Below are 43,209 nucleotides of genomic sequence, written 5' to 3'. Positions count from 1 at the left end.
GCTCTGGCTCTGGCTCTGGCTCTGGCTCTGGCTCTGGCTCTGGCTCTGGCTCTGGCTCTGGCTCTGGCTCTGGCTCTGGAGCAGGCTGCGTCGGGCTGTCCTGTGGCGTCAACTCAGGCTGCGGCTCGTTACGCGGGCCAATTGGCTCCATATCCGGACTATCGGGCCCTATGGTGATGCTTTTGCGCACGGCCTCGGGCTCCGGTTGCGACTGCTCACGGGTAACGGAATCATCATATTGCTGCGAGACCAGCCACCAGGATCCGGCCAGGAGAACCAACGCAAGCGCAGGCCAACGGAGGTTTACTGGCGAGGCAAAAGTGCGCCTGCGCTCGAGCCCATCCGATGCCATGCCCAACCATACGGCGGGCGTTACCCGTTTCAGGCGGGAAAAACTCCCCTGACTGAGGCTGTGTATCTGGGCAAGCTTCCCCGACGCCAACAGCTCCTTGGTATCACCGCCAGCACGGTGGATCCGGGGCTCCAGATAGGAAGCAACTTCTTCTCTGGTCAGTGGGCGAAGATGGATCTGATGAATGCCGGCACCATCACCCGACACGCCGAGCATGTCGAGCAGTTTATCGCTACCGCTGAACACCGGAACCGCTGCCGCCGACCGATCAGCGGCCTCAAAGGCAGCAAACAGAAGCCTGAGCAACTCGGTGGGGGCCCGGTCTGCGTCGTCAATCAGCAATACCATACGCTGACCTTTTCGGGCCCTTATCTCCGACCAGCGAAAAAAGCCATACACTGCATCACGAGCTCCCTCTCCGGGATTCAGCCCTTTGTGGGCAATTGCCAGCAGAGCACGGGCAAGCGCCTGCGTGCTTGTCAGCGCCGCAGCGGGTAGCCGATGGAAGTCGAGACGGGAAGATTCACTTCTTACCAATTCCGCCAGCAGCCGACTTTTTCCAACGCCAACATCACCGGTCAGAAGCAACGCGAGATCACCGAACCCACAAAGATGACGAAGGGTCTCCAGCGCATGGTGTCGGGAGGCGTCAGGGAAAAAAGGCGTCTCCATGTCGAGAGGGTCTGCCCTCAAGCCATATCTTTCCTGGAGTCGCGGAAACAGGCCGCCGCCGTCAAGACTGTTCAGCCCTTCGTCTTTCACTGTCATTCCCTGTAGTGTCCCTGCTCGATACCAGTTCAGACCTCTACGCCGGTCGTGTCACTGCAAAAATTCCGGAGCGTAGCGTCCAGCTTCTGCATGTCCACTGCTTCCGTCACGATTGCATCACCAAGGGAACGCAAAAGCACCAGGCGCAGAGAGCCATCCACATTCTTCTTGTCGACGGCCATCAGTCGCAGAAAATCGTCGGGGTTCATACCCGCCGGGGCCAGTTCCGGAAGATGGGCTCGCTTAATAATGCCAACAGCTCTGGCCCGATCCTCTTCTGTAATCATACCCTGACGCAACGAAAGATCGGCCGCCATCATCATGCCTGTGCCGACAGCCTCACCGTGCAGCCAGTTGCCGTAGCCCGCAAACGTCTCAATCGCATGGCCAAAGGTATGCCCCAGATTCAGAATCGCTCTCAACCCACCTTCTCTTTCATCCTGCGCGACAACTTCCGCCTTGCATGCACATGAACGATAGATCGCTTCCACCAGTGCGGGCGTGTCCAGATCTATAAGCAATGTCATTTCACGCTCAAGCCAGGCGAGAAAATCCTTATCCCGGATCAGCCCATACTTGATCACTTCGGCCAGGCCTGCAGAAATCTCCCTGGGCGGGAGAGTCCGGAGGCTATCAGTGTCAACCAGCACCACTTCCGGTTGGTGAAAGGCGCCGATCATATTCTTGCCAAGGGGATGGTTGATGCCAGTCTTGCCCCCTACTGATGAGTCTACCTGGGAAAGCAGAGTTGTAGGGATCTGGATGAAGGGCACACCCCGTTGATAGGAAGCTGCGGCAAAACCGGTCATATCACCAACCACGCCACCGCCTAGCGCAACCAGCGTTGTTTTTCGGGAGTGACGGTTCTCCAGCAGGCGGTCAAAGATCAGATTCAGCGTCTGCCAATCCTTGTACTTCTCGCCATCAGGAAGCACCACCGCATCCACCTGCTTGCCCGGGAAGCAGGCTCGCGCCGATTCCAGGTATAGTGGCGCGACGGTTTCATTGGTCACGATCATGACCTTAGAGCCTCTGACATACGGGCTCAAATCATAGCTCCCCAGCAGTCCCTGTCCTATAACGATGGGGTAGCTACGATCACCGAGCTCAACTTTGAGCTCCCGCAGTGAATCACGCATGATTTCTGCCTTCTTTACGAATTTGTCTTTTTTGCCGTGGTGTCCTGGGGTTGATTCGGTTGACCAGTTGCCGCACAACCAGCCTGGGGCTCTTGCGGTCGGTAAACATGACTATGTCAGCCAGACGGGAATAAATAGGGTCCCGGATTGCGAACAGGTTTCTGAGCACGGCTTCAGGATCATCATTCTGTAACAGGGGACGATTCCGGTCTCGCCGGGTTCTTTCTACCTGTTGTTCAATAGAGGTTTTCAGGTATACCACGATTGCATCGCGTTTCAGATGCGCGTGGTTTTCCTCTTTCATAACCGCACCGCCTCCGGTTGCCAATACCGTCTGCGGATACTCCGATAACTCTGCCAGCATCGCGGTCTCACGCTGTCGAAAGCCGTCTTCGCCTTCAACATCGAAGATCCATGGAATATTGGCTCCGCACCTTTCTTCAATAATCCTGTCGGAATCAAGAAAGCGAAAGCCCAGCTCCCTGGCCAGCATTCGACCAATCGTGCTTTTGCCTGCCCCCATGGGACCAACCAGGACAATTCGTTTTGGCAACGACATAACTTCCGCTCATCTGTATTCCGGCGGGTGAGAATAGCACAGGGTAACGTTTTCCATAAGTTTCCGAAAATGAACGGGCAAAAAAAACCGCCGTGGTCAGACGGCGGTTTTTTTCTGATGGGCGACAGGATTACTGTATCAGGTCGCTCTTGATGATCTTCGGTGTAATGAAGATCAGCAGCTCGCTGCGCTCGTCGATATGCTCGGTTCGCTTGAACAGACGCCCCAGGTAGGGAATATCGCCCAGGAACGGCGTTTTTGTGGTGGTGGTGGCCACTTCTGACTGGAAGATGCCGCCCAGAACCACCGTCTCACCATTGCCAACAAGAACCTGTGTGGTTACTTCATTTGTATTGATTGACGGAATACCGGCTGTTACCTCACCTCGGGAGTCCTGGTTGACCACCAGATCCATGATGATCTTGTCGTCCGGAGTAATCTGTGGGGTCACCTCAAGAGACAGCGCAGCTTCCTTGAAGGATACCGAAGTCGCACCACTGGAAGAGGCTTCCTGATAAGGAATTTCTTCACCGGACTTGATCTTGGCAGTCTGTCGGTCAGCGGTTACCACGCGTGGCTGGGAAACTACTTCAGCCTGGCCATCACTCTCAAGTGCCGACAACTCCAGATCAACCAGGAAATCGTCGCTTCCCCAACCGATGGCAAAGGAGGACGCCCCCTGACCGCTGACGCCAAGGTCTACAGCCAGAGCACCCGGGAAGGTAATTGTATTGCTGCCACCATTGGCGGCATCGCGAGCCTCGCCAACCGCGCCCTGGGAGCCGCCCACGGAGATTACACTACCATCTCCATTGACATCATAGGCGGCACCGCCCCAGCGCACACCCAGGTTCTCAGCTACGTTTGTCTGCGCCCTGACAATGCGGGCCTCAATAGACACCTGACGTACTGGCACGTCCCAGGTAGACACCAGGCGACGGATCTCATCCAGTTTTTCCGCAGTCTCACGAACGCTGATCGTATTGGTGCGAGCATCCGAGGACACAAACCCACGGGAGGAAATCAGCTCCTCATCTGCTTTGATGAGTGAAACAACATCAGCTGCCTTGGCGTAGTTGACCTGAATGATATCCAGGCGAACCGGCGCAAGTTCAGCGATCTGTTTACTGGTTTCCAGCTCCAGCTTCTCCCGAGCGGCAATCTCGTCTGCGGGAGCCACCAGAAGCACATTACCGATCTGACGCTTGTCCAATCCTTTGGTTTTCAGGATCAGGTCCAGCGCCTGGTCCCAGGGGACATTCTGCAGGCGCAGGGTGATGCTGCCGCTAACGGTATCACTCGCCACCAGGTTGAGGCCGGTAAAGTCGGCAATCAACTGCAGTACCGAACGAACCTCAATGTCCTGGAAGTTGAGCGAGAGCTTGTCACCAGTGTACGGGAATTTCTCTTCACGACGGGACTCTGCCTCTTCCTCCGTCAGTTTTTCCACACTGACGGTGAATTGGGAGCCGGACTGATAGGCGATGTAGTCGTAATTGCCTTGTGGATGGATTTCCACAACAGCACTTCCACCTTCTGTGAAAGTATCAATTCGGGTAACCGGCGTTGCAAAATCAGTTACATCAAGTCTGCGGCGCAGATTATCGGGAACGTTGACACCATCCATCGTTAAACGAATCCGACCGCCCAGCTCGGAGAGATCAACGGGTGTGCTGGCACTCCCCAGATCCACAATCACACGGCCTTCACCATCCTTGCCCCTCCGGAAATCCACACCTGCAAGCCCGTTGCCCGAGGACGAAGCTCGCGACTGCGAACCACTGACCGCAGTCGATGTCGTGGTGGACGAAGTCGTGGTGCCGCTTTCACCGCCGATCGTCACAACGAGACTGTTCTGGTCACGCACTGTTTCGTAGGGAACCAGTTCCGCAAGATTAAAGATCAGGCGGGTACGATCCTTGGTTTCGACAACCGTCATACTCTGGGCATTTCCGCCGCCCAATGAGATATTGCGGCTATCAAGCCCGCTGGAGGTATCCCTGAGGTCTACGGCTATCCTCGCCGGCCTCTCGATAGTATAACCGCTTGGTTCCGGCGGTTGGCCGTCAAACTTGAGCGTCACTTCAACCCGGTCTCCGGATAGCGACGAAAACGACACGTCTTCCAGCGTGACCGCATTGGCCAGGCCGGACAACAACCCAAAAGCAATCACGCCGACGTATACATTGAGTTTTCTGAACATCGCTAGCCTCGACCCCAAACTTTTTTGTTCGTGCATGTTTCTTTCAATACTCATATTGCCGCTCCTTAGCCCTCATTCTCATCCAGCGACAGCGAGCGTGGACGCTCGACCCATCCGCCCCGGCCATTGGGAACGATTTCAATCAGTTCAACCCGGGTTTCGTTAACACCGATGATCCGCCCATAGTTCTGTCCCATGTAGTTGCCTGTGCGCACCCTGTGGATGCCACCTTCGTTATCCCTGATCAGGGCAAAGAGGTTCCCGGAGGTATCGCTCAGGGTGCCGACCATCGACAGCTCCTTGAGATCGAAGTTTTCAAGAACCTCTCTCGGCCGGTCCAGGTCAGGCTCAACATCGCTTACCGGCTCCTGGTCAACCATGGTGAGCTGAACATCAATGGGTGGCTCGAAAGGTGACCGCCGATCGGCGGCCGAATAACTGAACGCCTCGTACGCCTTGAACTCCGGCAGAGGTTCAACGTGCCCCCGGGGCTTTGCCCGAGTCTCTGCCATAAACTTGTCAAGATCAGAAAAGCCATTTCCCTGGGAACACGCTGTCAGGAAAGATACCAGACAAATACCCATCCAGGCTTTTACCGCATGCTGTCTCGCCATGCTCATTCTCCAGCCCGGTAGCGGTAGGTGCGTGCAAGAACCTGCATATTCAGCTGCTCTCCATCACCGCCAGTTGGTGTTATCGTTAAATCGTGCAATGTCACAATACGGGGCAGGCTGGCCACACTGCTGACAAAACTCGCCAGCTCATGGTAAGTGCCCGTCACCCGGATATTGATCGGAAGCTCAGCATAGAAATCCCGCTGCTGCTCACCCTGCAGTTTGACTTCCTGCAGCGCAAGACCGCTGCCCAATGCTGTATTGGTTATATCTTCCAGCAGCCCCGGCACTTCGGTTTCACTGGGAAGCTGTCTTACCAAGGCACCAAAGGTCTCTTCCATTTCTTCCATCTGGGCCTTGAAGACTTCGAGGTTGGCGACCTGATAGGCCTTGTCCTCATAGCGTTTCCGCAGTTCCTGCTCGGTGTTTTCAACCCGTTCAAGCTGGGCATACTGATCCTTGATGAAGAACCAGTAGCCACCACCGAGGATCAGTCCGAAAATGATAAGCACGACAATGGCTTTGACAGGTGCCGGCCAGATACCGGCGTTATTGACATCCAGGTCGTTAATATCAAATTCGTTAAGGCTTTTGAGTGAGTCCGCGAGGCTCATTACTTATCCTCCCCTTCGGGCTCTGGTGTTTGTTGCTGTACCGACAGGTTGAACTGACTGTAGCCAGCACGGGCACTATCGGCAGCAGCGACGTTAGAAAGATTAGGGTCATCGAACCAGTCAGACTCTTCAAAACGCCTCATCAGAGACGATATGCGGCTATTGGACTCCGACATACCGACAATATTCACTCGCTCACCCGTCTTTTGGAGGTTGGTGTAGTAGAGGCCATCCGGCAGTGTGCGAACCAACTCATCAAAGACTCGCACGATAACCGGGCGCTTGCCCTGAAGATCCTGAATAACCTGCATGCGGGAAAGAAGCTCATCACGCTTGCGCTTGAGGTTCTCAATCTCTTTGATCTGCTTGTCCAGTTGCTTTGTTGCGGTCTCGATGTACGCGTTCCTGGATTCCTGATAGGCAATGCGATTGTCCATGTCGGTTTTCCAGAGGAATACAAGGCCACCTGCAATTATGGCCGCGCCCAGAATCATGACTACAAACTGCTTCTGCTTCTCTGCCCGGAGTTCTTCGCGCCAGGGTCTGAGGTTAATCTTTGCCATCAGTCAAAGCTCCTCATTGCCAGCCCACAGGCAATCATGAGTGAGGGCGCATCGTTACTCAGCGAAGATGCATTCACTCTCGAACCTACCGCCATATCCGCAAAGGGATTTGCAACCAGCGTCGGCGTGCCTGTCTTTTCTTCGACCATTTCTGTCAGCCCCTGGATAGATGCCGTACCGCCAGCCAGAACCACGTAGTCAACCGCATTGTATTGGCTTGCGCCAAAGAAAAACTGCAGTGCCCTGGCCACCTGTTGGACGACTGCTTCACGAAAAGGTGTAAGCACTTCGGTCTCGTAATCGTCAGGCAGGCCACCCTGCTTCTTGGCCAGGCCAGCCTCCTCAAGTGAGAGGCCGTAACGACGCTGAATTTCTTCCGTGAGCTGCTTGCCCCCGAAGATCTGTTCGCGGGTATAAACCGTCCTGCCTTCCGCCAACACGCTGAGCGTGGTCATGGTTGCGCCAATGTCGACAATTGCCACGACCAGCTCTTCGCCCTGGGAGTCAAGCTGGGGCTCAATAAGCGCGTAGGCACGCTCAAGGGCGTAGGCTTCCACATCTACGATTTTCGTTGTCAGCGAGGCAATCTCGAGAGCATCTTCGCGAATATCGACATTTTCTTTGCGACATGCAGCAAGAAGCACATCAACCTGATCCGGATTGGATTCCGACGGCCCCTGTACTTCGAAGTCGATTGCCACCTCATCCAGTGGATACGGAATGTACTGGTCAGCCTCCAGCGTGATCTGGTCTTCCATCTCGAATTCGTTAAGGCCGCCATCCATCTGAATCAGCTTGGTAATAACGGCCGAACCGGAGACAGCTACCGCCACCTGTTTGACACTGGTACGGGACTTGGATGCAACGCGTTTAAGCACCTCACCCACCGCCTCGACATCCGTAATGTTTTTCTCTACAACAGCGTTTGCCGGCAAAGGCTCAACCGCGTAGCTCTCGACCTTGTAGCGGTCGCCCTGCTTTGATAATTCCAGAAGCTTGACCGAGCTGGAACTGATATCCACACCTAGTACTGCACTGGATTTTTTTCCGAACAATCCGAACACGCGCTCACCCTATACCTGGTTACATGCACCGGGTTATGAAAACTCCTTACGGAGCCCTTTCATATGTGTTTTTTATTTAAGAGAATTTCTTCAGTTTTCCGTCTACAATGCTCATTCTTCTTTAATTGAGAAGCATTGCACCCGTGAAGGGAGTCCCCTTCCTAAAGCAATTTCTCAAATGATAGACCTATATCCAACAGTTGTCAGAAAAAAATGTCTCATTTGTTGCGTACATCTCGCCTGTTTGCATGGCTTTTTCTCACTGGATTCAGTCTCGCCACAATCGTGGCGTCAGGATTCTACCTATATCTCCGTCCCGGATTGCCTCCTGTCGAGCAACTCCTGGACATCAAGCTGCAAACCCCTTTAAGGGTCTTCAGCGCAGACGACAAATTAATAGCAGAATTCGGTGAAAAGAGAAGGGCACCAGTCACAATCGAACAGATCCCTACAATTCAGTTACATGCCTTCCTTGCAGCCGAAGACGCCCGTTTCTACGAACACTTCGGGGTCGACTTTAAAGGCCTGATGCGGGCTGCCATCGAACTGGTCTCGACCGGAGAGATCCAATCCGGGGGCAGCACAATCACAATGCAGGTTGCAAAAAATTACTTTTTGTCACGCGACAGGACGTTTATCCGCAAGTTCAACGAGATACTTCTGGCTCTTCAGATTGAGCGTGAACTGGATAAAAACCGGATTCTGGAGCTTTACCTCAACAAGATTTACCTGGGCAATCGAGCCTACGGCATTGTTGCCGCTGCACAGGTCTATTACGACAAGCAGGTAAACGAACTGTCACTCGCCGAAATGGCCATGCTGGCCGGCCTGCCCAAGGCACCCTCGGCCTACAACCCCCTTGCCGACCCTCGTCGCGCAGAAGTTCGCAGGAACTGGATACTCAGCCGCATGCGTGATCTTGAGTACATCACACAAGACGCCTATGAGCTGGCGTCCAGCGCTCCACTGACGGCAAGCTTCAACGCTCCTTCCACCGAAGTGGATGCTGATTACGTTGCGGAAATGGCCAGAGCCGAGATGGTCAGACGTTTCGGAGATGCAGCCTATACTGATGGTTACATCGTGAAACTCACCGTGGACAGTCAAAAGCAGCGCGAAGCTACTCTGGCACTGAGGAGAGGTCTGGAGGAGTATGATCGGCGCCATGGTTTTCGCGGTCCGATTGGTCAGGTAGAAGAGAGCGAGCTGGCGCCAGACAACCTCAAAAACCTGATGGCGAATTACCCACAGGTCGCTGAACTCGTCCCTGCCGTTGTCACGGAAGTGCGGGACGAAGACAACGAAGTCGACCTGTACGCCCGCAAGCTGGGCAAGTCGGTCATGGCATTCAATACCATGACCTGGGCAAAACGGCACAAGACCGAGAATCTTACCGGTCCCGAGCCAGAAAGACCTTCTGACGTTGTTGCACCGGGCGATATTGTCTACGTAAAACCCATGGTTATCATGACACCCGAGCGGCCAGCTGAAACCGGTGAGAGCGATTCAGGAGAGAGTGAAGACTCACCAAGGATGGAGATTCCCGAGATCCGGCGTGTTGCCCTCTCGCAGGTACCCAAGGTCCAGGGCGCGCTGATATCACTCAACGCCAAGACCGGCGCCATCGAGGCCCTCGCCGGAGGCTACAGCTTCAGCCAGAACAAGTACAACCGGGCAACCCAGGCGCAGCGGCAGCCGGGTTCAACATTCAAGCCATTCCTCTACCTCAGCGCCCTTGAGCAGGGAATGACGCCGGCAACGATCTATAACGACGCCCCCATTGTCTTCGACGACTCCGAGCTGGAGACCACTTGGCGCCCGCAGAATTCCTCGGGACAGTTCTACGGTCCCACTCGGCTCCGGGAGGCCCTCTATCGATCAAGAAACCTTGTTTCCGTGCGTCTTCTGAGAGATCTCGGAATACAGAACACCATTGATTACCTGGATCAGCTCCGGATTCCCACAGAAAACATGCAGAAGGACCTTTCCCTATCACTGGGGAGCGGGCTGCTGACTCCCATGGACCTGGCTCGTGGCTTCGCCGTTATCGCAAATGGCGGCTATGACGTGGAACCGTACCTCGTAAACAGCATTTCTGACGTCAATGATGAGAAGTTGTTCGAGGCACCGAAGGTTATCCTTTGTGACGAGAACTGCGAGCAGGTTCAGCAAGATATTGACGAGGAAGACCGCAACGCCCGTGTTGCAAGAAGGCTCGCGGATGAGCGCTCTGTGTACATCCTGCACTCCATGATGCGGGACGTTATCAGTCTGGGCACGGGAAGACGGGCCCTGGCGCTGGGCAGGGAAGATATCAGTGGCAAAACAGGCACCACCAATGAACAGCGCGACACCTGGTTTGGCGGATTCAACCACGACATTGCCACCACGGTATGGGTCGGTTTCGACCAACCACAGCCTCTTGGCCGCCGCGAATTTGGTGCTAGCACAGCCTTGCCAGTGTGGCTCGATTATATGGAGGTTGCCCTGGAGGGCCAGCCCCCTTCTCTGATGCCAAGACCCAACGGGATCGTCAATATCCGCATCGACCCTGAAACCGGTAAGCGCGCACGCCCCGGGCAGGAAGGTGCAATGTTTGAACTGTTCAGAGAGGAGGATGCACCCCCTCCCCTGGACACTCAGGAAGAATCTGCCGGTGGCAGCGAGAACGGAGATGACGGAGGTCTGTCCAGACAGATTTTCTGATCTCTCTGGCAGACACTGTCTAACAACCATAAAAAAACCGGCGGTTTTCACTCCGCCGGTTTTTTTATTGCCTGAAAGCCTGGAACAGCTATATCAGATGATATCGTCCATCGACTTCAGCGGATAATGGGCAGGATAGCCATTGCGCGCAACACCCGAGTCAACCGCTGCACGAGCAACTGCAGCTGGAACGACTTCCAGCAGGCGCACATCCATTGGCTTGGGAATAATGTACTCCCGGCCAAACTCGAAGCTTGCAACGTCGTAGGCTTCGCAGATTTCCTGCGGCACCGGCTCTTTCGCCAATTCGCGGATTGCGTGGACTGCCGCCACTTTCATTTCTTCGTTGATCGCAGTGGCCCGCACGTCCAATGCACCACGGAAGATGAACGGGAAGCCCAGCACGTTGTTCACCTGGTTCGGGTAGTCGGACCGACCTGTTGCCATGATCAGATCATCACGCGTTGCCAGTGCCACTTCCGGGCTGATCTCAGGGTCCGGATTGGAGCAGGCGAATACGATCGGATTTGGCGCCATCAACTTGAGCTGCTCAGCACTTAGCAGGTCCGGGCCTGAAAGACCAAGGAATACGTCCGCACCGTCCATCGCATCGTCAAGCGTGCGCTTGTCTGTGTCATTGGCGAACATGGCCTTGTACTGGTTCAGATCATCACGACCAGAGTGGATAACACCCTTGCGATCCAGCATGAAGATGTTCTCGGAGCGCACACCGCAACTGATCAAAAGCTTCATGCAAGCGATCGCCGCAGCACCGGCGCCGAGACAGACAATCTTGGCTTCCTCAATCTTCTTACCCTGAAGCTCAAGAGCATTAATCATGCCCGCAGCCGTCACAATGGCGGTGCCGTGCTGATCATCGTGGAAGATGGGTACTTTGCACTTCTCAATCAAGGCCCGTTCAATCTCAAAACACTCAGGTGCCTTGATGTCTTCCAGGTTGATGCCACCGAAGGTATCGGCAATCCGCTCAACGGTTTCAATAAACGCCTGGGGGCTTTCGGAATTGACCTCGATATCGAATACGTCAATGCCGGCAAAGCGCTTGAACAGTACGCCTTTGCCTTCCATTACCGGCTTGCTCGCCAGGGGACCGAGGTTGCCCAGACCAAGAATTGCGGAACCATCAGAAATGACGGCCACAAGATTACCCTTGGCTGTATATTTGTACGCATTCTCTGGGTCCTTCGCGATCTCGCGGACCGGCTCGGCAACCCCGGGACTGTACGCCAGCGAAAGATCGCGGGAGGTCTTGGTGGGCTTGGTGATTTCAACACTCAGCTTACCAGGCCGCGGCTTGGCGTGATATTCAAGGGCTGCTTCTTTCAGATCTTGAGACATTGCCACTGTTCCGTTTGTCACGTTTAAGAGGTATTAAACCACTGGACCAAGCCCAGCGGAGCGCGACATTATGGCGCGAAGGTCCGCATCAGACAAGGCCCGTCTGGCCAATTAACAATCAGTCAATACGGCTTTTTGCGTATACACCCACAATTCCTGCCGCGAATAAGGCAATCGACGGGTATAAAAAAAGCGCCTTACAAGGCGCTTTTTCAACGTCGATACCCGGATCAGGCTTTCTTGCCGCCGATACGACCACCGAAACGCTTCTGGAAGCGATCGATACGGCCGCCAGTATCCATAACTTTCTGCTTGCCCGTGTAGAACGGGTGGCACTGTGAACATACATCCAGCTGAAGATCCTGAGTGTAAGTCGAACGTGTTTTGAATGTGTTACCGCAGGAGCAGGTAGCGGTAATCTCTTCGTACTTGGGGTGGATACCTTCTTTCATGGCGAACCTCGTCAGGTCATGCCGCTACCAGATCACGGGAGCAGAAAAAGCTCCAGGTGTCAGGCACCGCATGTTTGAATCAATTGAGAAGACGGGGCACAATCATGCCCTGCCGGAAACAGACCGCGAATCTTACTTGCAATTACGGTATCAGGCAAGCCCCGAGCCGTCATATCATCCCGCACAGACACGGGACACGCCGGATTGCAGGCAGAATACAGAATAGACAGATACCGTGACACCCTCACCCCCATGGAGCCACATGTGCCCCGAACCGCGCGCATAGCATTGAATCGCCCTATCCGGCGGCTGTTTGACTATCTGGTACCAGACCACATCACACTGCAGCAGGGGCAGCGAGTGACGGTGCCATTCGGACGGCAATCCGCCACCGGCCTGGTTGTCGAGACAGACGCCCCACCTCCAGAAGGCATTACACTCAAGCCCGTGAGGTCCGCCTGTGAGGAATGGCCGGCACTGCCAACAGAAACGTTCAAGCTATTGAGCTGGGCATCCGACTACTATCAGCACCCACTGGGCGAATGTCTGTTTACGGCGTTGCCACCCGCCCTTCGCCGTGGAAGGCCTGCAGCAGAAAAGCAGGAGGCCTACTGGCAGGCCTTTGGCGACCCGGCCTCGCTGCCAGGCAACGCCAAACGCCAGAAAGAGCTTATGGCCTGGCTGCAACAGCAGTGTGGAAGCGCAAGCAGCAAACAGATCGTTAGGGCCGGCTTCACCCAGTCGCAGATCAGGAGCCTTCACCTCAAGGGACTGATTTGCGAGGCGCCTCAACCCAGTCCCGCCGGCGTACCGGAAGAAGTCCGAAGCCGGATTCCGAAGCTCTCTCAGGCGCAACTGGATGCAGCAGTTCAGCTTCCTGCGCCGGAGAACGGCTTTGCCGCTTCCCTGTTGTTTGGAATCACCGGTAGCGGTAAAACCGAGCTTTACCTTTATTACCTGAAACATTATCTGGGCGACAGGGACCAGGCACTGGTGCTTGTGCCGGAAATCAACCTGACCCCGCAGACCGTTGCCCGATTCCAGCATTACTTCGGTTCACGCATTGCCGTGTGGCATTCGGCATTGAACGATGGGGAGCGACTGTCCACCTGGCTGAAAATCCGCAATGGCGAGCCAGTCATACTTATCGGAACCCGCTCAGCAGTGTTGTTACCTTTCACAGGCCTGAGAACCATCGTCGTGGATGAAGAGCACGACAGCTCCTACAAACAGGGTGAGGGTTTCCGCTATTCAGGGCGGGACACTGCGGTCTATCGCGCACACCTCAACAACTGCCCTGTGATCCTGGGCTCAGCCACTCCATCCATGGAGTCTTACCATAACGCCCTTACCGGCAAGTATTCCCTGGTGAAGCTGGAAGAGCGGGCGGGCAACGCCAACCCGCCTCATATAAAACTCCTGGATATCCGCAGCCGACCATTGGAAGGCGGATTGTCCCGCCCTGCTCTGCAGGCTATCGAAAAACGTCTTCAGGAAGGCCAGCAGGCACTGGTATTTGTGAATCGCAGAGGGTTTGCGCCGGCGATGATGTGTTTCGACTGCGGACATATGGTCGAATGCCCCCGGTGCGATACGCGGCTCACCTATCACCGCCGTGACCGCGCCATGCGCTGCCATCATTGTGATTTCCAGGCCGCCGCCACGGACCACTGCCCCAAATGCAACAGTGACGCCTTCAAGCCGGTTGGCCAGGGTACGGAGCGGACTGAAGATATCCTGACAACACAGTTCCCTGACACACCCGTGGTACGGGTGGACCGTGACAGCACTCAGCGCAAGGGCAGCATCCAGAGCATCCTCAAGAAGGTGAACAGTGGGCGCCCCTGCATTCTTGTGGGCACTCAGATGCTGGCCAAGGGCCACGACTTCCCGAATGTCACACTGGTGGTCGTGGTCAATGCTGACGGCGGATTATTCAGCGTGGACTTTCGCGCTCCTGAACAACTGATACAGACCCTGCTGCAGGTCAGTGGACGGGCAGGACGCGGGGAAAAAGCCGGCGAAGTGCTGATCCAGACCTGCCACAGCGACCATCCTCTGCTGGGAACACTTGCCCAGGGGAATTACTTGCCAATCGCAAGCCAGCTACTCGCCGAGCGGGAAAGCAGCCTTCTCCCCCCGTACCGGACGATGGCAATTTTCCGCGTCGAAGCAAGCACTATGGAAATGAGCCTCAATCTGCTTGACGACATCAAATTGAAGGCAGTGCACAGCAATATCGAGACCTGGGGACCACTGCCCGCAATCATTGCGCGGCGGGCGGATCGACACAGAGCCCAACTGGTATTGGTCTCAAAGAGCAGAACGCGGCTTAACCGACAATTGGCAAGTCTTTGCGAGGGACTCGACCTAATGAAACTCCCCCGAGACATAAGATGGGCAATCGATGTTGACCCATTGGAAACCGGATAAACCTCACTAACTGTGAAACCGAGCGCCTTTTTTTGCAATATTTTACAACCAGCACCGCCACGGAACAGCATTCGGCGGCCGAATGCTGCTAGTATTTCCATGTCATAGTGGGCTTGGTGTATGCGCTGAAAACAGTCGGCACCCAGGCGAGAAATAAAAAACGACACAGAAAACTGGAGTTTCCAATGTCAGGGACGCTAATCGGTAAACACCTGCCCATCGCTTTATCGGCTCTTCTTATGACCGCCTGCGGTGGTGACGACACTTCCCAGCCACTCGCTGATGGGAGCGACCCTACTGCCCTTGCCGAAGGTGGTGCCTGGTCCACCCCATTGGTCGATGGCACCAACGGCTCCTCAGACAGCCTGCAGGGCGTAAACGATGGTGGCAACACCGGACTGAGACCCGGCGTGTATTTAACCGCCATTGCATCGGACAATGGTAACTCCGATGAGGCGATCACGTGGATCAGTGGTTCAGGGCAATTTGCGACAGCCATTAATGCGGTCAACTCCGTATTCGGAACAATCGAAGCAGAATCTGATGACGTCCAGTTCGGAGGAAGTGCCGCAAACCTGTTCTATACTGATCAATGGAATAGAGCCGAGGGCTCTGTAAGCGGTATCGTGGAGGATTCGCAGAGCCTCAGCTACACAATCAGCGGGGAATATAATGCCAATGCAATCCTGGTGAGACTGGTTGACCTGAGCAACGAACCCATTTCGCTGAGCATTCTCTCAAAATCCTATCTTTCGCTCGACCAGACTACCAGCTTCACCATCGGCAGCCAGGGTGGACTCTCAGGCTCTGATTCTACAGGCTGCGTCTTCGATGGGCAGGTCTCTATCCAGGCCTCAAACATCAACGTATTCGATGTCACCTTCGATGCCACCAACTGTGGAGCCACCCCCACCTCGTCACCATCCGAACGTAATGGAAGGTATACCGGGGTTGGCTCCTACAACAGCACTGATCTCATGATAAGCTTCATGAGCGCAAACAATACGGTGATTCTGCCTTTCCAGGGAGACTGAGACAGCCCTAACGCCGTGGATTGCTCTTTCTCCAATGGGCAATCCACGGAAGAAACAGGATTGTCATTGCGCAGCATAATTTGAGTCGCCCGCGCCTTTCCGCGATAATAGCGCCCTTCGATTCTGCGGCAGGCCCCTTGCCGCCGTTCTCCAATTCTCTTGTAAACCGAGTCATCCGACAGCATGAAAGAGACCGTATCCGAACTGCTCCAGTCTGCGCTGGCGACCCTTCAATCCGAGGGCACCCTGCCCGCAGACCAGACGTTTACACCACAGATTGGCAACACCAAAGACAAATCCCATGGTGACTACGCCTGCAATATTGCCCTGGTCGCTTCCAAGGCAGCGGGTTGCCCGCCGCGAAAGCTGGCAGAGGCCCTGGTGGAACGCCTCCCTGAAAGCAGTGCTGTCGAGAAGGTGGAGATTGCAGGGCCAGGCTTTATCAACTTTTTCATGAGCACAGCCAGCGCCTTTGAGGTCGTCAACACGATTCTTGATGAAGCCGGGGAGTACGGTCGGAACAAGAACGGCAAAGGCGAGAAGGTCCAGGTGGAGTTTGTCTCAGCCAACCCCACCGGCCCCCTGCACGTGGGCCACGGCCGTGGTGCAGCAATTGGCGACTGCCTGAGCCGACTGCTGGAAGCCAATGGCTACGACGTTACCCGAGAATTTTATTACAACGACGCCGGTGCCCAGATCAACAACCTGGCGCTTTCCGTTCAATCGCGGGTAAAAGGACTGACACCGGAAGACGAAAACTGGCCCGCCGACGGTTACCGTGGCGCCTACATTACCGATGTCGCCAATGCCTATATGGCCGGAGAAACCGTCACTGCCGATGATCGGGAAGTCACAGGCAAGGCCGACCCGGAGAATCAGCAAGCCATTCAGGAGTTTGCCGTTGCTTACCTGCGCCGTGAGCAGGACCTGGATCTGAAAGCATTTGGCGTGACATTCGACGTGTATTTCCTGGAGTCATCCCTCTACGAGGATGGCAAGGTGGAACAGACTGTCGAGCGCCTCCAGCAAAATGGCTATACCTACGAATACGAAGGCGCCATATGGCTGAAAACCACCGAATTTGGCGACGACAAAGACCGTGTGATGCGCAAGAAAGATGGTGGCTACACCTACTTCCTGCCTGACGTGGCCTATCACCTGGACAAGTGGCAGCGTGGTTTTACCACTGTCATCAACGAACAGGGTGCGGACCATCACTCCACCGTCACCCGGGTTCGCGCCGGCCTGCAGGCTCTGAAAGCCGGCATTCCCGAGGGCTGGCCCGACTACGTGCTTCATCAGATGGTCATGGTGACCCGCTCAGGCCAGGAAGTAAAAATCTCCAAACGCGCCGGCAGCTACGTAACCGTCCGTGACCTGATTGACGAAGTGGGACGGGACGCGACCCGCTTTTTCCTGGCCGCACGACGCGTGGACTCCCAGTTGACCTTTGATATCGACCTGGCCCGCTCCCAGACCAATGAAAATCCGGTCTATTACATCCAGTATGCCCATGCGCGCATTTGCAGTGTACTGAGAAAACTGAAAGAAGAAGGGGTTGAACGCGGTTTGAACGAATGCGTCGGGGATCTGGCCCTATTGACGCTTGACGAAGAAAAGGACCTGGCCAACCAGTTGGCAAAGTTTCCAGAGTTGATCGAGAGCTCGGCCAGACTTCGGGAACCACACCATCTCGCGCATTACCTCCGGGACCTTGCCGGCCAGTTCCATACCTATTACAACGCCCACAAGGTACTGATTGAGAATACCGCTGTCCGGGATGCCCGGATATCGCTGTATCTCGCCATCAGGCAGGTAATTGCCAATGGCCTGGACCTCCTTGGGGTAAGTGCACCGGAAGAGATGTAGCGCTCAGGCCTGCAGGCACCAGACCTGAACATCCAGACAAGCAACAGGAAACCATCCGGCCATGTCCCGAGATTATGCCCGCAAATCCAGGCCAACCAGCCAATCGGCAACACCGACAAAGGCCAACAAGCCGGTGCGGAAGAAAAACAAGTCCGCCAGGCGCCCTGCGGCGGCAAAATCACAACATGGCGGGCTTTCACTGCGCTGGATTCTGTCTCTGGCTGCGGTTGGTGGGTTCATCGGCTTTATCGCCTACCTCAACTCACTGCCAACAACGGAACCACGATCAGGAAGTAAAACTGAAACCGTTCAACCGCCGGTGGCCAAAGAGAAAACGCCGGAAACAGCCAGTGAAGAAAAACCGGGATTTCGCTTCTACGATATGCTGCCCGACTCCGAAGTGGTTCCGCCAGAGGTGGAGGAATACACCCCAGGGCCCAGCCAACAGACTTTCGATTACCTGGTGCAGACCGGTTCATTCCGAAAACAGGAAGATGCAGAAAGACAGCGGGCCGAAATTGCCTTCCAGGGTCTGCGTGCTCAAGTAAAGCGCATCGACCTCGACAGTGGCAGCACCTGGTATCGTGTCAATGTGGGCCCGTTTAGCTCACGTAGCCAGATGAACGCAGCCATCGACAAACTGGTTAACCTGAACATCCAGCCACTGGTGCGGAAAATCCCCAAGGAGGGCTGAACAGCCCTCCTGTTTCTCTGTTGTCTCCAGCCCTTGAAAACCGGTCACCCGCCTCCATAACTGCTGAACACCGTTTTCTATCAGGCAAGTGGAGCCAGAATGACTACCATACTCTCTGTCAGGCGTGACAACGAAGTTGCCATGGGTGGCGACGGCCAGGTCTCCCTGGGCAATACCGTAATGAAGGGCAATGCCCGCAAGGTTCGCCGACTCTATAACGACAAGGTGCTGGCCGGGTTCGCAGGCGGTACCGCAGATGCCTTTACCCTCTTTGAACGCTTTGAGGCCCAACTGGAAAAGCATCAGGGCAACCTGACCCGGGCCGCGGTTGAACTGGCAAAAGACTGGCGGACAGACCGTGCGCTGCGTCGGCTCGAGGCCCTGCTTGCGGTCGCCGACAAGACGGCATCACTGATCATCACCGGTAACGGTGACGTCATCGAACCCGAACATGGCCTGATCGCCATCGGCTCCGGCGGGCCATTCGCCCAGGCGTCTGCCACGGCTCTGCTGGAAAACACCGACCTGACAGCCCGCGAAATTGTGGAAAAGGGGTTGGATATTGCGGCCGATATCTGCATCTACACCAACCACAATCGCACCCTTGAAGTGCTGTCAGCCAACGACTGATCCGGAGCTAGCATGTCTGCAATGACCCCCCGTGAAATTGTTCACGAGCTCAACAAACACATCGTAGGCCAGGAAGAAGCCAAGCGTTCCGTTGCAATTGCCCTTCGCAATCGCTGGCGCAGAATGCAACTGGAAAGTGGACTGCGCGAGGAAATCACACCGAAGAACATCCTGATGATCGGCCCGACCGGTGTCGGCAAAACCGAGATCGCCCGTCGATTGGCAAAACTGGCTGACGCTCCCTTCCTGAAAGTGGAGGCCACCAAGTTCACCGAGGTGGGCTATGTCGGCCGGGACGTGGAATCCATCATCCGCGACCTGGCGGATATGGCGATCAAAATGCTGCGCGAGAAAGAAATGAAGCGCCACGAGCATCGGGCCATGGACGCTGCTGAGGAGCGCATACTGGACGCCTTACTACCGCCACCCCGGGATTTCAAGGAAGACAGCCAGAAAGCGGAAGACTCCTCTACCCGCCAGCTATTCCGCAAGAAACTGCGCGAGGGCGAACTGGACGACAAGGAAATTGAAGTTGACCTTCGTAACAGTGGTGCTGGCGTTGAAATCATGGCTCCTCCCGGTATGGAGGAGATGACCAGCCAGTTGCAGAATATGTTTTCGAGCATGTCCTCGGACAAGCGTAAAACCCGCAAGATGAAGGTGGCAGATGCTTTGAAGCGGGTTCGCGATGAAGAAGCGGCCAAACTGGTCAACGAGGAAGAAATCAAGCAGAAGGCCATTCTGAGTGTTGAACAGAACGGCATTGTCTTTCTTGATGAGATCGACAAGGTAGCGAAGCGCTCCGAGAACACCTCTTCCGACGTATCCCGGGAAGGTGTTCAGCGGGATCTACTGCCGCTGATTGAGGGCAGCACCGTCAGCACCAAGTATGGCGCGGTGCGAACAGATCACATTCTGTTCATTGCGTCCGGCGCTTTCCACTTGTCCAAGCCCTCTGACCTGATCCCGGAACTGCAGGGCCGTCTGCCGATCCGCGTTGAACTACAGGCGCTGACGCCAAACGACTTCAAACGCATTCTCACGGAGCCAGATGCCTCCCTGGTGCAACAATACGAAGCCCTGATGGGTACCGAGGGCGTCAAGCTGAGCTTCACGGAAGACGCCATTACGCGCATTGCGGAAGTCGCCTACAAGGTCAACGAGACCACAGAAAATATTGGTGCACGCCGCCTGCACACAGTCCTTGAGAGACTGCTCGAGAGCCTGTCCTATGAGGCTGGTGACAAGGTCACCGACAGCTTCGAGGTTACGGCAGAGTTTGTTGATGAGAAGCTGGGTGAGCTGGCTGAAGACGAAGATCTGAGCCGCTATATCCTCTAACCTGTACTTCGGGCTGCGAGGCCCGAATTCATCTGGCCAGGGTGTGCCTTCGGTGCACCCTGGGATCTCGCCAAATCACTGCGTCCCTTTCTCTACAGCGCCTTGCTGAAAAGCTCCGACACATTATCAAGGCCGGTTGCCAGCTTTCCTTTCTGAGCCTTCTTCTTACGCCCCCTGGCGACATATAGGGGAAGCATCTCGCCATAAAGGCTGGTGCTGATTGTGCGCTGCTCATCCTCCAGACGGTCGCGACGCAGGCGGATACCATACTTCGCCAGTTTCGGCTCCAGCTCATCTGCACGGTTAAGCAGATCGCGCCGCGTCATCTGGTACGCGTGTTCACACACCATGCGACGAGACTGAAAACTGAACACATTGGAGAAGAAAAGCTTGGCGTCATCGCGCGTGGGCTCAAACAGCAGAATATCCTTGTCCGGGTAATCCCGGGCGTACTGTGCAATACCCGACTGCATACGTGAGTAGACCATGGTGCGGAACATCTGCGAGAGCAGGTTGGGCATACCGGAGCGGGTGAGTTCCCCGGGGCCCATGGTTCCTGCCCGCACTGCAGCACTGGCGTCAATTGGCACCTGGGGGTTCACCGCAAAGACCAGGTCTGCACCGTCCTCAAACGCTACGGACGCATGCAAGCCTTTCCTCAGAGTGCCATCCACATAGTAACGTCCGTCGATGGTGACTGGAACGTATATGCCCGGCGACGAGGTACTGGCCTGGATAGCCTTCGAAATGGGCACATGATCAAAACCGGGGGCGCCAAAACAGACCGCTTCAGTGCTCTCCACATCCGCCGCGACAATATACAGACTGCGACGAAGCTGACGAAAGTCATTGGTACGACCCAGCATGGTAAAAGCCCGCTGCAGATATTCATGCAGGCCTTCATTATCGAACAGACCGGCCGGCGCAGCCTGGGCAAGGATGGTCATCGCTTCCAGCAGACTCTGATCATATGGGTTGTTGATAAACCGGCGAACCGCAGTCGTGACCAGACCAGGCACGGCCATCAGGCGGCTCCCGAATTCCCGTAATGCCGGTCGATAGAATACTTCAGGGTGGAATGGGTGGACCTCGGCTTCGTTACGCACAAAGATCCGACACAACTGGGCCGTGGTCATCTGGTTGGCCAGATTGGCAGCCACAAAAGACCCGGCATTCACGCCGACATACACATCAATATTATTGAAGTCGAGCCCGTCGAGCGCCTCATCAAGTGCCCGCAATGCCCCGATTTCATATATTCCACCCAGAGGGCCGCCGCCGCCAAGTGCGAGGCCGATGCGAGGGCTGGGCTTGATTGCTGTTGTCGTTGCCATTATTCGCTATCCCCTTACGGGTACTGTTGGCTAATGCCTTTTACCCTAGCAGTCCATTTTAGAGTGAACACCCTATATGGACCCCACTGGTAGCAAGCCATCAGGAAAGGGCCTTTTCGGCATGGGCTATGGAGCTCGACTTGCCCGGACGCAGGTAACGGCCGAAGCCCGCGTTGCGTAGCGCCAGATCCACACAGCTTTTGATAACGTGAGGCGAATCCAGAAGCAACACATCCTCAAGCAGCTGCGCCGCCCATTCACGACTCACACTGCGGATGACGGACTTGACCTTGGGCAGGCTGGCAGCATTCATGGAAAGCGAGTCGTACCCCATCGCCATGAGCAACAGGGCTCCGCCTGGGTCTCCTGCCAACTCACCACAGATGCCAACAGGCTTGCCAACGGAATGGGCATCCTGGGCAACCCGAACAAGCGCCTGCAGGACTGCAGGGTGGTAGGAGTGGTAAAGCTGGGCCACCCGCGGATTATTACGATCCACCGCAAGCAGGTACTGGGTCAGGTCATTGGAGCCGACAGACAGGAAATCGACACGATCCGCCAGCTCGCGAATCTGGTAAACTGCAGCCGGAATCTCGACCATTACCCCGACCTTGGGCATATGAATGTTGAAGCCCTCTTCCCTCACCTCATGGTAAACCCGGTAAATGAGGTGAAGGGACTCCTCGACTTCGGAGATGTTGCTGATCATCGGCAACATGATCTGCAGGTTGTTCAAACCCTCACTCGCCTTGAGCATCGCCCGCACCTGGACCAGAAAAATCTCAGGATGATCCAGAGTTACACGGATACCGCGCCAGCCCAGAAAAGGGTTTTCTTCCTGAATCGGGAAGTAGGTCAGCGCCTTGTCGCCGCCAATATCCAGCGTGCGCATGGTGACGGGATTGGGGGCAAAGGCTTCCAGTTGCTCGCGGTAGTATTCACGCTGCTCCTGCTCGGAAGGGAAGCGATCCTTGATCATGAAAGGCACTTCGGTGCGGTACAGGCCTATGCCCTCCGCCCCATGGCTCAGGGAGCGCACCACATCCGTCATCAGGCCGGTGTTGACCAGCAATGAGACCCGGTGGCCGTCAGTGGTTTCGCAAGGCAGGTCCCTCAGAGCCTCCAGCCCCTTGACCAGCTCATCCTCCTCGTCACAGATTTCCTGGTAAAAATTCCGAAGATCTGCGGATGGAGAAGCAAAGATCTGCCCCTCAAACCCATCCACTATCAGGTCTTTGCCATCAAGCTGGTTCACCGGGATATCCACCAGCCCCATAACGGTCGGCACCCCCATGGCACGGGCAAGAATAGCCACGTGGGAGTTGCTGGACCCCTTCACCGATACCAGACCCACCAGCTTCCCTTTCGGCACTTCACCCAGCATGGCCGGAGTCAGTTCTTCGCTGACCAGTACTGTGTTTTCGGGATAATCGGTGTCTTTCTGCTCCCCTTCCTGCAAGTGAGACAGCAGGCGGCGGCCCAGATCGCGGATATCCACCGCCCGCTCCTGCAGGTAGTGATCCTCCATCATTTCAAAGTGACGCACGTACTGTTGAACCACCTGTTTCAGGGCGCCCTGGGCCCAGTAGCCCTCCTTGATCCGGTTGGACACTTCTCCCGGCATGGCATCGTCGCCCAGCATACGCAGGTAGACATCAAACAGGGCCTGCTCTTCCGGCCGAAGCTGGGAGGCCAGCCGGGCCGCCACCCGCTCGATGTCTTCGCGAACCGCGGTTACCGCGCCTTCAAACAGGGACAGTTCCAGCTCAACGTCATCAGTGGGCTTTTCCGGCACGACATCCAGATCGGCTGCCGGATAGACCACCACGCCCTTGCCAATGGCGACGCCTGGCGCGCCTGGCACACCACTGAAACTGACATCCGTAGTCTCTTCACCGGTCAGGGAAAGACCGCTAATAGCCCCTGTGGCCTCGCTGTGGGCGATGACTCCGGCCAGTTGTGCCGATACCGTTACCAGGAAGGCTTCTTCGCCTTCATCAAAGCAGCGCGAGCTCTCCCGTTGCTGCACAACGAGAACACCCAGAACCCGTCGATGGTGAATAATGGGCACACCGAGGAACGAGCGGAAACGCTCTTCCCCGGTCTCCGGAAAATACCGGTAACGGGGATGAGACGGGGCATCTTCGAGGTTGATGGGCTCTTCCCGGGAGCCAACGAGGCCAATCAGGCCCTCGGAATAGCCCAGGCTAACCTGCCCGACAGCCTGCTGGTAAAGGCCTTCAGTGGCCATGAGTATGTAGCGGTTGGTAGCCGGATCAAGCAGGTAAACCGAGCATACCTCGGTATCCATGGCTTTCTGCACCCGCGAAACGATAACATCCAGCGCCTCCTGCAGGTCGCGGGCACTGTTTACCTCTTGTACAAGACTTCGCAGTATGCTCAGCATGGCGGCTTCAATCCGTCATTTCTGTTGATCCTTCGTGCGCCGGGACTGCTCGCTCCGGTGCCACTGTTCCATGTTATAAAACAGCCGCGGCGCAAGCTCTCGCAGCGCACGTCGATAGACTTCACGTTTGAACGAGACGACCTGGCCCAGAGGGTACCAGTAACTCACCCACTGCCAGCCGTCGAATTCCGGCGAGTCCGTGCCGTCCACGCGCACCTGCGCATCCGGCGATAGCATCCTCAGCAGGAACCATTTCTGTTTTTGTCCCACGCAAACCGGGTGCGAATTGTGCCGCACCATCCTGCGAGGGAGGCGGTACCTCAGCCAGCCACGGGTACAGCTGATGATTTCCACATCGCCTGTACCGAGACCAATTTCCTCTGCCAGCTCCCTGTAGAGAGCGTCCTCCGGTGATTCGTTGTGCTTTATGCCACCTTGAGGGAACTGCCAGGAGTCCTGCCCTATTCGCCTTGCCCAGAGGACTTCCCCCCTGTGATTGGCCAGAATGATTCCGACATTGGGTCTGAAACCGTCTGAATCGATCACGGCACAGTCCTCTTAAAAGTCGGTCGACCGGATTAAAAATTCACCGGCCAGATTTATCCAAGTTGCTCTCATTCTTACAGAATCCCAAGGCTTCGGCAAACGGAGCCGGAGGCGGCATGTCATGGTAGACTATCGCGCCTGTGACATTCGCTTTTCCCGCCGGAGGTACCGACGTTGACGCTTGCGATTTTTGACCTTGATAACACCCTGCTCGCCGGAGACAGCGACCACGCCTGGGGCGAATTTTTGGTGGAAGAGTCCATTGTGGATGCAGAAGAATATCGGCAGGCCAACGACCGCTTCTACCAGGAGTACCTGAACGGCGAACTGGATATCATGCGGTACCTGAGCTTTGCCCTTCAGCCGCTGGCGCGCCACGACCTGCAGCAGCTACTGGCCTGGCGGGAACAGTTCGTGGAGAAAAAAATCCGGCCAATGATGCAGGCCAGCGCAACAGAGTTACTGGACAGCCACCGTGCGCAGGGCCATACATTGCTTATTATCACTGCCACCAATCGGTTCGTAACGGAGCCCGTAGCGGAGCTGTTGGGTATCGAACACCTGATTGCCACAGAGCCGGAGCTGGTCAATGGGCGCTATACGGGAGAGGTTGCGGGCGTTCCCAGCTTTCAGGACGGCAAAGTAACCCGCCTGAATGACTGGCTCGAATCAAATGGCGAGAGCCTGGATGGGGCGTGGTTCTATAGCGACTCCCACAATGATGCCCCTCTACTTCGCAAGGTCGAGAATCCGGTGGCGGTCGATCCGGATCCAACTCTTGAAAGCATTGCAAAAGAAAACGGCTGGAAAATTATGAGCCTCAGAGGCTAACTGATTGCCAACGTTCCCGGGAAGGCCCCAGGGAGGGGGTGCCCGGGATACGCTGTGAATACGTCCATGTACGCTCGACAAAAACATCCATGTTTTTGACGATCCCGGGCACCCCCTCCCTGCGTCCTTCCCTACTTTTGTGCAAACCCGCCACTTCTGAGCCGTACCCCGTAGGTCGGATTAGGCCAAGCCGTAATCCGACAACCCAAGCTCAAAGAAACCCGGTCAAAGACCGCACAAAACAACTTTTGATATAATCCGTCTCCGGAATCCCCGGCACCACCGGATGATCCGGCGCCTGATGCCCCTGCTCCAGCAACTGCACAAACCGGTCAATCTTGCGACCACTGCTACGAATAATATCCGTCAGCTTCTCCTGGGAAAGGTGCATGGAACACGACGCCGACACGAGCAACCCATCCCGATCCAAGAGCCGCAGCCCCAGCTGGTTAAGCCGCGCATAAGCCTCCTCCCCGGCCTTCTGGTCACGACGCCGGGGAATCAATGCCGGCGGGTCCAGCACTACAATGTCGAACTTTTCCTTTTCCTCACACAACGCCTTCAGGGCTTCAAACGCATCGCCCTCGATGGTTTGAATGTTATCGAGCCCATTGATCCTGGCATTATGGTGAACCGAATCGATGGCACCGGCGGAGCTGTCCACGCAGGTCACCTGAGCAGCCCCCGCACAGGCCGCCTGAATGCCCCAGCCGCCCACGTAGCTGAACACATCCAGAACCCGCTTTCCTGGGGCATAGGCCTGCAAACGCTGCCGGTTCATACGGTGGTCATAGAACCAACCCGTCTTCTGACCGCCTTCCATGGGCACCTCAAAACGAACCCCATTCTCCTCAACCTGAAGCAGATCAACCTCCGGGCCATGGGCCTGCTCCACGTAAGTATCCAGTCCCTCCACCTTACGCATCTTGCCGTCGTTCTTGAGGATAATCGACCGCGGATGCGCCAGCCGCTGAACCGCCCGGACAATCGACTCCTTCATCTGCTCCATACCCGCTGTGGAAATCTGAACCACCACCACATCATCAAACCGGTCGATCACCAACCCGGACAACCCATCGCTGTCACCAAATACCCAGCGATAGAACGGCTTATCGAACAACCGTTCCCGCAACGCCAACGCCGTCTCAACCCGATCGGTAAGACGCTGAGGCGTCATGCCGTGGCTGGCATTCCGGCTGATCAGGCGACCGCAGATCAGGGCATGGGGATTCACAAACACCGTCCCCATGGGCTTGTCGTTGGCAGCACGCAACTCCGCCTGCACACCGGCCTCAAAGTCAGTCAGCGGAGAGCGATGGGTATCCACCTCGTTACTGTAAACCCACAGATGACCAGCCCTGAGCCTGCGCTCAGCGCCTTTGCGGAGGTATAAAACCGGAAAAGTCATAGATAATCGCCTGAAGAATAATGAAGGAAAGGCTTTAATGGATGAAGCCACCACGGGGTCTGTGGGGATAAGCCGGGCGGGCCTTCCAGAAATGTGCGGAGCCATGGATGGCGGAGCCCAAGCCGCACAGGACGTCTCGAGGCGTTTTCTGGAAGGCCCGCCCGGCTTATTCCATGCTCCAAAAAATCAGGTCACTCCTCGGCAGCAACATGCTCCGCATAAGCCGTGGCGTCCATCAGACCATCCAGCTCCCCCGGATCCGCCAACCGCACCCGGAACAACCAGCCATCGCCATAAGGGTCCTCGTTCACCTTCTCGGGCTCGTCCTCAAGGCTCTCGTTAACCTCAATCACCTCACCGGTCACCGGACTGAACACATCAGAAGCCGACTTCACGGACTCAGCCACCCCAGCTTCCTCTGCCCCGGTAACCGTCGCCCCCACATCGGGGACACCGATATAGACAATGTCCCCAAGCTGATCCTGGGCAAAATCCGTAATACCGACGGTTGCAGTGCCATCGTCGGCCACACGTACCCACTGGTGAGTCTCAATGTATTTCAGATCTGCGGGTGTTTCACTCATGTTCAGATTCCCCGATGAATAATTTCGCGCATTTTAACCGAAGAAGACGGCCCCGGCGAACATCTCGGGTAATGCAGCGCCAAAAACCGGTTTCAAGCCAGTCCCCAGGTCGTCTTCCGGGCCATGGTCATAAACGACTGCAGATATTCCACTTCCGCATCCCGTTCGCGGAGCCCCAGAAAAATCTGCTTGTCGATCCCCTTGCGCCCCAGCCTGACTGGTGTGATCGGCATCTGGTGCGCATACTCCTCCACCAGCCACCGGGGCAGCGCCGAGACTCCACGCCCAGCAGCCACCATCTGCAACATGATATCCGTAGTTTCGATGGTTTTGTGCCTGGCCGGACTGCTGTGGGCAGGGACGAGGAAACGCGTGTAGACATCCAGGCGTTCCGCATCAACCGGATAGGTGATCAGGGTCTCGCTTTCCAGATCTGCCGGTTCCACCCATTGTTTTGAGGCCAGCTGATGATTGCTGGGCACCACCAGAACCTGTTCATAATCAAACACCGGCTCGAACACCAGTCCCTTCCTGTGTAGTGGGTCCGGCGTTACCAGCACGTCGATATCGTAGCCGAACAGTGCACCAATACCGCCAAACTGGAAGCGCTGCTTTACATCCACATCCACGCCCGGCCACTGCTCCAGGTAGGGGCCGACCACCTTGAGCAGCCATTGGTAACACGGGTGGCACTCCATGCCGATTCGCAGGCTGCCACGCTGGCCCCTTGCGATCTGACCCACCAACTCTTCGGCATGCTCGAACTGCGGCAACAACCGGTTCGCCAGTGATAGCAGATAAAGCCCGGACTGGGTCGGGCGCAGTTTCCGCCCCTCCCGAACCCAGACTGCCGTGCCTAGCTGCTGCTCCAGCTTCTTCATTGCATGGCTGAGTGCCGACTGCGTCAGGCAAAGAGCATCCGCCGCGGCTGTCAGAGAGCCACACCGGTCCACTTCACGGACGATCTCAAGATGGTTGCGCTCAATCATCGCGGGGCCTTAGTTGAATTACTTTCATGGATTAATGAGATAATACCATTATTCTTCATGGAACATCATCGCTAGCCTTGGTGCCTGACTCATTATAACGAACAGGAGATTTACCATGGTGACTACCCACAATCTGGGTTTTCCCAGGATCGGCGAGCGTCGGGAACTGAAGTTTGCTCTCGAAGGCTTCTGGGAGGGCGAACTGGACGAAAAGTCGCTACGGGAAACCGGGGCGAAGCTCCGCACCAGCAACTGGCAGGATCAGGAGCAACTTACACTGGCGCCAGTGGGAGATTTCTCACTCTATGACCAGGTGCTGGACATGAGCGCCACCCTTGGCAACCTGCCAGACCGGGCCGGCAAAGCCGATGAAAATGAACTTGACCGCTACTTCCGCATTGCCCGTGGCCGATCCCCGGGTGACAGCGATTGTTGCGGCGTCCACGCGGGTGAAATGACCAAGTGGTTCGACACCAATTATCACTATATTGTCCCGGAGTTTGACGCAAGCACACAGTTTTCTCTGGATCCCACAAGACTGCTGGAACAACTGGCGGAAGCAAAATCCGCCGGCGTTAACAGCAAACCGGTGATCATTGGCCCTGTCACCTATCTCTGGCTCGGCAAATCCAAGGACAACACAGACAGGCTCAGCCTGCTGGATGACCTGCTGCCGGTATACGGAGAACTGCTGCAGCTTCTCGTGGACAATGGCGCTGAGTGGGTACAGATCGACGAGCCGATACTGGTCACCGAACTGGGAGGCGAGTGGCGGCACGCCCTGAACCTGGCCTACCACAACCTCAAGGCCAACCCCGCAAAACTGTTACTGACCACCTATTTCGGACAACTGCGCGAAAACCTGCAACTGGCGTGTGAGCTGCCGGTAGCGGGCCTCCACCTCGATGCCACCAATGCCCGTGACGAAGTAGCCCGCATCTCCGACTGGCTTCCCGGACACAAAGTACTCTCCCTCGGCGTGATTGACGGTCGCAATATCTGGAAAACCGACCTGAATGCGACCCTGGACTGGCTTGAACCGGTGCACCAGAAACTCCAGGAACGGCTCTGGCTTGCTCCGTCCTGTTCGCTCCTGCATGTGCCGGTAGACCTGAACAGCGAAACCACCATGGACCCTGAAATACGCTCCTGGCTGGCCTTTGCACGACAGAAGCTGGAGGAACTGCAATTGTTGGCGACAGCCCTCACTGAAGGCCGGGAGTCCATCGCCGACGCGCTGAAGACCAATGCGGATGCAATACTCAGCCGCAGGAATTCAACACGTGTAACAGCCCCCCAGGTCCGCAAGGCCGTCGCGGCAATTACCCCGGAACTGGGCCAGCGCAAAAGCGACTATCAGAAGCGCTCGGCGATCCAGGCCAGCCACCTGAAGCTGCCACGCTACCCAACAACGACCATAGGTTCCTTTCCCCAAACCAAAGACATCCGCCAGACGCGACTCAGGTTTCGCAAAGGCGAAATCCAGCCCGAGGAGTACGAAGCAAGAATCCGCGAGGAAATCCGTCACTGCATCCATGAGCAGGAAAAACTGGGCCTGGATGTACTGGTTCATGGTGAGGCAGAACGGAATGACATGGTGGAGTACTTCGGCGAACAACTGGAAGGCTATGTGTTCAGCCGCTTCGGCTGGGTCCAGTCCTACGGTTCACGTTGCGTAAAACCGCCCATCCTGTTCGGCGATATCTCCCGGCCAAGAGCCATGACCGTAGAGTGGATCCGCTACGCCCAGTCCCTGACAGACAAACCACTGAAAGGCATGCTTACCGGCCCGGTCACCATCCTGAACTGGTCCTTCGTCCGCGACGACCAGCCCAGGAAAGACACCTGCCTGCAACTGGCACTGGCCATCCGGGAGGAAGTGCTGGACCTGGAACGGGCGGGGGTGAACATCATCCAGATTGACGAAGCCGCACTTCGCGAAGGTCTGCCCCTACGCCAGAGCGACTGGCAGAGCTACCTGGACTGGGCCATTGAAGCCTTCCGTATCACCGCCAACGGCGTGAAAGACGAAACCCAGATTCACACCCATATGTGCTATTCGGAATTCAACGACATCATCGAAGCCATCGCGCGCATGGACGCGGATGTCATCACCATCGAAACGTCGAGATCCAATATGGAATTGCTGGACGCCTTCAAGGGGTTCCAGTACCCCAATGATATTGGCCCCGGTGTATACGATATCCACTCACCCAATGTCCCTGACACGGACCACATTGTCTCGCTGATGAACAAGGCGGCGGAACGGATTCCTGCAGAAAGGCTCTGGATCAACCCGGATTGCGGGCTGAAAACCCGGTCGTGGGATGAGGTGATTCCGGCACTGCGGGGAATGGTGGCTGCGGCGCAGGAGCTGCGGGAAGCGTGAGCCCTCAAGGGAGAGGCGTACAGCGCCTCTCCCTAGCGACGTTCAGGATGCCACTTTGGGCAGGAACGAGGTATCGACCCAGTATCGTTTTGGATTGTCCGGACGAATATAAACGCTGATCGACTCTCCCGGGATATGATCGGTCGGGTCGAACCACAGATTATCGCTACGAAAAACATGGAGTTTGGCCGTTGCAGGATCCTGCCACTGAGTGACGATCCTGAACGGACTCTGGCCGTTCATCACCAGACTGGTATTCTGCTCCACCCCCTGGATACGGGCCGTCACAAGCTGGCCACTCTCGCGCAATTTCGCACCTCTGCCTTTTCTGATCAAAGGCACTATCACCATCAAAGTGCCAACCAAGAAAAAGGCACCTCCCAGAACCCCCATGATTAACGCACCACCCCACAACGAGAAGAAGCCATTAATGCGGGCACTCTCCGGCTCTCCGGGCAAATAGAAAACCGATACTTCCTCGCCACGGCTATAGGGCGCAGGGTTACTACCGGATGATGACTGGAACTCAATCAACTGGCCACCGGCATCTTCAAATTGCACCACCGGATAATAACTACTGGAATCTCCGGAGCGGGAATAGACCAAGTCAGTCACAACGCCCGGCACCTCCAACGCCTCGTCCAGAAACGTGACAGTGCTCTGATACCAGAGAAAAGCTCCAACCAGTAAAGCGCCGCCCACCGCAGAAAACAGGTACTTCAGAAAGTCATAAACACGCATATCAGTTCCCTTGATTCATCCCGAATAAAAATCCATTCCTGTTGCCCAGCCTGTTAACTCAGAACCAGTCCCTGACAATCTGCCCGTTCTTGATCCGCCAGAACGAAAGGCCATAGTTAAGGTCCTGCCCCCGGGAATCCTTCACAAACCCGGTGTCGCGGCCAAATGTATGAAGGAAAGCATCCGTGCCCAACAGAACGCTATCCAGGAACCACCAGATACCTACCCCACCCAGCGTCGCTGCCTTGAGCAGGCCCGTTTTCCATTTGCCGAGGTAAAAGCGATCTACGCCGAGAAGCCCAAAGAATCCGCTGAGAAACAGGGCGAGAAGTCGGTTTTTGCGTTTTTCAGGTTGGTTCATTTGCATTCCTCCTTGAATGTTTTCATTGAAAGCTATTTTTAAAAGCTTATTAGCGCCCGTGAAAAAAGTCTTCAAATACGGCGCGGCAACCCCAAGAAAGGTTTTTATGCAAGCGAGCAACCAAAAAACGGGGAGGATCGAGGGTATCGAGGTAATCCATACCAATTCCTTTGGTAGTGCTTGCCCAGTCCTTGGGTTCCGACGACAGGCTGTCGTCACGACTCACATTATACATCGATCATCTGATCAGGGGTAACCCAGTGCTAACAGTGCAGCTTCCCAGTTGTAACGAAAAGCAAATCGGATAGCTCAATCTGATGAAATCTGCCACATCACGGATCGCTGGCTGTGGCTACTTAAAAACAGGTTCAGTAAACTAGCGATCCTTATCAAATTTCGGAAAGGATGCCGATTGTCGATGCGAGCCTTATTACTCTGCAAAGCACCCCTCTTTTTGCTTGTGGCAACTGTCACCTCTGGCTGCAACATCTACTACGAATCCAAAGCCGAAGACATGGTTGAACGTCACATGCAGGCGATGGTGCATGTCGAAGGTGGTGAGTTCATGATGGGGAATCCGGGCGGGTGGAGTGTACGCAGCGATACCATCCCGGTTCATCGTGTGGTTCTGGATGATTTTTATATTCAGAAGTATGAAGTTACTCAGGGGGATTTTGAGTTGTTTATGGCTGTGACAAATTACGAATCCTCTCACGACCGTTATGAAGCAAAACGCGATGAAAACCCGGATCGATACGCAAGTGAATTACCTGCAGTAGCATCCTGGAAAGATGCCACTGCCTTTTGCCAGTGGCTTGGAAAGCAAACTGGCAAAATAATTACGCTACCAACTGAGGCACAGTGGGAATATGCCGCACGAGCTCGCGGCAAGATGCTTCGATACGCGACCCACAATGGCGAAGCTATTCCCGATGAAACTCTTGCTGCAGGCCCCTCACCCTATACCCAGGAATACGAGCCTCAGGGCGACATGCTTCCGTTAAAGCCCGGCTCGTTTCCTCCCAACCCTCTCGGATTGCATGACATGTCTGGTAATGTGGCAGAATGGGTTAACGACTTTTATAGAGAGGACTACTATGAAAAGTCGCCAGTGCAAAATCCTAAAGGGCCCGAGAGCGGACGAGAAGGGCTGAAAGAGGGACACGAGGCACGAGTTTTCAGGGGCGGGTATTATACTGAATTTGCGGGAAATACAACGGTGACTCGTCAGGGCGGCTCTCAGGCATACTCGTCCTATATCGTTGGGTTTCGTTGTGCAGCGCAAGAAGCTGATTAAGCTCCTTGGCCTGAATCTCATTTGGGAAGGCTGATGAAAGATGGCCAAGCAACTTTGAGTTTAGAAGACCCATATCGAGAGTCAGCGGATCACGCGGCGATAAAAATTATAGAGTCCATTGTTACCCATCGCGAGCTTGTTGAGGTTTTAAAGCGCATGGGTAACGCTGGCCACAAAGGAGGGTATTCAGACCTCAAGAACAACTATTCCAAGGTGTTTGTGCAGCGCCTTTTCCGATTAGAACATGCCCGGAAAGCCGAGAATTGGTTATCTGACCTATATTCTAGTGAGGCCCGCCTCGTTAAATCTGGATTTAGCTTCTGGCGCACCTGAAGCCTCTCGTCTCTGAAGCAAGGAGCTCAGATCCTTTTTTGCGAGTCACGGTCGTATTTCCTCTGAATTCCTTGAAGTGCCCTCCGCGAAGGACTCGATAAGGTTGTCCTTCGAAAATATCTTTCTGCCCGTCTACAGGGCCAGTGGGGTTGTTTACATCGGAATTCTGGTAATAGTCTTCTGAGTAGTTGTCTCTAACCCATTCCATGACATTCCCAGACATATCATGGAGGCCTATAAGATTAGGTGGGAATGCCCCTGGTTTTGACGGCAGCAGATCTTTGGGGGGGGCGGCCATCCTGAGTATTATAGTGTGTTGGGCCCGCAGCAATGGTTTCATCCGGAATGGCTTGTCCGGTAGAGGTTGCATATTGAATCATCTTCCCGCGGGCGCGCGCTGCGAACTCCCACTGGGCCTCTGAGGGAAGCCCGATAGTTAAACCGGTTTGCTCACCTAACCATTGACAGAAGGCATTAGCATCTCGCCATGAAGCAACTGCAGGCAATTCGTCTGCAAAACGCTCGGGAAGGTTTTCGCGCATTTTTCCGTAGCGATTGTCCGAAGGCCTATATCCTGTGTGCGCAATAAACAACTCAAAATCCCCTTGAGTAATTTCATACTTCTGAATATAAAAATCATCCAGAACCACACGATGAACCGGGATAGTATCGCTGCGTACACTCCACCCGCCCGGGTTCCCCATCATGAACTCACCACCTTCGACATGCACCATCGCCCGCATCTGCCGCTCAACCATGTCTTCGGCTTTTGATTCGTAATAGATGTTGCAGCCAGAGGTGACCGTTGCCACAAGCAAAAAGAGGGGTGCTTTGCAGAGTAATAAGGCTCGCATCGACAATCAGCATCCTTTCCGAAATTTGATATAAGCATCGAGTTTAGCTTTACCTGGAATAGATTCCAGACAGCCAAGCTTCGGCTCGATCGACTTGCTTTGAATTAAAGAGGCGCCTGGGGAGAAGCGTTGAATAGTTCCGCCTCATATCGGCAAAAGAACCTTTCTGGCCGTCACCTCCCATTCGCTTGAGCACCTCAACGAATTCTCTGGGACGTTTTATTGTTTCCAGAATTCTCATTGCGCCCTCATCACAGATTTCACGATAAGGGTCCTCAAAGCTCACGATGCCACCAGTATCCTTGACGAGCTCAGCCAAGAGATCGGCCTTAGCGCCAGGTGTTAATTCGTGCAAAGCAGTATGTTCAATTACCGATCCTGCAATTTTCTTTAGACCCTCATTAGATTCAGTCAAGAAATCCCAAGTGTTGGAAAGATCCTCCGCAAATTGCTTTGCCAGTCGATCCATATCCAAGTCACTACTGGCATGAAGCTTGAGGAGCAGTGAAATATGTTCAAATGCACCCCGGTCGATCCAATCCAGAAACCGAAAATCGCTTTTTTCCAGCGACCATCTGATGAACTTCACCAGTTCCCAGATCTGGCCAGCATTGAGCTCCCCAGCGATACCCCCTCTTCCGCCGGGCCCGAGCACAAGACTACCCTTGAAACGGGCAATAATCTTGCCTTCATCAAATCCGATTTTGTAGTCAAACCCAAATCCAAATCCTGATGAAACCGCAAGTTCAGGCTTTATCTCCGCCAGCATTCTGTAGTCGGCATCAGTCTCGTCTTGCCCCTCATTGACTTTGTCTGCCCTGATCTTGCGTTGTTGGTCTTGCTCGGACGAACTGGGGTCATTCACCTCCTGGTAAGCTGACTTCCACTTGATCCCAAAACTCGCTTCGTTACTAAGGGAGGCGCCAGCAAAAACCTCGCCACTGGTTTCACCAGAAATGCCGACTTCGCCTGGGGCAGTGGAAACTTTGGCCTGTGCAGCCAGAGACAGACAGGCACCAGCAAAGCCTTGAATTCTGTATTCTGCGTCGGCCCTGAAATAGCCGCAATGCAGCTCGATCTGTTTCCCCTCGTGATCCTCGTATTCGAGAATGACCTTCGCACCGGTTTCATCGGGCAACCGGGCGGCGAAAGTTGCCTCACCCTGAAGCAAGCTGTATGCGCCCTGCATTTGCCCGCCGATATACGCTTCCTCCTTCTTCGGATCATAATTGGCTTCAAGCCCGCATTGCGCAGCAAATCGGAACATCTGGGCTTCAGCACTGGCTGCAAAACGGCCATCCTCCGTTGCAACCTCCTCTTTTAAAAGCTCAATCTCCAACTGGTTAAAAAAGTTGTCTTCTTTGCTCTTCCATTCAGAGAACTTAACCTTGAGAGAGCGATTATTCCTCAGCGAATCCGTAGCTTCGCCCCAGGCCCGTTCAAAATTTTCCGAGTTCATCACTTTGCGAACATCAGCAGCTTTGAGCGGTTTCCAGTTTCCGCGTAACTGATTGAGCACGTCCTGCCGTGCGTAACGATAACCGGCACCGCCAGTGTGTTTCAGCTCCACCAGTGGGCGGGATTTCATTGAATCCAGACTCGGTTTGGCAAGAACATCGACAGGAGACGCGGGGCTGGTTTCAACCAGGTGGCTGAGAGACTTTTCAATATCAATGAATAGCTCACGGCGCTCCCGCTGGAGCTGATTATGAGCCTGAACCTCCTCATGATTGAACAGTTTCCATACCCAGACCACCGTAGTTGAACCAAGAAAGTCGTCAACATAATCCATATATGGCATCAACCGATCATCGCTATCCAACTGATTGAGCCGCTTCTGTTTTCTTACCAGAGCCTGGACATCACTTTCGGCTATATAATTGGGCCATAGAGTATGTTCTTTCAGTTCATCGGCTTCATGTCGAAGCTGACGGGTTTCAGGATTACCGGAATTCCCGGAGTCCTCGGCAATCCTGCATCGAATTTCCGCCTCAAGAGCAGCCCGAAGAAATTTGAGCCGCTTTTCCATGGCGTTGAGATCTTTCTTGCTGGAAGAGCTCGTCTCCTCATATGCCTCGAGCTTACTTCTAATCCTGGGGAGCGTTGTTTCCAATTCCAGGCATAGCGCCGCGAACACTTTTACCGACAATTTATCCTTTGGATCGGTCAGTTCGCGCTGGCTTGCGGGGAACAGAATCTGGTTACGAATCTGGCTGATTTCATATTCGATCCGTTTCTCGCGACGGCGTTGATGTTCTAGCCGAGCCCGCTCTCTTTGCCATTGGACCTCATATTCCCTGAGCAACTCTTCTGCTGTAGAGGTTTGCTCAGGTCTCGGGAGTGCATCCAACTCTTTCAGCCTGCTCCAAGCCTTTTCCCGGGCAGCGGGTATATCTTCCGGCCCCGCTTTTTCTGCTTCTTTAAGGTCAATCAGTGGCTCATTGAGTGTATCGATTTCCTTGCGTAACTCTTTTACCTGGGTGCAAGTCAGGGCATAAACAATGTCCTCCTCACCCGTAATATGGACGAGTGCCTCACACTCAACCGAGCACTCAGAACATTCAACATCGTCTCTGGTCTCGTCATTAGCTGACTGCGCGTTCGGAAAAGAATCCTGCCTCTCCGTGTTGTCCGGTACTGTCAGATTCCAACCTTCCTCTATATGGTTTGCGTCTTTAATAATTGGATTGTCCGCCTGTATCTCATCCGGCGACACTTTATAATGGGAAGCAATGGCTGACAGAGTGTCGCCTGTTTTGACCTTATACTTTGGCATTCGCGGGCTCCATAATGCTTTCCATAGCGTTCAAACGCTCTACCGGAGTCATACCCAGCGTTTTCATAATGTCCTTATACACTGGGCTGGTTAGTAACGGAGCTTCCTTGCGGAGTCTCAAACGCAGCCAACGTTCCTGCTGGGAAGCAGAAAGAAAGCCAAGACGAGATGCATCCAGCAGCTGCTCCATCACCCATTCTCCGGAATCAAAGTTAGCGGGGATGTGATTGCGGTAAATGCGGGCATAATCAATAGCCCGATCCGCCATACGATAATTGGGGAGTTCTAAAAGCTCAGCCGGGGACAACCGTATCCTCTCCGGCAAACTCTCTGACTCATTCGCATCAGCGCCCACCCAAGCCAGCCATTCGCCACGATGGCTCCAATATACAGCTGTTCCGGAACCCACAATGTCTCGGGATGCTTCACTAAGAATGGCCAGCAGTGGCCGGAACGATCTGGGATCGTAGAATCGGAAAAGACGTTCATCAGAATCCGCCAGCGCCATCAGCCACCCTTGCGCCCACTGAAAAACGTGAGAGAAGCTTTCTGCAGTTTCGATCAGAACACCGAGCGGGAAATTGGAGAGCCGATGTCGGAGACTTTCCCCGAAGCCCGGATCCTCTTCAAACTCCAGAAGCACCGGCCCTGCATGCCAGGCAGACTGCCAGCGAGTCTCTTCCAACAGGCTTTTCCAGTGGATATTACCTTGCTTATCTGATTCGTACAGATACTGCAGAAACCTGTCATCAACCGCCAGATCAATGACAGCATAATTCGTGCGTAAAGGTTCCTGATTCAGTATTCGTAGCCCATCAAGCGTGCTGATGTACCCTGCAGCGTCCATTCTCATCATATTCACAGTCGGAAACGACTGATGCTCCCTGATTGGCAGATTCTTTGAGTAATGTGGTGTAATCCGTTACTTCGTGCACATCGCTCTGTGCGCTTTGTCGCTGGCCTGCTTCAGCCAACACCGTGCTCCCGGAATAATTTGCTTGCTCCTTGATCGCAGCAGGCAACTCCGGCACCTGCTCCGAGACCGCGCTCCCACTCCCGGGCCCACCACCTGAATTCATCTTCACCATTGGCCCGGACACGGTCACACCACTGGGGTCCACCTTCACAAAACTACCGCCAGCCTTCAGAGTCACCTCCGCACCCGCTTCGATGACGATTTTCATGCCGGCCTTGTGGTGGATTTCGCTGCCAGCTTCGACAAGCTGGCTCTTGCCCTGTTTGCTGTGGTGGCTGCCGTTGACGGTGAGGCTGGCGTCGCCGTTTATGGATTCGCGTTTCTCGCCACCCACGGTGCAGTGATCGTTGCCCTTGATGTGATTGAACTGGTTGTTCTCCACCGCTCGGTGGCTGTCACCCTTGATGACTTCTGTGCGGTTGTTTTCGGTCAACAGGTCCAGGTCTTTCTGGGCGTGGACGTAGATCTGCTCTTTGTCGGCCTCGTCTTCAAACCTCAGTTCGTTACTGCCCTCGCCCTTGTGGGTCTGGGTTTTGAGGGTGGTTCTGGTTTTGTGTTCCGGCAGCGCATAGGGCGGTGTGTTGGTGGCGTGGTAGGTTCTTCCGGTAATGATCGGCTGGTCCGGGTCGCCGTCCAGGAAGCTGACGATAACCTCATGGCCGATTCTTGGAAGTGCCATGAACCCATACTGGCCGCCGGCCCATCCCTGGCTGACTCTCAGCCAGGCGCTGCTGTGTTCGTCGTTTTTACTGTAGCGGTCCCACGGGAATCGGACTTTGACTCTTCCGTATTCGTCGCAGTGAATCTCTTCCCCTTCCGGACCGGTGACGATGGCGATCTGGGGGCCGTCCATCAATGGGCGATGATTGATCTGTGGTCGCCAGGTGCGGTCCGCGGGGATGGCATTGAAGGCGTTGTGGTAGGTGGTGGCGCCGCTACTACCCTCTTCTTCCAGGGCCTGGGGCTGTTCGCCGGTGTGGGTGATGCTGGTGAACAGCCATTCCCGGTTCAGGGTCGGGTTGTCGTGTTCCGTGAGTTCGACTTTGGCCCCCACAGTGAAGTCGGGGCGGTTGCTCTGGCCGTTGGCCGTTGTTGCGTCGTTTCGCAGGGCGTCCAGGCGGCTTTCGGTGAAGGGTTGGCCGCTGGCGTCGGCCTTGAAGCGGCCGGGGTAGTCGTAGTGCTGGTAGTCTTCCCGTTGAGCGTCGAGTTTGTCGGCCTGTTGTTCGTGCATCAGGGCGTAAGCGGGGTTCTTGAAGGTGTAGTCCTTCATGGCCACGGAGGCGGCCCTGACCCGTTCCTGGTAGCTGAACTGGAAGATGGCGCTCTGGCGGGTGCTGCCGCCAGCCTTGCCGTTGTATTCCACCGGGTCGAGCCGGGGGGCGTCGCCGTGGTGGTCGGCGATGATCAGGGCGGGCTGGTCATTACCTTCCAGATCGCCATGACTGTAGCGGTAGTGCCAGCCTTCCTCGGCCGACAGCCGTTCGATAAAGGCCAGGTCGCTTTCCCGGTGCTGGACGCAGTATTCCCGTTCCTCGGGGGTGCGTTTGAGATCAAACACGGTGTTGAGAATACCCCGCTCTTCCAGCAGGGTGCGCACGATGGCGTCGGTGCTCTGGGTCTGGAAGATGCGGCTGTTGTGCATCAGGCCCAGGCGCCACAGCGGGGGCTGGACGATGACTTCATAGCGGGTGCGACGGTGGCCGGTGTCGCCGCGGGCGAATTCGTTGGCTACGCCATGGAAGCGACGAAGAGGCCTACCGTCCTGCCAGACCACCAGGTCCACCGGCTGTTCCAGCACGTCTTCAGCGGCAATATTCGGTGAGGTACTGGCCAGTTCAAGTTTGCAGTGGCAGAGCTGTGAGAGGGTTTCGGTCAGTTCAAAGCGGACGACCGTGAACAGGTCTCTGGGAAGTTGGCCAAGGGTGGCCGTGAACTGCAGTCCGGTTGCCTGGGGCATGTCTTCGGTCCCTGAAGAGTTTGATTGCTTTTACATGTGCTGTCCCGCACACCTCCGCTCGTCCTGAGCGAAGCCTGAATTATATACGCAAAGCGACGGGCATTAACAGGCCGCCAAGCCATCCCGGCCTGCCTAATAACCAGAACTGGTGCTGTCCAGATCGAACGCGAAATTCGTCGCTCTGCCTACTTCGGTAGAGAATTCACCGGAAGGCAGCAACTCAAACCAGCGATAGCCAGGCGCTTTATTCTCCACGGAGAACTCCACCGACCCGGCCGTGAACTGGATGCAGGTGGATGGTGTTGCCAACAGGCGAACCCCGTTGCGAACTTGCTCCAGCTCCTGGTGAATGTGGCCCCAGAGCACAATTTTTACCTGCGGAAAACGGTCAATCACCTGCCAGAAGGCGTCACGGTTCCGCAGTCCGATTGGCGACATCCATTCAGTGTCAATTTCTATCGGGTGATGATGAAGGGCGACAAGCGCAGGCATGTCAGAATTCTGACTGAGGGTCTCTTCGAGGAAGGCCAGTTCCGAGTCCGCCAGCTCACCAAATACCTTTCCGGGAACTGAGGTATCCAGCAATACAAACTGCCATCCACCCTCAATAATATGGCGCTGGTCGGCATGTCTCTCGGCGGCAATACGCGCGAGCAATGCCGAGTCATCATGATTGCCGGCCATCCAGGCCGAAGGACAGGAAAAGGCCGCCAGCTTGTCCCCAAAAAGCCGATAAGCTTCATCGGTCGCATCCTGGGCGATATCACCGGTGGCAAGGATTAGATCCGGCTGGCCATGGTCATCAAGCACCTGCGCGATAACGGCGTCCAGACTGTCTCTGGTATTGACACCCAGCAGCCCGCCAGCCGGATCGGCCATCAGGTGCGGGTCGGTCAGTTGTAGCACCCGAAGGGCACGCTGGTTGTCGTTCTCTGTCATGGCACTCGTGTTTCTTGCGTTTTCGCAACACTCACCGGTGATGCAGACATATTGGCAGATTATTCAGTTTTTACGACCGCATCCAGAATTCTCATCACATTCTGCTCAGGCGACTGGGCCCGATTGGCTGTTTTGACAACTCTCGCACATTCTGAAATATACTCTATGCCAATCCGCACCGGGCAGATCTGCAACCTTAGTCTACCCCTTCACCGGCGGACCAGGCGGCGTGCTCCATGGGCAGGTGCCCGAACCGCAGGCAATAGTCCAGCCAGTCGGCCAGAAAACTGTTGACCTGTACTTTCTCGTCCGGATGGTGCATGAATCGGTTCGGGTAGTCATTCACCGGGGCGATATGCCGGTCACGGTAGCAACTGATAACTTCTGCCATATTGGCATCGTGATAGACACGTACGGTCAGTTGAGGATTGTTCAGCCAGCGTCCGGAGTTATGCACCTGCTCCAGCAGCAGGGTTTCAGTGAACTTCGTGGTTTGTAGCACTTCAATGCGAACCCGCCCCAGATACTGGTCCTCACGATGAAGTTCAAACTCGCAGACGGGTTGCCCCCTGGCCTCCAGCCTACGCAGGCGGTGAAGCCGCATGTAATTACCATCACACAGCGCACCGAAACGTCGCAAATCCGGTACATAGCGCCGGGGTTTCATCACCCATTCTGTCATATCAGCTCCAACCTTCCCGCAATCGCGGGCGATTCAACTGCAACCACTGAAGCGCGATAATCGCTGCAGCGTTATTGATACGTCCATCATAAATCATTGCGATAGCTTCGTCGGCGCTGAATACATGGGCGCGGATATCTTCATGCTCATGCTCAACGCCAAACAGCCCCCCTGCGGCTTCTGTGCTGATTCGACCGCAGTAGAGGTGAATCATTTCAGTGCTTCCGCCAGGCGACACAAGGTAGTCACAGACTTTTTCGAGTGGCTTGAAAGTCAGGCCAGCTTCCTCCTGGCCTTCCCTCTGGGCAACTTCCTCCGGTGACTCTCCGTCCTCATTCATGCCGGCCACAAGCTCCAGCAACCATGGAGACTGGTCACGACCCAGAGCGCCAAGGCGGAATTGCTCCAGCAAGACCACTTCGTCACGGTCAGGGTCGTAGGGTAATACGCAGGTGGCATCGCCGCGGATGAAGAGTTCACGGGTGAAGGTGGGCATTTCCTTGCCGTCGAAACGCCGGTGGGTCAGCCAGAGCTTGTCCATGCGGAAGAAGCCCTGGAAAACGGTTTCGCGTTTTTTGATTTTTACATCCGTATCTTTGAACTGGAACGGTTCGGTCATTTCAGGTTTCAGATCCGTTTTTGAGAACGATTCTGAACGATAGCCCTTGTTTCAGCTTGGGTGCAAGCCTTCTTAGTGGCTTGCCTGGGTGCAAGACTGCAGCGGCCTTGGTGCAAGACCACGGTGGGGCTGTCCTCCCAAAACACGCTCAAGCCCATCCCTGGGGCGCTTGGGCTCCGCCATCCGTGGCTCCGCACAGTTTTGGGAGGACAGCCCCACCGCGGCCCCGGACTTCAGGGGCAGCCGGCAGGGAAATAGTGGTAGGTCGGATTAGGCGGAGCCGTAATCCGACAAAGGGGGTCGATCGGTCATATGGTGTCGGATTACGCTTCGCTAATCCGACCTACGACCCGGAGATATCTCGGAGCCAGTGGGACCGGGCAGGGAGCCCTGTTCAGGATTGTGCGGAGCCATGGATGGCGGAGCTCAAGCGTCACATGGACGTGCTTGAGCGTATCCTGAACAGGGCTCCCTGCCCGGCCAAAGCACCAAGCCTAGAAGGCTAGAAGCCCCAATCAGACCTTGTCATAAAGCTTGGACCCAGCCTCCACAAACTCCCTGGATTTCTCTTTCATGCCGGCATCCACCGCCGAAACCTCATCAAGACCGTGCTCCTTGGCATACTCCCGAACCTCCTGGGAAATCTGCATGGAACAGAACTTCGGCCCGCACATGGAGCAGAAGTGCGCCACTTTGGCGGAGTCCTTTGGCAGGGTTTCATCGTGGAAAGCACGGGCGGTGTCCGGGTCCAGGCCGAGGTTGAACTGGTCTTCCCAGCGGAACTCGAAGCGG

Annotated in this window: 38 protein-coding genes (1 of these 38 cut by a window edge); 11 read left to right on the top strand and 27 right to left on the bottom strand. The window is 55.3% G+C overall.

The genetic code is table 11. The features are described 5' to 3' along the window. The 8 genes from QPM17_RS19760 to QPM17_RS19725 all read right to left on the bottom strand — a co-directional run. On the bottom strand, positions 1-1,120 hold a 1,120-nt coding region (locus tag QPM17_RS19760), incomplete at its 3' end, for an ATP-binding protein (RefSeq protein ID WP_285393123.1). A gap of 29 nt (positions 1,121-1,149) precedes the next feature. Next, positions 1,150-2,259, bottom strand: coding sequence for a 3-dehydroquinate synthase (gene aroB, locus QPM17_RS19755; protein WP_285393122.1), 1,110 nt, complete (start codon positions 2,257-2,259; stop codon positions 1,150-1,152). After that, positions 2,252-2,818, bottom strand: a complete 567-nt coding sequence (gene aroK / locus QPM17_RS19750) for a shikimate kinase AroK (RefSeq protein WP_285393120.1) — start codon at positions 2,816-2,818, stop codon at positions 2,252-2,254. Before aroK ends, aroB begins: the two co-directional genes overlap by 8 nt. 130 nt (positions 2,819-2,948) lie before the next feature. Continuing rightward, a complete protein-coding gene (locus QPM17_RS19745) occupies positions 2,949-5,021 on the bottom strand; it encodes a type IV pilus secretin PilQ (RefSeq protein WP_285393218.1) in 2,073 nt (690 codons plus the stop codon). Between the two features lie 65 nt (positions 5,022-5,086). Then, positions 5,087-5,635 (bottom strand): pilus assembly protein PilP, encoded by a 549-nt coding sequence (locus QPM17_RS19740; RefSeq protein WP_285393118.1) that lies wholly within the window; start codon positions 5,633-5,635, stop codon positions 5,087-5,089. Positions 5,636-5,637: 2 nt separating this feature from the next. After that, positions 5,638-6,249, bottom strand: coding sequence for a type IV pilus inner membrane component PilO (locus QPM17_RS19735; RefSeq protein WP_285393116.1), 612 nt, complete (start codon positions 6,247-6,249; stop codon positions 5,638-5,640). Further along, positions 6,249-6,812: a PilN domain-containing protein gene (locus tag QPM17_RS19730; RefSeq protein ID WP_285393115.1), complete on the bottom strand. Its 564-nt coding sequence runs from the start codon at positions 6,810-6,812 to the stop codon at positions 6,249-6,251. The genes QPM17_RS19735 and QPM17_RS19730 overlap by 1 nt, the downstream gene beginning before the upstream one ends. Then, on the bottom strand, positions 6,812-7,876 hold the full coding sequence (locus QPM17_RS19725) for a pilus assembly protein PilM (protein ID WP_285393113.1): 1,065 nt from the start codon (positions 7,874-7,876) through the stop codon (positions 6,812-6,814). The genes QPM17_RS19730 and QPM17_RS19725 overlap by 1 nt, the downstream gene beginning before the upstream one ends. A 213-nt stretch (positions 7,877-8,089) precedes the next feature. Here QPM17_RS19725 and QPM17_RS19720 point away from each other — a divergent pair, with 213 nt between their 5' ends. Then, positions 8,090-10,582 carry a penicillin-binding protein 1A gene (locus QPM17_RS19720; protein ID WP_285393111.1) on the top strand — a complete coding sequence of 831 codons (2,493 nt, stop codon included), beginning with the start codon at positions 8,090-8,092 and terminating at the stop codon, positions 10,580-10,582. 93 nt (positions 10,583-10,675) lie between these two features. Here QPM17_RS19720 and QPM17_RS19715 read toward each other — a convergent pair whose 3' ends face one another. Together QPM17_RS19715 and rpmE are read right to left on the bottom strand one after the other, a co-directional pair. Continuing rightward, positions 10,676-11,941: a malic enzyme-like NAD(P)-binding protein gene (locus tag QPM17_RS19715; protein ID WP_285393109.1), complete on the bottom strand. Its 1,266-nt coding sequence runs from the start codon at positions 11,939-11,941 to the stop codon at positions 10,676-10,678. Positions 11,942-12,171: 230 nt separating this feature from the next. Continuing rightward, entirely contained in the window at positions 12,172-12,393 is a 222-nt protein-coding gene (gene rpmE / locus QPM17_RS19710; protein ID WP_285393107.1) for a 50S ribosomal protein L31, read from the bottom strand. A gap of 252 nt (positions 12,394-12,645) precedes the next feature. Between rpmE and QPM17_RS19705 the strand changes: the two genes are divergently transcribed. The 6 genes from QPM17_RS19705 (at position 12,646) to hslU (ending at position 20,394) form a co-directional block, all read left to right on the top strand. Continuing rightward, entirely contained in the window at positions 12,646-14,826 is a 2,181-nt protein-coding gene (locus QPM17_RS19705) for a primosomal protein N' (RefSeq protein ID WP_285393216.1), read from the top strand. A gap of 116 nt (positions 14,827-14,942) precedes the next feature. Continuing rightward, positions 14,943-15,860, top strand: a complete 918-nt coding sequence (locus QPM17_RS19700) for a hypothetical protein (protein WP_285393105.1) — start codon at positions 14,943-14,945, stop codon at positions 15,858-15,860. A gap of 183 nt (positions 15,861-16,043) precedes the next feature. Next, on the top strand, positions 16,044-17,729 hold the full coding sequence (gene argS, locus QPM17_RS19695; protein ID WP_285393103.1) for an arginine--tRNA ligase: 1,686 nt from the start codon (positions 16,044-16,046) through the stop codon (positions 17,727-17,729). A 61-nt stretch (positions 17,730-17,790) separates the two neighbouring features. Then, a complete protein-coding gene (locus QPM17_RS19690; RefSeq protein WP_285393101.1) occupies positions 17,791-18,423 on the top strand; it encodes an SPOR domain-containing protein in 633 nt (210 codons plus the stop codon). 99 nt (positions 18,424-18,522) lie between these two features. Continuing rightward, positions 18,523-19,053, top strand: coding sequence for an ATP-dependent protease subunit HslV (gene hslV, locus QPM17_RS19685; protein ID WP_285393099.1), 531 nt, complete (start codon positions 18,523-18,525; stop codon positions 19,051-19,053). 12 nt (positions 19,054-19,065) lie between these two features. Next, the gene (gene hslU, locus QPM17_RS19680) at positions 19,066-20,394 is read left to right on the top strand and encodes an ATP-dependent protease ATPase subunit HslU (protein WP_285393098.1); all 1,329 of its coding nucleotides are present in this window, start codon (positions 19,066-19,068) and stop codon (positions 20,392-20,394) included. A 92-nt stretch (positions 20,395-20,486) separates the two neighbouring features. On the opposite strand, the gene QPM17_RS19675 is transcribed toward hslU, so the two are convergent. The 3 genes from QPM17_RS19675 to QPM17_RS19665 all read right to left on the bottom strand — a co-directional run bounded on the left by QPM17_RS19675 (position 20,487) and on the right by QPM17_RS19665 (position 24,681). Next, positions 20,487-21,728, bottom strand: a complete 1,242-nt coding sequence (locus QPM17_RS19675; RefSeq protein ID WP_285393096.1) for a patatin-like phospholipase family protein — start codon at positions 21,726-21,728, stop codon at positions 20,487-20,489. Between the two features lie 100 nt (positions 21,729-21,828). Continuing rightward, positions 21,829-24,135 (bottom strand): phosphoenolpyruvate--protein phosphotransferase, encoded by a 2,307-nt coding sequence (gene ptsP, locus QPM17_RS19670; RefSeq protein WP_285393094.1) that lies wholly within the window; start codon positions 24,133-24,135, stop codon positions 21,829-21,831. A gap of 15 nt (positions 24,136-24,150) precedes the next feature. Then, positions 24,151-24,681, bottom strand: a complete 531-nt coding sequence (locus tag QPM17_RS19665) for an RNA pyrophosphohydrolase (protein WP_285393093.1) — start codon at positions 24,679-24,681, stop codon at positions 24,151-24,153. Positions 24,682-24,855: 174 nt separating this feature from the next. Between QPM17_RS19665 and QPM17_RS19660 the strand changes: the two genes are divergently transcribed. After that, a complete protein-coding gene (locus tag QPM17_RS19660; RefSeq protein WP_285393091.1) occupies positions 24,856-25,512 on the top strand; it encodes a histidinol-phosphatase in 657 nt (218 codons plus the stop codon). Positions 25,513-25,723: 211 nt separating this feature from the next. Here QPM17_RS19660 and QPM17_RS19655 read toward each other — a convergent pair whose 3' ends face one another. The 3 genes from QPM17_RS19655 to QPM17_RS19645 form a co-directional block, all read right to left on the bottom strand. Beyond that, positions 25,724-26,920: a class I SAM-dependent rRNA methyltransferase gene (locus tag QPM17_RS19655; protein ID WP_285393089.1), complete on the bottom strand. Its 1,197-nt coding sequence runs from the start codon at positions 26,918-26,920 to the stop codon at positions 25,724-25,726. A 191-nt stretch (positions 26,921-27,111) separates the two neighbouring features. Beyond that, entirely contained in the window at positions 27,112-27,504 is a 393-nt protein-coding gene (gene gcvH / locus QPM17_RS19650) for a glycine cleavage system protein GcvH (protein WP_285393087.1), read from the bottom strand. A gap of 92 nt (positions 27,505-27,596) precedes the next feature. Further along, positions 27,597-28,493, bottom strand: a complete 897-nt coding sequence (locus QPM17_RS19645) for a LysR family transcriptional regulator (RefSeq protein WP_285393085.1) — start codon at positions 28,491-28,493, stop codon at positions 27,597-27,599. Positions 28,494-28,608: 115 nt separating this feature from the next. On the opposite strand from QPM17_RS19645, the gene metE reads away from it, so the two are divergent. Further along, the gene (metE, locus tag QPM17_RS19640) at positions 28,609-30,882 is read left to right on the top strand and encodes a 5-methyltetrahydropteroyltriglutamate--homocysteine S-methyltransferase (protein ID WP_285393083.1); all 2,274 of its coding nucleotides are present in this window, start codon (positions 28,609-28,611) and stop codon (positions 30,880-30,882) included. Positions 30,883-30,924: 42 nt separating this feature from the next. Here metE and QPM17_RS19635 read toward each other — a convergent pair whose 3' ends face one another. Together QPM17_RS19635 and QPM17_RS19630 are read right to left on the bottom strand one after the other, a co-directional pair. After that, positions 30,925-31,623, bottom strand: coding sequence for a DUF3592 domain-containing protein (locus tag QPM17_RS19635; protein ID WP_285393082.1), 699 nt, complete (start codon positions 31,621-31,623; stop codon positions 30,925-30,927). 58 nt (positions 31,624-31,681) lie between these two features. Next, a complete protein-coding gene (locus QPM17_RS19630) occupies positions 31,682-31,984 on the bottom strand; it encodes a TM2 domain-containing protein (protein ID WP_285393080.1) in 303 nt (100 codons plus the stop codon). A gap of 418 nt (positions 31,985-32,402) precedes the next feature. On the opposite strand from QPM17_RS19630, the gene QPM17_RS19625 reads away from it, so the two are divergent. Next, positions 32,403-33,281: a formylglycine-generating enzyme family protein gene (locus QPM17_RS19625; protein ID WP_285393214.1), complete on the top strand. Its 879-nt coding sequence runs from the start codon at positions 32,403-32,405 to the stop codon at positions 33,279-33,281. A gap of 33 nt (positions 33,282-33,314) precedes the next feature. Continuing rightward, positions 33,315-33,614 carry a hypothetical protein gene (locus QPM17_RS19620; RefSeq protein WP_285393078.1) on the top strand — a complete coding sequence of 100 codons (300 nt, stop codon included), beginning with the start codon at positions 33,315-33,317 and terminating at the stop codon, positions 33,612-33,614. Here the strand turns inward: QPM17_RS19620 and QPM17_RS23835 are convergent. The 9 genes from QPM17_RS23835 to thiC all read right to left on the bottom strand — a co-directional run. Further along, positions 33,595-33,837, bottom strand: a complete 243-nt coding sequence (locus QPM17_RS23835) for an SUMF1/EgtB/PvdO family nonheme iron enzyme (RefSeq protein ID WP_422732786.1) — start codon at positions 33,835-33,837, stop codon at positions 33,595-33,597. The genes QPM17_RS19620 and QPM17_RS23835 overlap by 20 nt on opposite strands. Before the next feature lie 19 nt (positions 33,838-33,856). After that, positions 33,857-34,468, bottom strand: a complete 612-nt coding sequence (locus tag QPM17_RS19615) for a formylglycine-generating enzyme family protein (protein ID WP_285393212.1) — start codon at positions 34,466-34,468, stop codon at positions 33,857-33,859. A 49-nt stretch (positions 34,469-34,517) separates the two neighbouring features. Further along, positions 34,518-37,244, bottom strand: coding sequence for a LysM peptidoglycan-binding domain-containing protein (locus QPM17_RS19610; RefSeq protein WP_285393076.1), 2,727 nt, complete (start codon positions 37,242-37,244; stop codon positions 34,518-34,520). Next, positions 37,231-38,100 carry a DUF4123 domain-containing protein gene (locus QPM17_RS19605; RefSeq protein WP_285393074.1) on the bottom strand — a complete coding sequence of 290 codons (870 nt, stop codon included), beginning with the start codon at positions 38,098-38,100 and terminating at the stop codon, positions 37,231-37,233. Before QPM17_RS19605 ends, QPM17_RS19610 begins: the two co-directional genes overlap by 14 nt. Continuing rightward, complete coding sequence (locus QPM17_RS19600) at positions 38,060-40,177, bottom strand: type VI secretion system Vgr family protein (RefSeq protein WP_285393072.1); 2,118 nt, start codon at positions 40,175-40,177, stop codon at positions 38,060-38,062. Before QPM17_RS19600 ends, QPM17_RS19605 begins: the two co-directional genes overlap by 41 nt. Positions 40,178-40,309: 132 nt before the next feature. Beyond that, positions 40,310-41,116: a 3',5'-cyclic-AMP phosphodiesterase gene (gene cpdA / locus QPM17_RS19595; protein WP_285393070.1), complete on the bottom strand. Its 807-nt coding sequence runs from the start codon at positions 41,114-41,116 to the stop codon at positions 40,310-40,312. Between the two features lie 196 nt (positions 41,117-41,312). Further along, complete coding sequence (locus tag QPM17_RS19590; protein ID WP_285393068.1) at positions 41,313-41,798, bottom strand: DUF1249 domain-containing protein; 486 nt, start codon at positions 41,796-41,798, stop codon at positions 41,313-41,315. Position 41,799: 1 nt separating this feature from the next. Continuing rightward, the gene (locus QPM17_RS19585; RefSeq protein WP_285393066.1) at positions 41,800-42,417 is read right to left on the bottom strand and encodes an NUDIX domain-containing protein; all 618 of its coding nucleotides are present in this window, start codon (positions 42,415-42,417) and stop codon (positions 41,800-41,802) included. A gap of 515 nt (positions 42,418-42,932) precedes the next feature. Next, positions 42,933-43,209, bottom strand: partial view of a phosphomethylpyrimidine synthase ThiC gene (thiC, locus tag QPM17_RS19580; RefSeq protein ID WP_285393064.1) — the final stretch only. 1,601 nt of this gene lie beyond the right edge of the window; the window shows 277 of its 1,878 coding nt (coding positions 1,602-1,878); its start codon lies off the right edge, out of view; its stop codon occupies positions 42,933-42,935.

Origin of the sequence: Marinobacter azerbaijanicus, from assembly GCF_030250645.1 — a bacterium.
GTDB lineage: Bacteria > Pseudomonadota > Gammaproteobacteria > Pseudomonadales > Oleiphilaceae > Marinobacter > Marinobacter azerbaijanicus.
This window is presented reverse-complemented; position numbering and strand designations above follow the sequence as displayed.

Coding starts and splice junctions, on each gene's coding strand:
- aroB (WP_285393122.1), bottom strand. CDS start 2,259: ATGCGTGATTCACTGCGGGAGCTCAAAGTTGAGCTCGGTGATCGTAGC.
- aroK (WP_285393120.1), bottom strand. CDS start 2,818: ATGTCGTTGCCAAAACGAATTGTCCTGGTTGGTCCCATGGGGGCAGGC.
- QPM17_RS19745 (WP_285393218.1), bottom strand. CDS start 5,021: ATGTTCAGAAAACTCAATGTATACGTCGGCGTGATTGCTTTTGGGTTG.
- QPM17_RS19740 (WP_285393118.1), bottom strand. CDS start 5,635: ATGGCGAGACAGCATGCGGTAAAAGCCTGGATGGGTATTTGTCTGGTA.
- QPM17_RS19735 (WP_285393116.1), bottom strand. CDS start 6,249: ATGAGCCTCGCGGACTCACTCAAAAGCCTTAACGAATTTGATATTAAC.
- QPM17_RS19730 (WP_285393115.1), bottom strand. CDS start 6,812: ATGGCAAAGATTAACCTCAGACCCTGGCGCGAAGAACTCCGGGCAGAG.
- QPM17_RS19720 (WP_285393111.1), top strand. CDS start 8,090: ATGTCTCATTTGTTGCGTACATCTCGCCTGTTTGCATGGCTTTTTCTC.
- QPM17_RS19715 (WP_285393109.1), bottom strand. CDS start 11,941: ATGTCTCAAGATCTGAAAGAAGCAGCCCTTGAATATCACGCCAAGCCG.
- rpmE (WP_285393107.1), bottom strand. CDS start 12,393: ATGAAAGAAGGTATCCACCCCAAGTACGAAGAGATTACCGCTACCTGC.
- QPM17_RS19705 (WP_285393216.1), top strand. CDS start 12,646: ATGGAGCCACATGTGCCCCGAACCGCGCGCATAGCATTGAATCGCCCT.
- argS (WP_285393103.1), top strand. CDS start 16,044: ATGAAAGAGACCGTATCCGAACTGCTCCAGTCTGCGCTGGCGACCCTT.
- QPM17_RS19690 (WP_285393101.1), top strand. CDS start 17,791: ATGTCCCGAGATTATGCCCGCAAATCCAGGCCAACCAGCCAATCGGCA.
- hslV (WP_285393099.1), top strand. CDS start 18,523: ATGACTACCATACTCTCTGTCAGGCGTGACAACGAAGTTGCCATGGGT.
- hslU (WP_285393098.1), top strand. CDS start 19,066: ATGTCTGCAATGACCCCCCGTGAAATTGTTCACGAGCTCAACAAACAC.
- QPM17_RS19675 (WP_285393096.1), bottom strand. CDS start 21,728: ATGGCAACGACAACAGCAATCAAGCCCAGCCCTCGCATCGGCCTCGCA.
- ptsP (WP_285393094.1), bottom strand. CDS start 24,135: ATGCTGAGCATACTGCGAAGTCTTGTACAAGAGGTAAACAGTGCCCGC.
- QPM17_RS19655 (WP_285393089.1), bottom strand. CDS start 26,920: ATGACTTTTCCGGTTTTATACCTCCGCAAAGGCGCTGAGCGCAGGCTC.
- gcvH (WP_285393087.1), bottom strand. CDS start 27,504: ATGAGTGAAACACCCGCAGATCTGAAATACATTGAGACTCACCAGTGG.
- QPM17_RS19645 (WP_285393085.1), bottom strand. CDS start 28,493: ATGATTGAGCGCAACCATCTTGAGATCGTCCGTGAAGTGGACCGGTGT.
- metE (WP_285393083.1), top strand. CDS start 28,609: ATGGTGACTACCCACAATCTGGGTTTTCCCAGGATCGGCGAGCGTCGG.
- QPM17_RS19635 (WP_285393082.1), bottom strand. CDS start 31,623: ATGCGTGTTTATGACTTTCTGAAGTACCTGTTTTCTGCGGTGGGCGGC.
- QPM17_RS19630 (WP_285393080.1), bottom strand. CDS start 31,984: ATGAACCAACCTGAAAAACGCAAAAACCGACTTCTCGCCCTGTTTCTC.
- QPM17_RS19625 (WP_285393214.1), top strand. CDS start 32,403: ATGCGAGCCTTATTACTCTGCAAAGCACCCCTCTTTTTGCTTGTGGCA.
- QPM17_RS19620 (WP_285393078.1), top strand. CDS start 33,315: ATGAAAGATGGCCAAGCAACTTTGAGTTTAGAAGACCCATATCGAGAG.
- QPM17_RS23835 (WP_422732786.1), bottom strand. CDS start 33,837: ATGTCTGGGAATGTCATGGAATGGGTTAGAGACAACTACTCAGAAGAC.
- QPM17_RS19615 (WP_285393212.1), bottom strand. CDS start 34,468: ATGCGAGCCTTATTACTCTGCAAAGCACCCCTCTTTTTGCTTGTGGCA.
- QPM17_RS19610 (WP_285393076.1), bottom strand. CDS start 37,244: ATGCCAAAGTATAAGGTCAAAACAGGCGACACTCTGTCAGCCATTGCT.
- QPM17_RS19605 (WP_285393074.1), bottom strand. CDS start 38,100: ATGATGAGAATGGACGCTGCAGGGTACATCAGCACGCTTGATGGGCTA.
- QPM17_RS19600 (WP_285393072.1), bottom strand. CDS start 40,177: ATGCCCCAGGCAACCGGACTGCAGTTCACGGCCACCCTTGGCCAACTT.
- cpdA (WP_285393070.1), bottom strand. CDS start 41,116: ATGACAGAGAACGACAACCAGCGTGCCCTTCGGGTGCTACAACTGACC.
- QPM17_RS19590 (WP_285393068.1), bottom strand. CDS start 41,798: ATGACAGAATGGGTGATGAAACCCCGGCGCTATGTACCGGATTTGCGA.
- QPM17_RS19585 (WP_285393066.1), bottom strand. CDS start 42,417: ATGACCGAACCGTTCCAGTTCAAAGATACGGATGTAAAAATCAAAAAA.